We start from the raw sequence: 51223 nt of genomic DNA, 5'->3' as shown, positions 1-51223 counted from the left end.
TTCGCAAGAGATGCGATGGATGTCTGATGATTTGTAGTCATAAATTTAAGTCCCCACTTGTTTCTAAGTGGGGACTAAATTAAGGCTTATAGGATGAATTCAGAAGGTGTGTTCAGCGGACGCTTACATTTAAAGTACGCTGTCTCACCTATAACCGCCAATTTATCTACTCATTCGATCATTTTTAAGCGCTCAAATAAAAACGCCCAATGCAATGCATCAGGCGTTTGTTCAAAAGTAACTACGTTTTCAGGTTTGATTTTCAATACTTAAGAAGCATTATGCTGTTGTACAAAGGCAATAAACTCGTCTTCGCTCATCACAGGTACACCCAGCTTTTCAGCCTTTTCTAATTTAGAACCTGCCTTTTCACCTGCAACTACACATTTGGTTTTACCCGAAACACTACCACTGACACGTGCGCCTAAGGCTTGAAGCATTTGCGTCGCTTCATCACGACCCATGGTACTCAATGTCCCTGTAATCACCCAACTCTCGCCATTCAGCGGCTGACGACTTGGCGCAACGGGTGCATCCCAATGAATCCCAGCTGCCAACAAACGATCAACCACTTCGAGGTTATGCGGCGCTTGGAAAAAATCGACAATCCATTCAGCGGTAATATCACCAACGTCTGGCGTTTTTTTCAAGGATTCGAGATCTGCATGACGAATCGCATCAAAGGTTTGGAAGGTATTGGCGAGCATGCGTGCCGTGGTTTCACCCACGCCTCGAATGCCGAGTGCATAAATAAATGCACCTAGTGTCGTTTTCTTACTGTTTTCAATAGAATCGATGAGGTTTTGAACCGACTTTTCACCCATTTTTTCAATGGTCAGTAATTTTTCACGATGCTCAGGCAAGCTATAAATATCAGCAACATCTTTGAGCAAATCCAAATGTAAAAGTGATTCCGCCCAACGGTCGCCTAAGCCCTCAATGTCCATAGCTTTACGCGATACAAAGTGACGAATCGCCTCAATACGCTGTGCAGCACAGTACAAACCACCTGAACAACGTGCCAAGGCTTCACCTTCGGGCATCACCACTGGAGATGAGCAGACTGGGCAATATGCAGGTAACTGAACTTCTACCGTATCTACAGGACGGAATTCAGGCCATACTTTTTCCACTTTTGGAATCACATCGCCACTACGGTAGACACTGACTGTATCACCCACACGGACATCTAAACGGTGAATTTCACCAATATTATGTAAAGTGACATTGGAAACCGTTACGCCACCGACTGCAACAGGATTTAAACGTGCGACTGGAGTTAAAGTCCCTGTACGCCCCACTTGCCAATCAATATTTTCAACCGTCGTTAGCGCTGCGACTGCAGGGAATTTATATGCCGTTGCCCAACGTGGTTCACGACTTAAAAAACCCAATGTTTGCTGTTGCTTCAGGCTGTTTACCTTAATCACCATGCCATCAATTTCAACGCTCAGGCTTGGACGATCAATAATCATTTGTTCATACGCAGCTTGTACGTCCTGAATGCTGTCACAAATAAAGTGACGTTCACCGACAGCAAAACCAAACTGCGTCAACCATTCTAAGCTATCAGACATGGTGGTTTGACCATGATGTGGTTCGCACTGTGCAATGCCATAGGCATAAAAAGCCAATGGACGTGAAGCCGCAATTGCAGGGTCGAGTTGACGTAAGCTTCCTGCTGCTGCATTTCGTGGATTGGCAAAGGTTTTTTCACCTTTGGCTTCGTTTTCAGCATTGAGCTTTTCAAAGCCTGACTTTGGCATCAGGACTTCACCACGAACTTCAAGCAGACTTGGAATTTCAGTCTGTGTAGAAGTCAGTACTTTAGGTAAATTACGAATAGTTTTTACATTTTGGGTAATGTCTTCCCCTGTTTCACCATCACCCCGTGTCACACCACGGACTAAAATGCCATTTTCATACCAAAGAGAAATGGCCAGCCCATCAAATTTTAATTCGACATCATATTCAATTTTTTGATTCGGTAAGCGCTCTTCCGCACGACGGGCAAAGGCAAATAAATCTTCTGCATTAAATACATTACCCAATGACAACATGGGTACTGCATGGGTTACAGATTCAAACTTAGACAAGGCCTTTCCACCCACTTTTGTGGTTGGTGTATCAGGTTGCACTAAATCAGGGTATTGCTCTTCTAAGGCTTTTAATTGGTGAAAAAGTTGATCATATTCACTGTCCTCAATTTCTGGCGTGTCCATGACATAGTAGGCATGGTTATGTTTCGCCAAGAGTTGAATCAGTTGTCGCATCTGTGCAACGACAGTGGATTGTTGTGTCATACATTCACCATAAAAAAGGGCGGTTCATGCTCCGCCCTCAAATTTCATTATCTGTTGCTATTATAGAAACCCACTCGGTGAGTTTCAATCAAAGACGCTTAGACTTCGATGGCTTGACCTTGACGATAATCAATCGCTTGATGACGCCAATGTTCACGCATCTGCGGTGTAAATTCTTGGTTATTTTGATCATACACAGTACCGTCAATTTCACGTGCAATCAGACGTGAAATGCTGTCCATGGTATCAAAGGCATTTTGCACATCGCTGTGTGGCAGCGCCAAGAAGAAGGCCAAACCTTTTACTTCTTCCGTCGATAAAGTTTCAAGATCAAAACCTTGCGCAGCGCCATCATTATTCATTTGCAATACAGAGAATAATAACTTTGTACCTTCTTCATCATAGCGATGGAAACAGGCCATTTCGCCAAAACGCAGGCCGTATTTGAGTAACACTTTTAATGCTTTTTCACCTGACAATGCACGGCTATCTGGGAAAACATTTAAGGCGATATAAGTTTCCGCAGTTGCTAAAGCACTTTCTTCATCAACAATTTTTTGTTCATGTAAATGCGCATCCAAAATACTGCTTTCTTCATCAAAATCGCTGATTTCAGCTTTTTCAATTGCGCTATTTACACTAAACTCTGGCGCTTTTTCCGCAGGAACAGCGTCAGCCTGAACGTGTGTCGCAGCAGTCGCTGCGTCATTGGCATCGGCGGCTACAGATGCAACAGTTGTAGATTCAGTTGCTTCTGTAGACAATGTACTGTCTTCTGTTGCAGTTTGAGCGTTTTCAACTGAAACGGGATCCGTCGTTGTCGTCTCAGTCTTTGCCGTAGCCTCAACGCTCTGCTCCGCTTGTTCCGTTGCCGTTGCTTCTGGCGTTACATTTGCTTGAACAGCTTCAGTCGTTTCAACCGCTGTGACTTTTTCCTCAGCCAAAGTCGGCTCTACACGTTGCGTGGTTTCAGGTGTATTTAACTGATTGCGTACATGGCGCGGAATAACAGGTTGCTGACTATCAGGATCAATATGTAATTCGGTGTCAAGTGATGGCGCTGCATCTGCAGGTTTACGAAACATCATTCGAATGCCCACAACCATGATAATTACAGCGATTACAATCCCAGCTATAGTGGTGATTTCCATGTTATGCCTCCGCAGCTAAACCGTATTCTTTGGCTTGCTCTATATTCACAGTCACTAATTTTGAAGTTCCTGGTTCTGGCATGGTCACACCAAGTAAGTCAGTTGCCATTGTCATAGCCAGTTTATTGTGTGTAATGTAGATAAATTGCACTTGTTCTGAAAGCTCTTTTACAAGATTACAAAATCTTCCTACATTTGCATCGTCTAAAGGTGCATCGACTTCGTCTAAAACGCAAAATGGTGCAGGATTTAGGCGGAAAATCGCAAAAACCAAAGCCAATGCGGTCAGTGCCTTTTCACCACCTGACAATAATGCCAAAGAGCTGTTTCGTTTACCCGGTGGTCGTGCCATCAGTTTTACACCCGATTGCCAACCATCTTCAAGGCTTAAACTTGCTTCACCACCATTAAATACTTTCGGAAACAACTCTTGAAGCTCTGCATTGACCTTATCAAAGGTGGTCATAAACAGCTTTCGCGTTTCCTGATCAATGCTTTTCATCGCGGCTTGCAGTTGTTCAACGGTCTTTTGCAAGTCATCAATTTGGTGGCTTAAATCATCAAAGCGTTTAGAAACTTCAATATATTCTTCTGCCGCAGCCAAGTTGACTGCACCCAATTTATCAAACTGCTGCTGTGCTTTTTCTAGTTTTTGCTGATGGGATACCACATCAATGCTTAAACCTGTCAGCATTTCGCTGTTCATTTCTTTCAGCTGTTCAGAATAATGCTGCAAATCAGACTGCGCGGATTGCCAAGCCAAACGCTTTTCTTCCAATTGCGTACGCAATTTTTCATCTTGCTGTTGATGTGAATGGCGTTGTTCCGTCAATGTCTGTTGTTTGCTCTGCACGTTATTCAGTTCAAGCTGCCAGTCATTCCAAGTTTTTTGTAAACGTTCAGTGACTTGAGCCTGCTCTGAATACTGTGACTCAAGCGCAGGCAATTCTAACTGTACCGGATCGACAAATTTCTTTGCCTGCTCCATCTGTCCAATAATTTGCTGAGTTTGCGCTTTCAAAAAGACCGTGTCTTTTTCTAATAATTCAATCTGTTGTTTCGTCTGTACAGACTGACGACGCACGATTTCCAATTCTTGCTGACTGTGTAATGCCACTTGCTGAGCACTTTCCAGCGCTAGACTCAATTCCTCAACTTGGAATTGCAAGGTTTTATAATTGGGCAAGGCTTGCTCAAGCTTCATCGTCAGCGCATGCAGATCTATTTCCAAATCATCTTTTTGCATGGCATCTTCTTCAAGCTGTGCTTCAAGTTGCTGCAATTGATCTTGTAACTGCTGCTTTTGTAATGCAAAAGCCTGATTGGAACTTTGTACCTTCGCAATCGCAACATCAGTATTTTGAATGTCTTTTTGCCAATTTTTTAATTGGCTATGTTGCTGTTGCAGATTTTGCTGTAAAGCCTGTACGGCATTTTGCAACTCTGGCAATTGGCCTTCTAGTTGCGTCAGCTTTGGCTGCTGCTCTGCAAGTAATTCAGTCAATTCATCTAAACGAATACGGTGGCTCAATGCACCTTGCCCTGCTTGGCTGTCCTCATCATAGTCTAGACCAATCACCCAATCTGCACCGACATGATAACCATCGAGCGTGAGTATCGACTGACCAGCAGCCAGTTTAGCCTGATGACTCAATGCCACCGTCAATGTTTCAGCAATCGCGACCTGCTGCCAGATTGAAAGCTGTGGTGCTTCAATCCACGTCGCCAAAGCGTCTAATCCAACGATTTGTGCTGCGGTGTGATGACTGCCTTTGACCTGACGTGCAATACTGTCTTGAAAATTATCACTGTGTCCCAAGACTTGGGCACTCAGCCATTTAGACAAAAATTTCTCGACCAGTTGTGCATGCTGTTTACCTTGTGTGCTCAACTGCAACTGCTGCATTAAATGTTGACGCTGGCTTTGCTGCTTTGGACTGGCTTTAATCATCAATTGATTTAGGTTTTTCTGCTCTGACAACAGCACCTGTATTTCTGACTTTAGCTGCAACACCGTATTTTTGTGCTGTGCCTGCTGTTCTTGTGCAGCTGCAAGCTGTGCTTGAGTTTCGGCAATCACCAGCTCTTGTTGCATAATTTGTTGTTCGAGCTGTTGCTTATCTTGCTGATACTGCTCCAACTCATCTTGCTGCGCCTGATGCTGAATTTGACCTCGTTGCTGTTGCAGAGTCTCACGTTGTTGCTCAATACGACCAATATTTTTGGTCAATTGTTCACTCCGCGCCAGCATCTGTAGCTTTTGCTGTTGCTGCTTTTCAACTTGCCCACGGCATTGTTCAAATTGTTGAACCGCTTGTTGATGCTGAGCTTTCAAATCGGCCAATTGTTGAGTCTGTTCCTGACTACTGCTTTCTTGACGCTGTAATTGTTCAACAAATCCATCTTGTTGTTCTTGCAGCGTTTCCAGTTGTAACTCTAATAGCTGTAAACGTTCTTTGGTTTGCGCTTTTTGCTTTTCAAGCTCCACCAAACTTGCCGAATTTTGTGCAAATAAACCCTGTTTTTGCTCCAGCGTCATTTTCAACTCAGACAGTTTCTTTTCCGCCTGTTGCCATTCGCTTTGTAATGGCGTGGACTGTTGAATAAGCCGTTGAAATAAAGCACTGGTGGAAGATAAGTCATGCTCTAGGGTGTTCAGCTCAGAACGCACCAGTTTGAAGGTTTCCCCGAGCTCATTCATCTGAAGCGTGTATTCTTGCTGTAAACGCGTGCTTTGTTCACATTGGAAAGACAGCACTTCGATCTTAATGGTACGAATCTGGGTTTCTAATTCTTTGTATTGCACTGCCGTTTCAGACTGGCGTTTTAAGGTTTTCAACTGAGACTTCAGTTCTGATGCAATGTCTTCGAGACGTTCTAAATTTTGAGTGGTGTGTTCTAGATGCTGTAAAGTTTCACGACGACGAGCTTGATAGCGAGAAACCCCAGCGGCTTCTTCAATATACACACGCATTTCTTCAGGTTTGGCATCGACCAAACGGTTGATCATGCCCTGTTCAATAATCGCATACGAACGCGGACCTAAACCGGTACCTAAGAAAATATCAGTAATATCACGACGGCGGCATTTGGTGCCGTTGAGGAAATATTCGGATTTACCATCACGATTGACCTGACGGCGAACTGCCAGTTCAGTATAGGCATTATAAGCACCACCTAACTTGCCATAGGTGTTATCAAAACGCAGTTCAACACTCGCCATTCCGACTGGTTTACGCTTTGCCGTTCCGGTAAAAATAACATCTTGCATGGTGCCACCACGCAATTGACGGGCACTGGATTCACCCATAACCCAACGAATGGCATCAATCACATTGGATTTACCACAGCCGTTCGGTCCAACAACCGCACTACGGTTGCCTTCAAATTTTAGAGTTGTGCTATCGGCAAAAGATTTGAAGCCGGAAAGTTTTAAACTGCTTAAACGCATAATGTCCTGATCAGCGGCGTGAACGTCTCGCCCACGCTAATTCGATTTGTTTCATCCGTGTTAGTGATTCCAACACAAGGTTGCGTAAGTGTCGACAAAAATCTTCCATAAATAAAGTGGCTTGATGTGATTTTCTGATTAAAACTGCATCAGTCACTAATTTAAACAAATCAAAAGATTCTTGTATTTCACGTCGTGAAATATTCAGTGTCAGGAAATAACTACGTCTGAGTGATGGCAACAATTCTTGGTAATAACGCATCAGGTAGGTATTTCCCACCATTTCATGCTGACGAGCCATGCCCTGAAAAATCAGATCATAAAACTTTTCGGTATTGCCTTGGCGAGTTTCTACGTCTAATTGTTCAAGTAATAACTGAATACGCTCAGCTTCATGGCTGCGCCACGTTTCCGCCATACGATGCACAATTTGACCCAACAATAATGCTGCAATATCAAATAATGAGCGCACTTGTAAAGCCGACATTTCAGAGACTAAGGCGCCACGTCGCGGGTAGATTTCAATGAGTTGGGTCCGTTCTAAAATCAATAAAGCTTCACGAACAGAGCCACGGCTCACATCCAATTCGGCCGCGATTCTGAGTTCCTGAATACGCTCGCCTTCGACCAACTCACCGCGAATGATTTGTTCACCGATGTGTTTGGCAATTTGTTCTGACAAACTGTCCGCTTCTTGTTGTTGCATACTGTTCCTATCTTTTTTTTATAAGATGCAATGTTCAGATTTACACTCAATCTATTTGCATTAGAAACGATAAGCAACCTAATTGAACATGACATTGTCTGACAATCTTGTGTCAACAAAGCCAATTTTGTCAGTCAAAACGGACAATCAAGCGCCAAAGGCTTGCATACCTTGGTAAATAAAATAGCAGCCGACTGTTGTTAATAAACATGCAAAACAACGCTTTAGCATAAATGGCGACAACATATGAGCCACTTTCGCACCCAATTTCGCAGTGATGAAGCTCATTACACTAATCCCGATAAATGCATAAATATGGATATAACCAATGGTATTGGGAACCACGATATCGGCTTGATGACCAAACCACATAAAGCCGAGTGCCCCAGCAATCGCAATCGGTAAACCACATGCAGCAGACGTTGCGACTGCTTTTTGCATAATGACGCCATTTTTATTCAAATACGGGACGGTTAAGCTGCCACCACCAATACCGAAGATCGCAGAGGCAATCCCAATGCCACCGCCTGCTGCCATTTGCATGGCTTGTGAGGGTAAATGTTTATTCGGATCGACAGGTGTCGCAGCACCGCGAAACATTTTAAAGGCCACCCAGACTGCAAAAAAGCCGATTAACAGTTGCAAACCCTGCCCTGAGAGATAATCTGCAATGCCTGCACCGAGAAATGAACCGATCACCAAACCCGGTGCCAAATTCCGAAAGACATTCCACAGCACTGCACCTTTTTTATGATGAGCCGAAACCGAACTGAGTGAGGTCACAATAATCGTGGCCAAAGACGTGCCCACCGCCATGTGCATAATCACACTGGGGTCATACTGAAGTTGGGTAAAGACAATGAATAAAATTGGCACAATAATCAGGCCACCGCCTACACCAAATAGCCCCGCAGCGAAACCAGCGATTGCACCAATCAGTAAATATATGATTAACTCCATCAATATTATTCCACAACTCTCAGATTCAAATGGATTTAGAGACCAGACACTTACAGCAATTGCTGAGCACAGTACCTGAACCGCCTGAAGTTTTATTACTGAAGCCCATTACCACATCGACCAATGACGATGTCCGTGAGATTGCCAAAAAAGGCATTCAACATGTTTTGGTATGCAGTGAACAACAGACTCAAGGCCGTGGGCAACGCGATCATCAATGGGTCTCACCCGTTGGTAATATCTATTTAAGCACATTGCTGAATTTACAGACAGCAATAGATGGACGGCTTGCACTTGAAATTGCCTTAAATATCTTGCAAATGCCAAGTTTGCAAAATCTCCCTTTACAAGTGAAATGGCCCAATGACCTATATAGCCCACAAGGCAAATGGGGCGGGATTTTGATTGAACCGATTTCGCCACATCAAGCGATCGTCGGCGTGGGCATGAACTTATTTCCGATTCCATCTGCAGGAATTGAGCAACGTGCAACCTCGTTATCTGAACTCGGACTTCCCTCGCCAAACCGTTTGCAGTTAATTGCTGAACTCTATGCCGCGATTCAACTTGCAGGTGAATGGTTCGATCATAACTGCTACAACCTCGCTGCACGATTCAACCATTATGCTGCATTTATGCAACAGCCCGTTGAACTTGAACACCTGCAAGGCAAAAGCCAAGGTCGCTTTCTCGGCATTGAAAATGATGGTTCGATCAACATCCAAACCTCGCAGCGCTTAGAAAATTATTTCCAAGGCCGCTTACGTTTAGCAGATCAATCATAAACAGGATTGCAAAGGCCTACTGATGAAAAAATTATGGCTCGATGTCGGTAATACACGGCTGAAATACTGGATTACCGAATACGATCAAATCATAGAGCATGCTGCGGAACTGCATTTACAGTCGCCTGCCGAACTCCTACTCGGTTTGATCCAACACTTTAAAAGTTTGGACTTAGATCAGGTCGGGATTTCTTCAGTACTCGACAAGAAAAATAATGATCGGATTCAAAAAATTCTTAAATTTTTAGCCGTTCCTGTCACCATTGCCAAAGTACATGCCGAATATGCGGGCTTACGCTGTGCATATGAAGACACCAGTAAATTCGGGATCGACCGTTGGCTGCAAATGCTGGCTGTGGTCAAAGACCCTACACAAAAATACTGTGTCATTAGCTGTGGCACGGCACTCACCATTGACTTAACGGATGGCTTACAACATTTAGGCGGCTATATTTTGCCAAATTTGTATTTACAACGTGATTCGCTCATCCAAAACACCAAAGGCATTAAAATTCCAGATGCCACCTTTGATGAGCTGTCTCCTGGTAAAAACACCATAGACGCTGTTCATCATGGCATCTTGCTCAGCTTGGTCAGCACCATTGAAAAGGTTCTCGATAAATATCCAAGTCGCTTAATTTTAACCGGTGGCGATGCTGCGCTATTTGCACGCTATTTAGAACAATATCAGCCGGCTGTCGAAGCGGATTTGCTGCTTCGAGGCCTACAAAGTTATGTAAATGGTGTGTAATTTAGCTATTTATTTGATAGCAAACTGTGAAAGCGTGATGGCCAATGGTGATCACGCTTTTTTATTGAGGTTCATTTCATATAAGCGTGGTTACAAATTGTATCGCGATTCATGACCTTTTTTCGTCCAAGGAATTACAATAGCCTGCGATGATCGACAGATACATCAGCAACTTTATAATTTAAAAATGTCTTTCAAGATAGAATATAAGACGAAGAGTATAGATATGAAATTTAAAAATTTACTGGGTTTAAGCCTGCTCGCCTCTACATTATTCTTCGGCGGTTGTACCACGACACAAAATCTAGCCAACTCTAAAATCCCTGCCGAAATCAAATCACAGCTCAGCACCTCTGAAGCTGTTTTGGGTTATTTCGGTGATGAAGATAATCCTGATTACTGCGGCTGCGTATCGTATATTGACTCAAGCTATTACATGACCCCAGTCAAAGACGGCTATTACCGTGTACTTTTAGGTCGTAATGCCACAGGTGATTTTTTAGTCCAAGATTTTTACCAAGAAACCAAAACCCCTCAATCCTCACCTGCTTGGGTTAAAGATCCGATGAAACTATTTAGTTTCAGTGGCAGTGACATTGAAGGTCCGGTAACGCTTTATCGCAAAAACGGCAAAGTAGAATCAACCTTTGTGAACCAAGATGGCGTGAGCATCCACGGCGAAGAGTTTTATCCAACAGGACAACGTGGCGCAGCGTATAAAGTCGATGAAAATGGCAATGATGCCTATCGCTTATGGTATGCCTCAGGAAAAATTGCGGCTGAATATGTCGTCGATACCGATGGTGAATATGTTGGTGCTTATAAAGCATGGCAGGAAGATGGTCGCGAAGCCAATGACAACATTGACGACATTCGTGAACGTGTTGCTTTAGAACTCGACTGATCTATCAACAAATCGAACAAACAAAAGGCGCAGATTGCGCCTTTTTTTATCTTCAATTGCACCTATTGCATGATCAATTTTAGTTTTCACTATTACCTTATCTACAAAACACGCGATCTATTAAACACGCGCACAAAACCTATCTAAGCCGTTAAAATCGGCTCTAACACGTGCCACAGTTGTGGAATCTCAGAAAAGCCATCTTTTGCTGTGAAATGCCCGGCTTCTTTCACTTCATAAATTTGTGCATTTATAAAATTGCCCAATTGGATCGCAACCGGTGGCGGCACGATAGGATCATTGGATGAAATCAAGCTGATACAAATCGGCATATAGGTCTGTAAAACACCGCTATCCATTTTTGCACGTTGAATAAATGCGGTTAATTCAGGTTGTGTCGGTAAACTACTTTTAAAACCTGACACAAAAACGCCCGCTTTAATCCGTGTGCCATGCTGTTCAAAATATTGATTGAGATAATGCAGCGTAGTTAAGCACCCCAAACCATGGGCAATCACAATGGTATTTTCATCCAAATCAGGCATTTGCAACGCTAGAAATTTCTGCCAATGGTCAAAATCAGGTTGTGCTGCATTTGCCATAACGATGCGTCGAGAATAATGTCCTGCTTCTTGCAGCTTTCGTCCCAACCAAGGAAACCAATGATCATTCGGTGATGCATCATGACCATGAACAATATAGATCTTTTGGCTTTCTGGCGTATGCGGTGTATTCATGATTTGATTCTTATTCTAGGTGATTATTTTTAGTGAAGCTTTCAATTTGCAGTTCGGCAAATTTTCACCTCTGTTTTAAACCTGCCACCTACACGCTCTCAATGTCAATTTGGCATCTTTTTGTAATGATTTAGCTCAGTTCGGTATCTATCTGCTGGTATAGCAAGATTCCTTCACCCAGCACGTACTATCAAATGTACCCTACAACTTTGGTTGAGCGCACAGTCTCGTTAAATTTCAGCCATAAAAAAAGGCGCTGAATGCGCCTTTTTTTAAGTCCAAATTACTTCGGATCTTTACTGCCGAACAATGGACCCATGCCACCGCCGCCAAATTGTTTTTGCATATTGCCCAATGATTTCATCATTTTTGCCATACCTGTTGGGTTGGCAAACTTCTTCATCATTTTCGCCATTTGCGCATGTTGCTTAATGAGTTTATTCACTTCCGCAACATCCATACCACAGCCTGCTGCAATACGTTTTTTACGGCTTGGATTCATCAAGTCTGGGTTACGACGTTCTTTAATGGTCATCGATTGAATAATCGCTTCCATTTTCTTCACTTGCTTTTCAGGATTTGCTTGTGCAATTGCATCTTGAATCCCTGAGTTGCTCATGCCTGGAAGTTTATCCAGGAAGCCCATCATGCCGCCCATTTTGTTCATTTGTTCAAACTGCATCAGCATATCTTCAAAGTTGAAGCTACCGCCTTTTTGCAGTTTTTTCGCCATTTTTTCGGCTTTTTCTTTGTCGATTTTACGTTCAACTTCTTCGACCAAAGAAAGTACGTCACCCATACCCAAAATACGCTGTGCGATACGTTCAGGATGGAATGGCTCTAGGGCATCGAGTTTTTCACCCATACCCAAGAATTTAATCGGCTTGCCAGTAATAGCACGAACAGAAAGTGCTGCACCACCACGTGCATCACCATCCGTTTTTGTCAGGATCACACCGGTTAAAGGCAAGGCATCATTAAAGGCTTTTGCCGTATTCGCCGCATCCTGACCGGTCATGGCATCAACCACGAACAATGTTTCAGTCGGCTTAATCGCTGCATGAAGCTCTTTAATTTCATCCATCATTTCGTCGTCTACATGTAAACGACCTGCTGTATCGACAATCAAGACATCAGCAAATTGAATTTTTGCTTGCTCAATCGCACGATTTGCGATGGTAATTGGTTTTTCGTCTGCGCTAGATTCAAAGAAAATCGCGCCAACTTCACCCGCAACTGTTTGTAGCTGTTTAATCGCTGCTGGACGATAAACGTCGGCAGACACCATTGCTACTTTTTTCTTTTGACGTTCTTGTAAGAAACGTGCAAGTTTTGCCGCAGTAGTTGTTTTACCCGCACCTTGCAAACCTGCAAGAAGCACAACAACTGGTGGTTTTGCCGCTAGGTCTAGGCTTTCATTCGCCTCACCCATCATTTTGGTCAATTCGTCATGAACGATTTTGACGAAAGCCTGCCCCGGTGATAACTGAGTCATCACTTCTTGGCCCAATGCTTCTTCCTTAACTTTCGCGATGAATTCACGAGTTACAGGTAACGCAACATCGGCTTCAAGAAGTGCCATACGTACTTCGCGTAACGTATCTTTAATATTGTCTTCGGTTAGCTGCCCTGAGCCAGTAACATTTCTTAAACTCTGCGTGAGTCGTTCTGTTAAGGTATCAAACATTGCAAAATCCGCTTAAAATAGCCATGAGCAAAAAATTGTTTCTTAAAATAGAAAATTTATGCATAGAATGCTATAGGATACTTTAGTTCTTGCAGAATTTATATAAATGAATATTCAACATCCTGAAAAAGGTTTGACATGATCAGTCTCCCCTTGGTTTACACGATCCTAGCATTAATCGCTTATACCACGTCTTTTTGGTATTTATTCAGCCATTTAATGTCTAAACGTGCGCCGAACCATTGGTTTATTGGTGTTGTACTTGGTTTAGGCATGTTATTGCATGCAGGTGTTTTATATAACGACATGTTGACGCCTATGGGTGTGAACTATGACGTGTTCAACCTGATGTCTTTTACTTCAGGTCTCATGCTATTACTCAGTGTGTTATTTAGTACCTATCGACCTGTGCTGGCAATGAACCTGTTAGGCATTCCTGTCGCAGCGACAGGGTTGATTTTAGGCTTTGCATTTAGTCGACAAAATCAATTTATAGAACAACATTCGCTGGGTTTAGACATCCATATTATTTTGTCGCTTTCCGCGTATGCCGTCCTGCTGATGGCAACTATTCAAGCGGTTATTTTGCGTTTACAAGACCGTGAACTGAAAAACAAGCAGAAAAAACGTGTATGGGTGAGCCTGCTTCCATCCTTCCAAGCCATGGAATCTTTGCTATTTGATTTATTGATTGCTGGATTTGCACTACTGACCGTGGCGCTTGGGTTTGGTTTCTTCACCATCGATAACTTCTTTGCACAGCATTTGGCACATAAAACAGCCTTTAGCATTATTTCATGGTTCGTCTATGGAGCTTTGCTTATTGGACACTATCGTTTTGGCTGGCGTGGTCAAAAAGCTATTCGCTTTACCATTATTGGTTTTTGTCTTTTGGCAGTCGGCTTTATTGGATCTAAGTTTATTTTAGAAATGGTTTTGGGCCGCTAAGTCGACGATGAAACGATTTTAAGTTTTATTACGAAGTAAGTTTTATTAAGAAGTAAGTTTTATCAAGAAGGGAGCTAAGGCTCTCTTTTTTATAGCTTGATTATTCACACAGAAATAACAGGCATAAAAAAAGCGCTATACAGCGCTTTTTTTTCATTACGTCTAAATTATAGAGCAACGATGTTTACAGCATTCGGGCCTTTTTGACCTTGAGCGATGCTGAAAGAAACCTTTTGGCCTTCTTGCAAAGTTTTGAAGCCAGAACCAGTGATTTCGCTGAAGTGAGCAAAAACGTCAGGACCGTTGTCTTGTGCAATAAAACCGAAACCTTTAGTTTCGTTGAACCATTTAACTGTACCAGTAACTGTATTAGACATAATAATACCTATTAATTTGTTGATTTAGCCATTGGATGATGACTGACTATAACTTGGAAAATAATAAAGAATTGAACTTCATTTCTGTAAAAAACGAAGGATTATGACTAACACTGCGATACTTAAAGAAAATTTACGAAACAATACTTTTTTTCTAGTTGCAGCCATCATACATGAAATCTTAAAAGATTCAAGCACAGTATATGTTGTTGATTCCATTAAAAAACAACAGTAAAAGCCATCTTCTTATTATTACTATCCATCTGTATTTACTCATTTTATTGTTTAAGTTTTATGTCAGTCAAGACTTTACGACTTTGGTCCTAATTTCACCAAATAATTACATAAAATCTTGTGATTTCGTATTCCGCATCACCAGAAGCACAAAACCTAGACATCCCTTTCAAAACCACGTATAACTCCGTTTTTCAATTTTTGGCTGTGTGACCGTGAAACTTGTTCTTGCGCCGATGGAAGGCTTAACCGACCCAATTATGCGAGATGTGTTGACGCATGTGGGGAGTTTTGACTGGTGTGTAACCGAGTTTATCCGTGTCACGGACTCTGTCCTGCCCGACCATATTTATCATAGTTATTGTCCCGAACTGAACAATGACGGCAAAACTGCAGCAGGAACACCGGTTCATGTGCAGTTCTTAGGTAACAATCCGACCATGCTCGCGGCAAATGCTGTACGCGCAGTAGAACTTGGTGCACCTGCGATTGATATGAACTTTGGTTGTCCTGCAAAAACCGTCAATCGCCACCGTGGTGGTTCAGTTCTGCTAGATGAACCAGAAGTGGTGTATGAGTTAGTCAAAGCTGTGCGTGATGCTGTTCCGAGTCATATTCCTGTATCGGCAAAAATGCGTTTGGGTTATATGGATCATAACTTCACCATGGAAAATGCGCATGCCATCGAAGATGCGGGTGCCGCATGGGTTACAGTCCATGCGCGAACCAAAGCCGATGGTTATACCCCGCCTGCCTTTTGGGATCAGTTGCAACCCATTCGTGAAGCATTGAAAATTAACGTGATTGCCAACGGTGAAATTTGGAACAATGCCGATGCCAAACAATGCCAACTCGAATCTGGTTGTGAAGACCTGATGATTGGTCGTGCTGCGGTGACCACCCCTGACATTACACAGTGTATTCGTCGTAATACCGATGAGCCGCTGATTACATGGCATGAACTGCTTGGCTTACAAATTCGTTTCTTAAACGGTTCGTATAAAAAAGAAATGAATATGGTCGGTCGTTATAAACAATGGCTCGGCATGATGTCGAAGCACTATCCAGAAGCCAAAGTCCTTTGGGATGAAGTAAAACGTGTCAAACCACTCGATGAAATCGTGGAAAAACTCAAAGCTGGTATGTAAGTTTTAAAGCACATATCTCAGCGTAGCCGCAGAGCCTTTGATCACACCTACAGTGTTCAAAGGCTTTGTTGTTTAGCAAACTCTAAAATTGCGTCGATCTCATCTGCCAAAAACTCTTTCGGATGTTCCGAAGTCGGGTTCATCACCAAGCTTGCGCCTTTGGTAATCGCAAATAATTTTTCAGCACTGATCATGACAAATTCTGCATCTGCGCCAACATCCTGTTGAAGCATCGCAAGACTCAGAAAGAATGGAATGGCTTGCTCGCCCTGCTCCGTTTCCATCAATTGAAAATGTAAATGCTGCTCAGCATCACGCTCACCCAAACAATACACTTGGTTGGCTAAAAGTTGCTGATAAAAGTCTTGGTATTGCTCAGGATGATCTAAAGTCGATTCATAAAGATGTTGAAGCGTGTCGTTCATTGTTATTGTCCGTCTATTTTTATCAGTCAGATACTGTTCACAATCCACAGCATACAGGAAGTTTATGAATTATGCCGTTGATTTAAATCTTCAACGTGCTGTCGATTTGTTTTCCACGATTTTTCTAAAATTTCTTTTTCTAAACGCAACTGTATTCGTTTAAGTTTCATTTCAGAGATCACGGGTTGCCGAAAAGTTTGAACATAGTCCACCCAAGCTGTACCCCGAAAAACATTCGACGGCATCTCTGTTTTAAACACCACTTCAGGCATAAAAACAATCACAGAATGCATATTGTCTTTATCCAGTATATCGCTCAACACCTGTTCTAACACTTTCATATGTTTATAATTTTGGTGAATCGGATTTTGAAATTTAAAACTTTTTTTATAAATCTTTTGCGTCCATTGTTTTTGTCTTTCGCTCCCAAAAATCCAGCCCTTATAGTTTTTAGTTTCAATCACAAACACACCAAAAGGTTTAAAAGAAGATGATCAATTTGAGTGGTAGCTCCCTCGCCATCTGGTAAGGTCAAATCATTTAACAATATATAATGGTCTTTCAAATAAAGTTTGACATGAACGGTGACAGCAAACTCCCCCATTTTCCCCTTTAAATATGGTTTAAATGCTTTGATTGCCCCCACAATCAGTAACAATGGAATTAGCCACCAAAACGTCGAAATGAGGGGTGCAAAAATTTGAGAAATATTCACTAATTTGATTCATTATTTTAAATAAGTATATTTTCTATTTTATTGTAATTTCTCAATTTTTAACAATATTTCTTTATTTTCTAGACCGCCCGCAAAACCCACTAATTTTCCATTTGCCCCCACAACACGATGACAGGGTGCAATAATTGAAATTGGATTTTTACCATTGGCTGCACCGACAGCACGTACGGCTTTGACATTGCCGATCTGCTCTGCAATTTGTTTATAACTGCGAGTTTCTCCAAAAGGAATTGTCAGTAAAGCTTGCCAAACTTGTTGCTGAAATTCGGTACCTTCAAAGTCTAGCGGCAAGTCAAATTGCTGTCTTTTACCTGCAAAATATTCATTTAATTGCTGTGCAGTTTTGAGCAAAATCGGGTGTTGCCGATCTTCAACCAAAGCCGCCAATCGCACACGATTAGGGTTTTCATTTTCCCAAAGGACAGCCACCAATGCGGTTTCATGTGCAACAAGTTTTAATTGTCCAACGGGTGAATCTAAAAACTGATAAGAAAGTTGCATGACATACTCCAAGCTCAAAATCGCAGCACTTCATTATTCAGGAGGACGATAATTTCATCAAGACCAGTCCTGAAATAATCAGGACCGCAGCTAGCATGCGCATGGCATTGGCAGGCTCACCCAATACAACGATGCCGAGGATAAATGAACCCACTGCACCAATCCCTGTCCACACCGTATAGGCTGTACCCAACGGTAAGGATTTCATTGCATAAGACAATAAAGCGAAACTTGCGATCATGAAAACGATGGTCAAAATACTTGGCGTCAGTTTGCTAAAGCCTTCAGAGACTTTCATACAATACGCCCAAACCACCTCAAGCAATCCCGCTACAATTAATAAAACCCAAGCCATATTTTTACCCATAAAAAAAGCACAGAGGTCAATGACCGCTGTGCTTTAAAACATATTAACTTGAAGATAATTTCATCAAGATTAGACCAGAAATGATCAGTACTGTGGCTAACATCCGCATAGCAGTTGCAGGCTCACCGAGTATAAAAATCCCCACGAGGAATGAGCCAATCGCACCGATTCCTGTCCAAATGGTATAAGCCGTTCCTAGAGGCAATGTTTTCATGGCATACGCCAATAAACCAAAGCTCAGGATCATAAAAAATAAAGTGACTAAACTTGGGCCAAGTTTTGTAAAGCCTTCTGAGAGCTTCATCGAATAGGCCCAAACGATTTCAAAAATACCAGCGAATACCAGAACAACCCAGGCCATGATGCCTTCCTCCATATTAGTAGAGTCAGGTCGTCCTGACGATTTTTCTTACTGGCTTTGAACAAAGATGTAAGGGAGGTCGTTCCTCCGAATATTGTCTCAGTATAGCAAATATGCTGACTTTTAGTGCAGTCTTTACATTTTTTGACCAAATTCAGGGCGTTATTCAGTTGAGTAAAACTCTAGTGCAGATGATTTGCGCCAAAACATAGCATGTCTGTTCAAAGGACAGATTCAGAAATAAAAAAGGCATCACCAAAACCTGTTGATGATGCCCTCTTTATTTGGTCTATTCGCCGATTAGAACTTCAGACGTACACCTGCGCCATACCACCATTGTTTTTCACTTCCAGTTTCAGCTTGCCATGCCGTATGCTGATTTCCTTTTTCATAGCTGTAAGCAACATCGATAAATGGCATCAACTTTTTATTAATTTCATAGCGTGTTTCTAGCCCTAGCCATACAGCACTGAGTCCTGTTTTTTGTGCATAGGCAGAATCATCACTCAGCACCACATCTAGGTTCAGATACGGTTTTAAAATCAATTTTTGCGTCAGCAGCAGATCACGTTCGGTTTCTAAAGAAAAACTGACCTGTTTTTCTGCACCAAGATATAAATAAGCATCGGTTTCAAAGAAATAAGGTGCCAGACCATGCAGACCCACCGCAGCATCTAACTGTTCCTTGTCCGTCACTTGATGTTCATCGACACGATAACGTGCGCCAATTTGCGCATCCCAAAAGTCAGAGATCATACGGCTATACATCACTTGAGCCGCATAATCAGCGTCTTGAGATTCTGCTTTATCGGCATGTAGTTTGATGAAGAGCTTATTTTCATCGGTCCCGATTCGACTCTCAATTTCAGTCTTTAAACTTCCACGACCATCGGCATTATTGAGCCATCGACTGTCGATCTCAGTCGCTTGATAAATCTGTCCACCATGTTCACGCTTATGATCAACAGGATGCTGCGCAGAAGCAGCACGTGACGCAATAGATGATACATTTGCATGTTCTGCATGTTCTGCATGTTCTGCATGTTCTGCATGTTCTATCTGGCTCGATTCAATCCCTGTTTGCATCTCTTGATGCGACGAATCAAGTGAGGAATGCAACTCATGTTGAGCTGACATCGGCATGCTGTGATGTGCATCTTGCGCCATGGTCATTTGAGTGACCGATGCCAAAGCTAAACTTAGAACCGTATATGTGCATGGTTTAATGATGCGCATGAGACACCTCCTTTTGCGGTACAGATGCCGTTTTCGTATTCTCTGCGACATTTGCGACCACAAGTTTATTCATCATCCCTGCAGACATGTGATACAGCAAGTGACAATGAATCGCCCATTCCCCTAATTCATTGGCCGTTAACAGAGCCGTCACTGTTTTCCCCGGCGGCACAATCACCGTATGTTTATTTGGCATTTCAGAAGACACTTGCCCATTTTCCAATTGCATGAACATGCCATGTAAATGCATCGGATGCGCCATCATGCTGTCATTGACAAATTTCAGTCGAATTCGCTCACCATATTTCACCTTTAGTGGTTCAGCTTCACTGAATTTTTTGCCATTCATGGTCCACATATAGCGTTCCATCGTTCCTCCCAAATGAATGACCAAATCTTGCGTCGGTTCACGTGTATCAGGCTGCGGGGTTAACGCTTTTAGATCACTATATTGCAGTGCCTTATCACCCATAGGTGTTGATGCATTGGCCCAACCCATAACCGTTGCTGAATTTTCAACTGCCTGCTTCTCCTCTTTAGACTGTGCATGCTCCATCGCTGTATGCATATCATGTTTCATAGATGAATCTATTGAGGAGTGGTTCATAGATGAATGATCCATCACACTATGATCCATATTGGCATGCGCTGAATCAGACATATTCTGTTTATGCATATCTGGATGCTGCATAGTAGTATGCGCAGTCACTGGAGAATGGTCCATGTCATGTCCCATAGCGGCATGGTCATGTGCTTGATTCGTCTGAATCTTTGATGGATTGACAGTATGCGCGCTGTACTCATGAGCATTCGCTTGCTGGATTGCTGAAGTTTGGGTTGAACCTGTAGCCGTATGCTCCATATTGCTATGATCCATACCTGCCATTGAACCATGCCCCATATCTTCCATGGTCAGCAAAGCGCGTGGTCGTGCTTTTGGCATGTGAATGCCTGTGTGCTGAGGCTGAGGCTGAGTTTCATCATGTAATGTACCGATCGCAAATCCTGTCCGATCGATCGACTCAGCCTCTATCTGATAGTGCGCAGATTTAGGCTCTACGATCACATCGTAGGTTTCCGCAGCACCAATTCGGAATTCATCCACAGCGACCGGCTTGACCGCTTGACCGTCTGCACTGACCACCGTCATTTTGAGCTGAGGAATACGCACATCAAAAAACGACATGGCCGCAGCATTTACAAAACGAAGTCTAACTTTTTCGTTAGGCTTAAATAGACCTGTCCAGTTTTGTTCTGGAGTTTTACCATTCAATAAGAACGTATAACCCGTTACATCAGACAAATCCGTTTTCAGCATACGCATTTGATTCCACATCGAACGGTCTTGCCAAGTATTTTTCAAACCCGTTCGTTGCATTTGCGTCCATACATCTGAAACTGTTTCACGCTGATTTTGATAGTATTCGGCAGACTTTTTCAGATTTGCCATAATCTGAGCGCTAGATGATTCATGAAAATCAGACAGCATGACCACATAATCACGTTGCGTCTGTTCATGTACGGCAAGTGCTTGTTTACCTTTCGGATAAATTACCAAAGCGCCATACAATCCGTCTTGTTCTTGGCCTTTGGAATGCGCGTGATACCAATAGGTTCCGCTTTGACGGACTTTAAATTTATAAGTAAAGCTACCATCAGGCTGAATTTCATTAAAACCATTAAAGCCGGGGACACCATCCATTAAGCCGGGCAGTAATAGACCATGCCAATGCACTGAGGTATTTTGTTTTTTGAGCTGATTATGCACATGGATGACCGCATCATCGCCTTCTTCAAACTCCAGTAATGGTGCTGGAAACTGACCATTGACGCTGATTTTCTTGACCGCTTTACCAGTCAAATTGATGGTCTTTTCATCAATATTCAGATGATATTCTTTAATGGCTGCAAACGCCCACGTTGGAGACAGCAGACATACCCCGAACACGAGGCCTGATTTAAATAAATTAGACATGACTTAACCTTTATAAAATAACGAAAAAACGTATTTAATACTCAGGTTAAGCTTGCGGAGGTCTTAGAATTTCTTGCCAAAAGCCTTTTAAATGCTGTCCAGCAAAAATGAAACGAGGAGGTTCTGCATAGTGATGCACATGGAAGGTCTGCAATGCGACCAAGGCGCTATCGACATAAGAGGTACTGATTTGGCAATGTGCGAGTGTACAGTCCTGACAGTCTGTGTTTTGTATCGATGAATGATGCACCAGACCATCTTGCTGTGCAGATGGCGAATCTAAAGATTGATGACAGTCCATCATTGAAATGACTTCAGGTGTCGGCTGCTTGCCATGATGTGCTGCATGCTCTGGAACAGCTTGCCGCTGATTTTGATGGCAATTTGCTATATTTGAACGTGAAGGATCAGTATGTGCTGCATGAACTGGTGCCTGATGGGCATTCGCTGTCATCATTTGTTGATGTTGAAAATTTTGCTGTGCACTGACCACACTGCTCCACCCCATGACAAATGCCATGAGCCAAGCAAAGCCAAGATGCTTACGCAAAAAATTAAACAATTTAGTATCCTAATTCAACCCAATGATGCACTGTGACAATATATCCCTATTAACACATCTTTAGAAACATCACGCGATCGGCTCAGCCGAAATCCGCATGAAACACCATGATGATATTATTTACGATTCAAATGCAATCACATGACATTTGTATCAACATGACATGCAGCTCGACCGATTTATCCATCATGAACGATACATTCAGAAATATCTAAAAGCACTATCTAGTGCGATCGATGATGTGTTTTGCCAGTCGCAGCGTATCTCAATAGTTGCTAACAGCATAATTAATTGTGCAGTTATTCACAACAGTTTTAAATTTATTGCGCTGTCATAAAAATCAGCGCATATCTTCCAGTTAAAACATAAAAGTTATTTTTTAAACTGATTAATTATTTACCATAGATTAATAAACATACAGCATTTCAAACACTTTACTCCATAAAAAAAGGACTCAATTGAGTCCTTTTTATACTTAATACGTCTAATTATTAAACCATTGATGCACAATCGTTTATAATTTATCCAAGTTATCCATATAGTTATCTACACAGATATCCATACGGTTATCCATATAGTTATCCACAAGCGAGGAATAACTTATACCCAAAGGCTTAAGCCTCTTGAGCATGCACTTTTGCCAACTCTGAACGCATGTCATCAATCACAGCTTTATAATCAGGCTTACCAAAAATCGCTGAACCTGCAACAAACATGTCTGCACCGGCTTCAGCAATATCACGAATATTGGCTGGAGTAACACCACCATCCACTTCTAAGCGAATATCACGACCTGAAGCATCAATAATTTTTCGTGCTTGACGCAGCTTTTCCAAGGTCATTGGAATGAACTTTTGACCACCAAAACCTGGGTTCACACTCATCAACAAGACTTGGTCAACTTTATCTAAAACGTAGTCTAAATAATGCAGAGGTGTCGCAGGGTTAAACACCAAGCCCGCTTGCGCACCGCCAGATTTGATTAACTGTAAAGAGCGGTCAATATGGTCAGTCGCTTCTGGGTGGAAAGTGATGATATCTGCGCCAGCTTCCAAGAAATCACCAATCATACGGTCTACCGGTGAAACCATTAGATGCACATCAATTGGCGCCTTAATGCCGTATTTTTTCAATGCCTTACAAACGCCCGCACCAAAAGTTAAGTTCGGTACATAATGATTATCCATGACATCGAAATGAACAACATCTGCACCTGCTTCTAGAACATTTTCAACTTCTTCACCTAAGCGCGCAAAGTCTGCTGACAAAATTGAAGGTGCGATTAAGAATGGCTTGGACATGAAAAACCTAGCTTTGAAAAGGGAGTGATTGACGCATTATAGCAAATTGTCCCCCTATTCGCTGCCCATGCCCTTAGTCGTTTTTTTCGATACTGATGATTGAGATCTCTATAATAAAAAACCTAGGATGAACTGATATTACGCAGTAACATCAGAAGCGGAATTTGATTCAAATAAAGGAACGATATGCGGTAACGTCATCCGCAATTGTTTGAGACAGCACGACTTCTCATCAAAAATGTTTTTGCAATACTTTAAATAAATAGACGCTAGAGAGCGAGTATTGTGGTGAGGAGCATTGCTCCGCAGAATGGTTTCCTTGCGAAGCTTCGCTGCTCATTTTGCCTAATGCGAAACATCGTTTCGTAAGAGTACCTCCAGCCGAAGGCTAATCCCTTTATTTAAGCCCTAGATGTAAGACTCAGTCGAATTGACTTAAATATCATTTTAAAAATGCAAAATTATTTTTTGCGTGCGTAACATCAGTGATTAATATGGATAAATATCTCAGGGATAGAAACACAGCGTTGCATATTTAGACTTAACGGGTATCTATGTACTTTGCTAAGTTAAAGGACTGACGACTTAACAATAAAATTGCAACTATGAAAAGTTCAACACACATCACCACCGCTCAAGCAGCACGTGTTGCTAAGCGCTTAGTCAATCATTGGAAACATAAATTTGAAGTCAATGAACAGATCATTGGAGAAAATACTGCATTCAAGATTCAACTGCCCTCTGCAGAGGTCAGTCTTTTACCACAAGCTGCATTTTTAGATGTGGTGATTTCAGCCCAAGATCCAAGTACAAATCTAGATCAATTGGAACATGTGGTATTAGATCATTTGATCCGCATGGGACAAGAAGAACTCAGTGCAACATGGCAACGCGAACCGTAGTCTACGTCGCCATATTGTCAAAGCCTTTTACTCAATGCTGATGTGATTGATAATTTCTAACTGCATCAATACGGGCTTTCGTCGCTGGATGTGACTCAAAGAAGTCTGTCCAAGATCTCTGATCTTTTGCAGTTTCATCCTCTGCACCTTTCTCTTTTGCTGTTTCACCATCAGCTTCATCTTCCATACGTTGTAAGAAGTTTGCAAAATGTGCCGTTGGAATTTGATGTTTTGAAAGTTGTTTTAGGGCATATAAATCTGCTTCAGATTCAAAGTCTCGTGAGTAACTCGCACCCACCGCAGCAACCGGTAAACTGGTAAGAATGTCAGAGCCATCCCCTGTGATCATCAACAAAATAATACTGATGCCTAAACCTGACAAACTTTGCTGCAAACTATGGCGTTGAACTAAATGCCCCTGCTCATGTGCAAGTACTCCAATTAACTCATAATCATTTTTCGCTAATTTAACCAACTCATCTGTCACGATAATGGTGTTATTGGGTATCGCCAATGCATTTGCACCGATACTGCCACCACCGCGGAATAACAACTTCGCAGGACGATTTTCAGCCACCAATTGTTGATATTCTTGCTTTAACTTGTCTTGACGTGCTTGTGGCAATTTTGTGGGTTCAGTTATATCGATAATATATTTTTCCGCCTGATCCCCCCAACTCTTTAACGCTGTCTCAGGCAGTTGATTGGCCACCACATGCGACGCCACAGGAATGCCCCATTTAATCAATACAAAAGCAAACGCCACCACGAAAATCACACTAAAAATGATTAAAGAGGGTGAACGCTCCAACTTCCAAATCGAATGCCAACGCGACTTTACGTCGAGATTAAACCACTCTGGCAAGGGTTGATGAAACTCTAAACGAGCATCGTCCTTTAACTCGATCACTGGCTGAATATCACCTAAAGCACCGATCAGCGTCATATCTTGATAGGTGTAATGCTGCGTTTGTTCTAGGTCTTGACCATAACGCACAATCACAGCATGTTCCCCATCTGCGCTGATTTGAGCAACAAAGGGTTTTGACACTTTCCCATCATAATAGGTTGCATTCACTACTGATGTTTTCATGTAATTCACCTACGTTATAAGGAAATATCTAGGTCAAAAATATCGGATAATTCTTCAGCAATCGCATTGTGATCTTGCTGCATTTGATTGTGTAATTGGTCAGGATCATCGACCAACATTAAATGCAAAGATTCAGTCTGATATTTATATAGTCGTACAACTGCCCATGGTGTCAGTAAACCGAGGCTAATCACTTTAGCCAACCAATTACTCAAGACAATCCATGCATAGCGCCATTGATTACAGTCCGTATGAAACTGACTGCGGCTCAACGTGGTGTTATTCCAAGTGGTAATAAAAATACGTGCAGCCGTGAGTGGCCAAATGAACATGTAGCCAATCAAATACATCCCAAAAATGATGAAAACATAAGATGCGTCATTTAAACCATCTGAACTACCAAACAGTATCGCAAAGATCACTGCCAGCAATGCACCAAAGCCCATAAACAGAAATAAAGGCACATACATGGCACGCATATAATCGCCCCAAGTATTATTCAGATTAAATTTCAACTGACCCAGATACAAATGATTCAGACATTCACGTTTATATAACCAGACCGCAACTGGCGTAAACAACCCAAGTGTAAAGACAACCACCGCAAGACATTTAACAAAGCACCAATACGCGCTTTTATTCGTCCCAGAAAAAAAGAATCGGCTATTACTAAACTTACTGTTGCGAGCACGGAAACGAATCGTAGATCGAATGAGCCAAGGAACCGCAAAGAAGATCAGGACAAAGCCCGCTAAGAAAGCTTCCCAAGAATAATTTATAGCAAAAGAGAAACCACCATAGACCACTAACGCAATGATTCGTCCAACTAAAATTTTTGTAGGCAAACCGGTAAAGTCAAAACGACGCTGAAATACCCAAGTATTACCGTAAAAATAACGTAAACGGCGGACCTTTGCCCAAGGCGCATAAAGTCCAAGCGTGACAATCGTCAGTAAGATATTCACAATCCAAATACCGAAATATTCAGACGCATTACCTTTAAACCTAAAATGATAATTTCTTCCCAAAACATCAGCCTGTTCTGTCTCACCAAATAGACTCGGTGGATTCATCACGGGCAGCTCTGGCGGAAGCGGCGTTTCCATTTGTGAATTTTGCATAAGTACCCTAAATTATTTTTTTTGGTATGTCGAATTTATTCATGTGCATGGCAATGCTCATCACCATGCTTTATTTATACGTATATCAAAGCAAGCTATGCCTCAATATTTTTAACTACTGGCTTTTAGATTAATGAACTACTGTTTGCAATTGGACAGCGTGAAATTGCAAATGATCATCCATAAAACTTTGAATAAAATAATAACCATGATCATAGCCTGCATGTTCACGCAGTTCGAGTGGCTGCCCAACTTGCTCACACGCTTGCTGAAACAACGCCGGATTTAACTGGCTATAAAATTGATCATCAATGCCTTGGTCAATCAAAATGGCTTTAAACAAAGCCCCTTTGGATTGCACTAAAGCTGTAGCATCATGCTGAAGCCACTGCTGACGGTCTGAACCTAGATATTGACTAAAGGCTTTTTCGCCCCAAGGACACTGACTCGGCGCACAAATCGGTGCAAAAGCAGAAACCGATTTAAACAGGTCAGGATGCTTCAACGCTAAAGTTAATGCACCATGACCGCCCATACTATGTCCGAATATGCCAATCGCACCCTTTTGTACCGGAAATTCAGCCTGTACCAACGAATACAATTCTTCAGTGATAAAACGTTCCATTTGATAATGCTCGGCCCAAGGTTGTTCCGTTGCATTAATATAAAAGCCTGCGCCTTGCCCAATATCCCAATGATCGCCTTGCGCCACCTGTTCCCCACGTGGAGAAGTATCAGGGCTGATTAAAATCAGGCCGAGCTGCGCAGCTAAACACTGTGCATGCGCTTTAATGGCAAAGGTTTCTTCGGTACAGGTTAATCCCGCCAAATAAAACAATGCAGGACACGCTTGGCCTTGCAAGGCTGCTTCCGGCAGAAAAATACCGAACTTTGTTGGGGTTTTTAGACTTGAAGAATCCAATTGATAAATGCGCTGCTCACCCGCAAAACAAGTATTTCGTTGTACTAATTCCATGATCTTTATCCTAAACTTTTTTAATCTTTTAAGGCGTAACCGTCGTAGCCGGTGCAGTAGTTGTCGGCGGGAACAATCGTTGTTCTAATTGAGGCAACATTAATGCCATGTTTTTCCCCATAGACCACTGTGGTTCAGAAGGTTCGAAACCTTGCGCTGCTTCCCATTTCGCAACAGTCGCTTTGGTTTCATTAAATGCCGCTTGAATACTGGTCTGCTCACGCATCGCCTGATCAAAGAACGCACGGCCAAAATAGGTGTATTCAGCTTCATTCGAACAGCCAAAAGACTGTCGATCAGCTGCCGATGCAGTAATGATTAAAGTATTATCATTTTGTAGCGCTGGAATAAAACTGCCTGAATAACATGAAGAAATCACAATTACACGCCAACGAATTCCGGATGCATCCAAGGCTTCTTTTAACCATTTAGGATCGACTTGCGCCAAATCCAAAGGTGCATTTTCCATTTCAAAGACATTTGGTAAACCATGTGAGGTCATATATAAAAATAAGACATCACTTTCTCGGTTCATCTGCTGACCGATACGACGCAGCGCCAACTCCATACTGGTTTTAGATGCCAGCGGAATTTCAGTGCGTGTTGCAGGGTTATTGATAAGTTCAACCGAACGCCCATAGGTGCCAAAACGTGTATCAAACTGTTCTTTAATCCGTTCAATTTCCAGTTTAAAGACATCTTGATAACTCGCACCCGCCACCCCTAAGAAGTACCAATGGGATTGAGCAAATTCACCATATTCCACTGCGTCTAAAGATTTATTGAGCAAACGGCTTTGTGCATAGAAGGCATCTTCAGCAAAGCTTGGTGGAACTTCTTCCACTTTCCAAATCGGCTGATCTTTGACTGAGACTTGCCACACGACCAAAGTAAATAGCGTCGCACCCATAATCAGTGCTCGCTCCCACCATGGCCATTTCAGCTCACGTGAAAATACCCAAACGACAGCCAGACTTTGCCAAACAAATAGAATAATGAATAACGTTGGAATGTAGTCGTACAAGAAGTATGGAAGAAAATCGAGATCTCCCAAATATTGAATCAAACATTGAAACAACATGATGTGCGTATCAAGCACCAACCAAAGCAATGCTGGGACCAACATTAACCGTGGATTATTCACACGTTGTGACAGGAAAATCCCCACGATTAAAGCAATAAATGGCCACAATGCGTAGCTAATGAGACCTTGGGCATTAAATTCGCCAATACGCCCCGTGCTGAGCCAACTAAATAAACTGTTGGCACAACCACCTAAAATCCCCCAAAACACCAATTGTAAAATCGATGGTCGAACGATTTGTAAAGAACGACGAGACCCCAAAAATAACCACATCCCCGCAGTTTGGTTGCTTTTAAAATCATGCCAAAAATTGATGGAGGGTTTGAAATCAATCATAGAGTTCTGATGGTGGCCTTGGCTCGCTTAATTGCACAAATAATTTTATGCCTGATGTCGTTTTTAGCAATGCTATTTTTTAACTATATAACAAATCTTTGAACAATATTGAAGCAAATATCATTTTAAGTCACAAGATCATGTTGGAAATATGCATCAAAGCGACAAGCATCACCTTGCCACTGATGTTGTGGCTCTTGATTCGCTAAAAAAACCGCCAATCGTGGACGTTTAACCACGACACGTTTAGCAATTTTTTGTGCTAAATCCAGTAAATTATCACCTAAATCCATTTCACCATCTTCAGGTAACAGTAAATGCAATAATTGCATTTGTTTTTTGACCTGAGCTTGCTTTTTGACGGCTTGCTGGTTTTGATCTCGCTGCGGAAACATCGGATCGAGATAAACCACGTCAAAGATTTGATTGGTCGTCGATAAATGTTTCAAATAATCTGCCGAATCTGAAAAGACCAATTCAATTCGAGCCACAACCGAACTTAAAAACGCATCTTGCTGCGCACGTTGATGTGAGTCTTCCAATAGGGTAAATAAAATCGGATGACGTTCCACAAGGGTCACATGAGCACCCAAATGTGCCATTAAGAGACTGTCGTGCCCTAGCCCTGCGGTTGCATCTACAAGCTGTGGTTTTTCAGCCAAATTACACGCACGTGCAATCATCTCAGACTTTAAGGATGCTCGCTTTAAACGCCCCACTTCTGCTTTCCAATCGGGTTGCATCTTCATGCCATTGGCCGCTAACCACAAGCCATCTGCATCGACACACAAACTGAGTTCAGAGTTTAAACGTAAAAAACGCGCGTTTAATTTTTCAATCAATTCAATATTTACAGATACACCACGTGAAGAAAGCACAGCAGAATACTGCTGTGCTTTCTCATGAAACTCTTGTTCTGTGTATAAGCGGATTTCGCTTACCATAATTTCCAGCCTGTAAATGCGAACAATAAAATCAATAAACCTGAAACAATTCGATACCACGCAAAAATCATGAAATCACGTTTTGCCACATAAGCAACAAGCGCACGAATCAAAAGTAATGCCGAGACAAATGAAACGATTAAACCAACGGCAATCACAGTCCAATCTTGAGTGCCTTGAAATACATCATAGCTTTGATATAAATCCAGTAAACCTGCACCGACAATAACCGGAATACCCAAAAAGAATGAAAACTCAGTGGCTGCTTTACGAGAAACACCTAAGAACATGGCACCAATAATGGTCGCACCTGAACGTGAAGTCCCTGGAATTAAAGATAAAACTTGAATTAAACCAATCCAAATCGCATCTTTAATGGTTAAATCTTCTACTTCTTTGGCACGCACCTGCGGTGGATTTTTTTCGATCCAAATAATGATCAAACCACCAATAATCAACCCCATAGCAATCGCAATGTTATTGAACAGCAGTTCTTTCACCGTCTGACCAAACGTCAAACCAATCAACACGATTGGAATCGAAGCGAGAATTAAGCCAAAACCTAAACGGCGACCTTTTTCTTCACCAGTCACCATACCAGTTGCTGCACCCCACAGGCGGCCCCAGTATTCATAAATCACCGCAGCAATCGCACCCATTTGAATTGCGATCACGAAAACATCACTTTTTTCTTTGGTCCAAAAGTTCATTAATTCTGAAGCCAGAATTAAATGCCCTGTACTTGAAATCGGTAAAAATTCGGTAATACCTTCAACAATACCCATGATCGCCGCTTTGAGCAGCAGTAGAAGATCCATATATAACCCTAATTATGGCTTGCCTTGTTCTGAAATTTTCTTCCAGGCGTTATCTCGTAAATATACGGGCAATGCAAGTTCAGCACTCACCCATGCTTTTCTTTGTGCCGCTTCGCGGGCAATAGTAGCAATATCTTGTGCTGTTGCACTTAAGTCTTTGTATTGTGTTTGTTCTGATTGAATGAGCTCACTACCAGAACCCACGACGGTAAATTTGATCTGTGGTGTGGCATCTGCGTAGCTTAATAGTTGTTCTTCATCTACAGCCTGCATAATGCTATTGGCATCGAGTTGATAGCTGGCGATGTACACTTCTTGCATGCGCGCATCAAGGACTGCCGTTACTTCAGTCAAACCATGTACACGATGCGCCGCTTGAGCCAAAGCTTGCAAAGTCGAGACTGGAACAACAGGTACGTCATTGGCCCATGCCAAGGCTTGTGTTACCGCTGCATTAATACGAACACCACTAAATGAGCCAGGCCCACGACTAAAGGCAATCGCAGTTAAATCCGCTAACTCAATAGCAGTTTGATTAAGCCCTTGCTCAATCATTGGGAGAATAGTTTGCGTCTGCGCTTTTGCCCGTAAATCGAGTTGAAAATAAAGCTCTTGAGTTTCATCTACAATCGAGACGGAACACTGCTCATTGGCAGTTTCCAATGCCAGTAATTTCATGCGCAACCTTAATTAAATTTAATCTTAAAAAACGTTGAATATGATACTCCACTCCATCGCAGTTCGCGAGATGTTCCACCACAGACTCAGCGCTTTCTGTCTTTAAGCCATAAAAAAGCCTTGACAAACTTCGAGGCTTTTTTGCTTGCCATGTATAGCGTTCTAAAGTTCAGCGACTTCGAGTTGAGTAAAATGTTTAAAATGAGCGGCATAGTGCATGGCACTCATTTTTAGACGTGCTTCCGCTTGTTCATCTAAAGTCTTAACAACCTTACCCGGTGAACCCATCACAACAGAATTATCCGGAATCACCTTCCCTTCTGGAATTAAAGCATTCGCACCAATGATGCAATTTTTACCAATCACGGCATGATTTAGGACCACGGCATTGATTCCAATCAGACTATTATCACCTACGGTACATCCGTGTAGCATGGCTTGATGCCCAATCGTGACATAATCGCCAATGGTCATTTCAATGCCCGCATCGGTATGCAACACCGCATTTTCTTGTACATTGGTAAAATCACCCAGTTTGATACGACTGTTGTCCCCTCGAATGACGGCTCCAAACCAGACATTCACTTCTCGGCCTAATTCAACTTGGCCAATCACTGTTGCATTTTCTGCAACCCAACCATCCCAAGGTTGATGCGTGGCTTTCGGGCTATATCCTTGAAACTTGTACAACATGATCAAACATCCTATTTTGACTTTTTAATAAAGGTTTAAGGCTCACGGCCCAAATGAAATGAAGGAGAATTTAATAAAAAAGGCCATTCTTTTTGATAATTCAGACCATATTGAAATAAGGAAATCAGCATCCGTGCAGTCAAGCCCCATACGATTTCGTTTTCGACTCTTAAACTAGGGAAATATAGTGATTGCTGGGCAAAACGAACTTCATACGGCGTTGGCGGTGTTTCTAAAAGCTGTCTTAATGATACAAAAAAAATACGGTCAATTTCAGTGGGTTGAGGTATCAAATTTACATCAGGCGGGATCAACCCTACGATCGGTTTAACCAACATCCCATTCCGAGCTTTTTGCATCGGTAAATCACCCAAAAGCTGCACATCAAATGGATTTAGAGCAGTTTCTTCTTGAGCTTCTCTTAAAGCCACCACGATATTACTGGTGTCTTGGGCATCACGTTTGCCACCGGGAAAGGACACTTCACCTGCATGATTATTCATATAGAGTGAGCGGCGGGTCAATAAAATACGTGGATTATCTTCTTGGGTAATCGCAATCAATACAGCAGCATGCGCGGGTTGAATACGCTTAGAAAAACGTAAACTTTGCTGCAATCGCTGAGTCAATAAACCCTCATCCATCCACATTACATCCTTATAATTATCTTATTTTCATCATAGCTGAATTTCGACCAAGCTGGTTAGAAATGATGCCAAAGTTTTATTTTTAAGTTATTCTGACGGTTCACACAATCCATGACGATGAATATGAACTTTTGCTCAAACTGCGGACAAAAAACAAAAGAAGCGATCCCGCTTGGAGATCATCAGATACGCCGTATTTGTACCGCATGTGGGTTTATTCATTATGTGAATCCTAAAGTTATTTGTGGTGCTTTAGCCGTTTGGGACAATCAAGTTTTACTTTGCCGTCGTGCGATTGAGCCACGTTATGGGCTATGGACATTACCCGCTGGCTATATGGAACTCTATGAGACAATGGAGCAAGGTGCAGCGCGTGAAACTCGCGAAGAAGCCGAAGCAGAAGTCAACATTGAGCAACTATATTGCATGTATAACATTCCCCGTATTGGGCAAATTTATGCCTTGTTCAAATCTGAACTAATCAATGGTGAATTTGGTGCGGGTGATGAAACCATTGAATCTCGATTGTTTAGTGAAGAAGAAATTCCTTGGGATGATTTAGCCTTTCCAAGTGTGGAAAGAACGCTGCGGCATTATTTTGCTGACCGCAAAACAGGTCAATTTGAAATGCATCTCGAAACTCTCGGCACTCGACTCGATCACACAGGTTAATTTGCTGCTCTCAATATTAAAAAAGCCCATCACTGATGGGCTTTTTTATTTTACTCATATTTGACGATTATTTTGCCTTGATGGTGTAACAAGGGGCCAACTCTAAAGAGATATCACCACCGCTTAACTTCGCCGTTTGAGCCGCAGCAGTATCATTTGGATTTTTTAAGCTATAAATATAACTAAAGCTGGCCAAACTATTCCCCCATTTCACCACTTTATTATCCGAATCTGTCAAAGCAACGCCAGAGGGACGTGTGCCTGCATTGGCATTGATCATATTGTGTAACTGCACTAAAGCACCGCCCACAACCATTGAGGTGTCCGCTGAAGTTTTCACACTTGAGTTCATTCCAATCAGCGCGCCATCAAGCGTATGGAAATATGGGTCAGCTAAAATCATACGAATCGAAATGGTATTTGGATTAATATTCCCTTCAGGCGTAAAGGTACGGGTTGTCGTTCCGATACGGTATTGCTGTACACCTTTGTCATCTTTCATTAATAGTGGGTCAAGCACATCTTTTCCACTACAGCCTTCCGTCGCGTGTGTAGACAAATCGACAATTTGACTATCTTGACGAGTAAATACATCGTCTGGCACGCCAGATTTTATATTTGTGCGAATATCACCATTACGGTCAATCACCACACCCAATTTCACTGTTTTAATCGAGGTATCGGTAAATTTAAAGGTTAAATCTGCATATAACGGGAAGATATAATTTTGTCCAGCAGCAACATTTTCAACAGACTTAAAGACTTTTTTGTCTAAATACGATAACGGATAAAGCTTGTATAAATCCATCGTGCCTTTAAATTGCACTTGGTTAATGTTTTGCTCCCACAGGCCTAATTTTTTCTTATCATCGGCCGTCAGAACATAATCATCTTTTTTAGCCATTAACGTTTTATATAAACTTCCACCCGTACCGACCACCATTTTGTCGGCAAGTAGCGTCCCTTGTTTAATAATCAGCGGGCCAGAGTTGGCTTCTTCTGCATCAAAACGGAAACCCAGAATGCCAGGTTTATCAATTTGCTTGGTAAGCGGATCAATCCAATTGTCCTGCGGCGTTGCTGTTAAACGTGTTGGTCGTACCTGTGTCAAGAGCAAGACATTCACACCACCAATGGTACTCAACTGTTGATCAACTTTGCCCTTCCACTGTAAACCACTACCAAATGTCATGCCTTGGCGGTCCGTCATTAACATGAAATGACCGAATAAATTGACTTTTGAACTATCGGTCGGCAAACATTCATTTTTGTCACAGCCCACCAATCCATTTGAACCACTGGCATTGGTAATCACGCCATCAGTTGAAAATAACGCAAACTCAGGCTGATATACCGCAGCCGTTGAGATATTCATGAGTTTTGAAACTAAGGTAAATGCATTTTCATTGCTGACTTCGGACAGGTCTAGCCAAGGTGTAAACAGGTCATTAAATTCCGTATCTGAACTGATACTGAAATCTGCTGTCGCGACATTTCGAGTGATTTGATCAATCAAAACTTTATCTGCATTGTTGATATAAACCGCTTGGATGTCTGTAGCTGTAACTGCGCTATTATTTTTCAATGCCAAGGCTTGAATGATTTTGGCTAAACGCATGGCCACTTTAACCGTTGCGTCGCTATTTGAAATCGTTGCAGCAGGTTTACCCGCGATGCCGGCAGCCAAATCCAATAAGGTCAAACGTGGGGGTGTCGTGCCACTGGCTACATTTGAAATTTGCTTCAAATCCACTTTACCCAAATCAATTCGACGTGATTTTTCACCTTGGACAAAGAAAGTTACCGTATCGCCAATCTTACAAGCACCTGTCGAAACACCTTCTTTTAGATCAAACAAGGTAATATAGGTATTTTTAACGTCGCTCGAACAATTAAAGTTCAGACCTTCAATTGGATAATCTAAAACAAACTCGACACAGCCTTCGGTATTACTTTTACAAGTACCATTGGTTGTACTGGTATCATAAATTTCAGGATTCACATTTGCACTTTCACCGCCACAGCCACTGAGCGCTGCAACCAATGCCGTTAAAGCAAACGGTAATAAAATTTTATTTTTCATCCTAATTCTCTTTTTTATGTCCTTAACGGATTGCTGTTAATTTAAGTTGGCCTTGATTGGTTAATACGCGACCATCGACGTCAATTGCTGTTGCTAAAGGCGTTAAAAATAAATACTGGCTACCTTTAGGCACTTGAATCACGCCTTCAATTTTTTCATGGTAAAGATGATCCGCTTCACCTTGGTTATTTTTGAATCCACCTGCGCCTTCCATGACACATCCATTTTTGTCTAAAAATACCGCAAATGGCCAATAAAATGTAGGATTTTGTACTTTGGATGCAAATGAATGTATACGAATATTTTGTAATGGTGATTTTAGTTTTACGACTTCATAGTCAAATTCGTCTGATAAAGGCGCTCGAGGCCATAAATTAATATCTTGTGCCAAGTCAAGCTCTTTGGCTTTCTTCATTTTTTTATTTGAAAAACATTGCTGACCTAAACCTTGAATGGTATCAGCTTGTGAGACCCGATAATATGATGTGGCTAAAGTGATTGGGCCTGTATCTTCGGGTTGATTACGTTTAAATAAATTATCAATGACGGAGCGACTTACACCTTTTTCACGTTCAATGGTTTGCATCCGCGTTTGCCCCATCTTGCTATCAATAACGCCTTCGGGCATGGTGTAAAAGCGCTTTTTGCCTTCTAAGTTAAACTCTTTATCTTCAAGATATTCATTATTGACATACTTTTCACCAGCCATCGTCGAAAAGCCTTGCTCTTGTTTTGCCTTAGCCGATTGTTTTGAAGGATGATTTTCTAAGTTTTCACCTGAAGATCGTACGGATTGATCAGTACTGACTACTTTCTCAGCAAGGATGTTTTTCTCGACGACAGGTTTATCTTTTTCAGCTAGAACTTTGGACTGATACGCTTCACGAGGTTGGGTTAGCTCTGATTGCTGTAACTTCTCTGTCCATGCGGTTGAAGGTACCACTTTTGCTGTCGTATCTGCCGCTTGTGCTGACTTTTCAGATTTGCGAACTTTATCCCCTGAGACGTCTTTAATTTTATCTACTGTGACAGCTTTAATTTCATCCCGTTTTTCCGGCTCACGTATACTTAAATGTTGAGAATTCACTGGTCCAACAGCCTGTGCTGTTGGACTCGTTTGACGTGTCATCGGTGTCTTGGTTTGAGACGGACTAATACTTACGGATGGTTGAATAATTTGTTGTACAGGTTGAGAGTCTATCGTTTTAGCAGTTGGACTTTCTTTAGGTTTTTTTGCCGGTTTTTCTTGCACTTGTACCACCATTGGGCGCCCATCCGGCCCAATAATGGTATGAAACGCCCCGGCATAGGCATACGACACTTGCACCACAGACAGTACAAGTAACGCGTTTATGAATAAAATCCTTTTCATTCTGTTTGCTTATCCTACCAACGAGTTCTGTAATTTAATCCTAGGATGGTGATTTTCGTATCGGTTTTTACATTCATTCCAGCATATGGGTTTAAAAGTATGTTATTCACACCGGTTAAGTTTGCAAGACTACTAGTATTCGCTGGAATGTTATCTTTACTGCGTAAAAAGCCGATTGATAAATCTAGATCCGTATCTGCATCAAAACGATATCCAATCCCCATACCAAAGAGTTGCGCACCATTAATTGGTACCATGGTATTTCGCTTACCGTCAGGAATAGAGGTACTCCGTGGTTCATAGCCTGCACGCAATTTCAAACGATCTGTTGCTGAATATTCAATACCGATGCCCCAGTTCCAAGGCGACGTAAATTTCAAAGGTAAGGCCAAAGAATTATCGGTCACATTTTCAGATAATAATTTTGCAATTTTCAGCGCTGAAATTTGACGGTCGAATTCAAAACGGAATTTGTCCCAAGCACGATAATCGGTCCAGCCCACATCAAAATTGATTTGTAAATCAGGCATAACCTTATATTTGATCCCCGCCTGTACATGCTGTGGATATTCAAAATCCATCGAAACCAAACCCGACTCCGAGTTTGGCACAGCATTTGGGAAACCTAAAATTGCAGCTAAAATTTGACCTGTTGGTGATGACATTAATCCCTTAATCATCTCCTGAGGTGCTTTCGCATTTTGTATGCGATAACGACCTTTCATGCGCATTTTCGCTGCACTTTGGTACACCATACCAAAACTAAAATCTTCGCGTGGCTCCCACAAAACCCCTAAGTTGTAACTTGGGCTCAGTGACTGCTCTAAAGCCAATTCCATCTGACCAAATTTACCAAATGGGTTCATCCCTTCTTCGGTATTACACATCCCCAATAGCAAGATGTCGGTAATAATGTCCGAATTTTCCTTGAATGGCGTACAGACGACTTCATCAATCATCCTTAACATACCGATCAACTCATTGGGAAATCGTAGATCAGATTTCAATCCAATGGCTTGATAGGACATCCCTACACCACCACCAATCGATAGCTCATCACTGACTTGATAACCTACAGTTGGCGATAGATAAGTAATACGCTCTAGAGCAACTTGTTGCCCCATGAAATTACCCGGGTTACCATTTTCAGCACCAAAACCCGCGATCAAAGGTGCATAAACGGCTGATGCAAATGTTGCTTTAGAACCCGGTGGATTATAGGCAATCCCCATCGTTGGCGCGGCAATGGGTTGTCCAGCACCAAAATCCACCATCTTTTTTAAGACAGGTACATATAGAGATGCATATTCAACATCACCAGAAACCTTATCTTTAAAGTCCGTACAAATATCAGCCGTTACTTCAGGGCCATCATTACAGACCATTGGATCATCAGAATAACCAAAGACGTTATAACCCGCAGGAACGGTAAATTCACGTTGAATATCAAAGTTTGCAATAATCCCCTGCATATCGGTTTGCAAACCTTCAATTTTGGTTAATGCTGCAGGGTTAAAATGCACGGCACTAATCCCCGGAGGATCAGCAGTCACTGCATTACCTAATGCAAGTGACCTTACATCAACTGAAAGGTTGGTACCCAATTGTGCAAAAGCAGCACTAGAACAGCCCGTTAAAACGATCGCACTAACAAGTGGGCTGAGTCGAATTTTACGCATACGACAGCCCTCTTAACGAAGTTTTTTTCCGAAACCTAGGATATCCAACGGGAAAGACAGTCCTAAAGACACATCTGGTGCATCTTCAGTTAAACCTAGCCCCACTGTACCGTTCACAATCGTATCCGGTGATACACGTACACCTAAAGAAATCGCTAGAGTTGAGCTGGTTTGGTCTGCAGGTGAATAGGATTCGCCACTGCTATACGTAAATTCAGCGCCGGTATTGAAACTTTGTTGATATGACATGGTGAGGGAAACATCGTAGTTAAACGAGTATGCAAAACCGAATGCAAAACCGCCACTAATTCCCGGTTCAAATTCTTCAATGACACGCGTACCACGACGTTGGTTTAAACCAGTTTCTTTGAAACCATAGTTGGCTGAGACAGATGCAAACAACACAACGGGGTCAATATATTTACGCGTACTCGCACCGATACCTGCCGAATAGTAACCTTTACCTGTTGCTAGATCATTTACTGCATTGACTTCGTATGGACTGTCACCTGTTTTCGTAGACAAATTACCAAATAAAATCAGTGGTAAACGACCTTGCTTCAGTGGGAATGGTTCCCAGCGTGCGCCTAAAGAAATATCCCCTAAACCTGCAGTTGAAGTATCTTTTAATAAATCAGTTTTCGCCACTAAAGGCAAAGATGCAGAGAATGTCAAATTATCCATTACACCGTATTGCACGGTAAATGTATTGGTCATTGAGTGTGTTGCATTTTCTTGTACACGTAGTTGATAAAGCTGGCCTTGTGCCATTTCCATATCAAGCTGTGTATCACGGTAATAGGTGTAATCTATATCGTAAAAAGATGATATTTCACCTTTTTTAATCAATGAATACTGACGTTCATTCGAGCTAAATACTTCCTGTAAATTCGCTTCTTGGCTCGCATCACCTTCTTGTTGCTGAAGTGCTGTCGATGCTTTTTCATTGGCAGGAGCGACTTCGGATTGTGGCATTTCAGCTTGTACGGGCTCTTCTACAGATTCATACTGTCCAATTTCTGGCTCGGCAGCAGCTTCTTGTGCATTATCAGCTTGGTTTACAGTAGCAGGAGATACAGACTCTTCTACGACTGTCTCTTGTTCAACCGGATCATATTCTCCAAGGCTTGGCTCTTCAGCTGCATAGGCAACCCCCATCACCACCTGAATACTCATGGCTAGTAGTGTTTTGTTCATCCATTTACGATTCATGTTCCTTCCCACCGTTTTTATTTTTTTAATCCTGACGCTTTGTTATACGCATTCATCTAATTATTTACTCTTATAGTAAAGCCTTAGAAAGTTGTAATTCGATTTACCATATGACTCCGACTCTTCATTCATATTTTTATCAAGTCGTATCGTAGATGCCTTGTCTGCAATTTTTTCCATGTAAAACTGCGGATATTGAATATCAACCAATGCATAACGGTTCACGGTTGCATCTTCAACATGTCGCAAGTCTGAATCTTGCAAAGCCAATAAATTTTTACGTTGCTCAGGCGCAACATTGATTAAAAATAATGTGTTGTTTTCCCATATTTCTTGGAATCGAACTTCATCGAAACTGATATTGCCCAGTGCTGGATCTGCAACATAAACACGCCCATCTTTATAGGCTTTAAACACCACAAAATGTTTAAAACCAGCATATGAAATGGGAACAATCGCAGGCTGACCTTGCTTAACTAGATCTGAAAACTCCCCTTTGTAGCCCCCACTTTCTAGCCCGACAGCAGCGACAAAACGTTTCATGTCTAATAAGGAGAAACTTCGACGTTCGATAATTTTTTCAGTTTCACCAAATTTCAGCAAACCATTCATGGTCTGTTGCTCAGTCAGCTGTGTACCTACATAACCATTTAATAAAGTAGTTAAGGCCGCCGAACCACAACTGTAGTCGTAGGCTTGCCGAACGATGCCTCGAAATTGATCTTCTATGGCAGGTTTAATTTTTACAGATTCACGGTGCATCCGAGTAAAGGAATCATTTCGTGAATCCAATGTTTCGGTATAGTGAACTGTTCCGACTGGCTTTTCTTTTAAATCGAAGGACTCTTTGGCAAAGTAATACATCAATGCCGAGCCTACAGCTATCTCTAACATATCTTCTAACTTTTAGTTATCGGCAATGATGTGCCTTTTTTCATTATTTTTTAGAGCTAATGCTCTACATCCATGTATTATGCAAGATACCTTTTTTTTTATAAAAAAACAGCATTTTTTTATGCTTTGTTGGGTCATTCCGCACTTTTTTGTAAAAAAAAGCGCGTGATCAACACGCGCCTTATTTTATTCTAAATTACTTACTAGAAATCGTAATCACAGAACCTGGATTATAAACACCTAAACTAGGGCTATAATATGTTTGCAAGCCTTGAACTTCGATATCACCAATTGAACCAGCAGTACGACTACCTAAATGAACACCTTTCACATAGTTATCAATTGGACCAGAGTTGCTCACCATTTGAATATATCCTTTTGATGCTCCTTCTGCACCATAAACACTAATATCTTGGTTAATGGTTAAGTCTGTTTTACCCGCATCAGCAACTTTTATGCTTTCAATAAAGATTTCACCTGCTTCACGTGTAGCCGTTTTAGTTGATGCATCCAGAATACCTAGATTTTGAATCTCTAAACCACCAATCATAGTTGTATTCAATTTGATCATTGCACCCTGTGGAGCTGCACCAAGTTGAATATTTGCAGCCATCTGACCTGTTTTCAAAGTTAAACCAGAAAGAATTGCATTGTAGTTGCTATCATCACCACCACGACGAATACCTGTTGTACCTGCTGTACCTGATGCAGTTACACCAATTTCGCCAATTTTAATATCTAAACCAGAAACCTGCGCTGCAATATTAACAAACGCTCCACCTTTTGCAGAATTACCAGCATCTGAGTCAATACGTAAATCAGCCAAATTATGACTTGCTAACAAAGCTTGTGAATTCGCAGTAATTACAAGACCATGCTTTTCATTAGCATCACCGGCTATCCCGTTCCCCTTAATTAAAAGAGCACCTGCTACACCTGTACCACCAACAATATTTGTTGAAGAAACTTCTGCATTTGCAGCAAAACCTGTTGGCGTAGGAGGAGTTGTAGTTGTATCAAAAGTAACTTTTGTACCTGTCACAACGTTTTTTGCATCAGTTGCTAAACCGTCATTATCGTGAATGTAAAGTTTCTCGATTGCAACTTTTGAAATACCAATCCCGATGTTAATACCATCTTGACCAGTGGTTGAACTAAGTGCAGCATCGTCCATTGCTTGCATAGCCATAGCATTCGCACTAAATGCGATTGAAGAAACTAGAGCTAATTTAGTGAAATTTTTCATACGGTACTCTCCCAAGAGTATTTATTTTTTTTGATTTTCAACCACTCGATTTATTCAGCTGTAATATTATTTTGTGACAACTGTTAAATCTTTCCTTGAGTTGTTTGCTCGCTCGATTAAATTATATCCAAGCTGAAATTTGTTCAACTGTCGTTGGTCGCAATCTAATTCTTACCGATAAACGGTATTTGCAAACCAAATGAATTAGGAATGGTATAAAATCCATTTTAGTCTTTAAATTTAATTTCTCTGTTGATGCAAAAACCGATTTCTTTTAAAAAATTTATTCTCAAACAAAATGTTAGTGCTCAAAATATTTTGCAAGCGCTTGTACCCTTGTCACATGTGATTTTTTTAGAAGATCAAAACCAACCTGTTATTTGCTTTTTGGCAAATCAATATCAGCAATTTAAGAATGATGAACTTAAAACTTATGTCCGTACCAATTTAGATCAATATGCGGAATGTGATACTCAGCCCTTGCAAAATATCGCCTTCCAAGATTTATGTTCAAAATTAGGCAGCGGTTTTTCTGGGGGCTGGGCTGGTTTTATTAGCTATGATTATGCAACGCAGCAACAGATTTCCTTGCACGCCAAAGCCCAACCTCGCTTGTTTTTAGGACAATTTTCCAGTTTTTTAAAATTAGAAGATGATGGTTGGTATTTTTATAGTTCTGATCATTCTGCAGCTAAGATTTACGACTACATTGATCACCTAATTCAAACCGAGATCGCTCAAGATCGATTTAAATTAACGCAAAAATGTACTGCAAGATGGTCCAAGTCAGACTACACAAAAGCCTTTGACCAAGTTCAGGAATATATTAAAGCGGGCGATTGCTATCAAATTAATTTAACCCAAGAATTTACAGCTCAAGCAAACGGTTCACTCTTAGATACCGCTCAAGAATTTTGGTCACTGACTGATGCACCATATTCAGGCTACTTACGTATTGATGATTTTGAAATTTTAAGTTGTTCGCCTGAACTTTTTATAGATTTTAAGCCTGAACGCAAAATGATTACCAAGCCAATCAAGGGCACGATGCCTCGCTATGAAGATCCAATTTTAGATGAGCAGTCAAAACAACGGTTAAAATCATCTGAAAAAGACATGGCTGAGAATGTCATGATTGTCGACTTACTGCGTAATGATTTGAGTGTTTATGCAGAAACAGGTTCTGTAAAAACACCTAAACTTTTTGATATTGAAAGTTTTAATCAAGTGCATCACATGGTCAGTGAAGTTGAAGCCGTGCTGAAAACAGATGTAAACCCTTTTGAAGTTCTGATGTCTGCCCTGCCAGGCGGTTCGATTACCGGCGCGCCTAAAATCCGCGCGATGCAAATCATTGAGGAACTTGAAGGCGCCCCGCGCGGCGCCTATTGCGGCTCGATGGGTTATTTTAATCACGATGGCACGGGCTCTTGGAATATTTTGATCCGCTCTATTCAAAAATACCAAGATCAGGTTTCGCTGTGGGCCGGCGGCGGAATCACCATCGCATCTGATTGCGATGCTGAATATCAAGAATGTTTTGATAAAGTCGAAGCCATGCTGGATTTGTTAAATACCTGGTATAAGCCAGAATAAACAAAAAAAGCGATTCAATTGAATCGCTTGTTTAATGAATCACTCCAACCTCCTTTAAAAAGGAAGATTAGGCTAGATTTACATTTCGCTGAGCTTACAGAAATCAAGCCAAAATGTCGTTTTTCAAAGTATCTACAAGGCGCTGATTTTGTTCATCTGTACCAATGGTGATACGAAGGAATTGATTAATCCGCGGCTTATTAAAATAACGCACGATAATTCCGCGTTCGCGCAATTCAGCAGCTAATTCACCCGCGTCTTTCGTTGGCAGTGAGGCAAAAATAAAGTTTGCCGCAGAGGGTAATACTTTAAAGCCCAGCTCAGAAAGCTGCTCTACAAGTTTTTCACGGCTCGCAATCACTTTGGCATTTTGCGCTTCAAAATACGCTTGATCCTCAAATGACGCCACGGCTGCTGCAATCGCAAAACGGTCCATCGGATAGGAGTTAAAGCTGTTTTTTACCGCTTCAAGCGCTGCGATTAAATGCGGCTGCGCAATCGCGAAACCAACGCGCAAACCGGCAAGTGAACGCGACTTAGACGTCGTTTGACAAACCACAAGGTTTTCATATTTCGCAACCAAAGCCACAGTAGATTCCGCACCGAAATCGACATACGCTTCATCAATCACAACCACTGAATTTGGATTAGCTTGCAGGACTTCCTCAATTGCAGACAAACCTAAAGCAATGCTGGTTGGTGCATTCGGATTGGTAATGATGATGCCGCCATTCGGCTGTTTATAGTCATCCACAACTATTTCAAAGTCATCGTTCAGCGGCAAAATTTTAGTATTGGCAGCTATACCAAAAAATTGGCTATATACCGGATAAAAACTGTAGGTAATATCTGGATACAGAACCGGCAGTTCTTGCACAAAAAAGGCTTTAAAAATATGCGCCAGCACCTCATCCGAACCATTACCAACAAAGACCTGTTCAACAGGCACATGCTGCTGTTTTGCAATCGCTTGCTTTAACTCAGACGCATCTGGATCTGGATATAAACGTAAAACATCAGCAGAATTTGCCAACACTTTTTGAACTGCTTCCACCACTTTTGGCGATGGCGGATACGGGTTTTCATTGGTATTGAGTTTTAAAATATTTTGGATTTTAGGCTGTTCACCCGGTGTGTACGGCTCTAATTCACGTACATCAGGACTCCAAAAACGCATTTGTTCAGCGGTAATATTTGGCATTTTATTTTGCTCTTTCTCACCCTCTCCTAACCTCTCTTGCACTTCGCTTTAAAGGAATCCTTAAAGCTCGTTCAGGGAGAGGAATATTCATTTTATGAGATTTCCCCTCTCCTGAAAGGAGAGGGTTAGGGAAAGGTTTATATTTTTGGAAAACTAAGTTTTTCACCTAGTCTATATTTTCTTACTGATAACGATAACGTGCTGAACGCGCATGCGCATCTAAGTTTTCCTGCTCCGCTAATGTATCAGCCGTTTTCGCTAAACTTTTCACACCATCTTCAGAGCACATAATTAAACTTGAGCGCTTTTGGAAATCATAAACACCGAGCGGTGATGAAAAACGCGCTGTGCCCGAAGTAGGCAACACGTGGTTTGGACCTGCACAGTAATCACCAATCGCTTCAGGCGTATATCGACCCATAAAAATTGCACCGGCATGGCGGATATCTTCAGCCATTTCCTGCGCTTGATCTAAGCACAGCATCAAATGTTCAGGCGCAACCTGGTTAATCAATTCAGCGCCTTCAGCACGGTCTTTGACTAAAACTAATGCACCACGGTTTTCAATTGAAGTGCGCGCGATATTCGCTTTAGGCAATGCTTCTAAATGCTTTTCAATCCATTGTTCCACTTGATCTAAAAGATCCGCATCTGGCGTGATGAACACCGCTTGAGCCACAGTGTCATGTTCCGCTTGAGACAACAAATCCATCGCCAGCCATTCAGCATTGTTTTGACCTTCTGCATAGACCAAAATTTCGGATGGCCCTGCAATCATATCAATGCCAACTTGACCAAATACTGCACGTTTTGCTGCCGCAACAAAACGGTTGCCCGGGCCAGTGATTTTATCTACAGATGGGATGGTTTCTGTGCCGTAAGCCAATGCTGCAACCGCTTGCGCGCCGCCAATGGTAAATACACGGTGTACGCCAGCCAAATAAGCTGCTGCCAAAACCAATGGATTTAAATCACCATTCGGCGCAGGCACCACCATAATAATTTCAGGCACACCAGCAACATGCGCAGGTACAGCATTCATCAATACAGAAGACGGATAAGAAGCTAAACCGCCCGGCACATAGATACCCACACGGTCCAGCGGTGTGACTTTTTGACCAAGCGTATTTCCTAAAGCATCAACATAGGTCCAGCCGTCTTGCTTTTGCGCTTGGTGAAATTCACGAACACGGTTCGCAGCAAGTTCTAAGGCTTCACGCACTTCTGAACTTAAACCATCAAATGCTGCTTTCAGCTGTTCTTGTGTCAGCTCTAATTCTGAGAATTGATGCGCTGGATGTCGATCGAACTGCTGTGTCAATTTAAGAACATGAGCATCACCATGCTGACGAACATCAGCAATGATTTGGTCAACGGTTTTTAAAAGTTCTGGATCATTCACAGTTTCAAAAGCCAACAAGTCAGCAAAAGCTTGCTTGAAGTTTTGATCTTGAGTCGATAAACGTCGCATCAATTTACCCACAAGGTAATCTATTGGAAAAGATTAGTTTACCTGTTTTACAGCAGCTTGTGGACATCTATCGCATGTGTTCATGTGGAGTTTTATTGAAAATAACTTTCGTTAAAATTGATGAAAATACAGTTTTATCATTATTTTTCAGTTTTCATAAAAAAACCGCCCAAATTTGAGCGGTTTGATCAGCATAGCTAGAAACTTAACAACTTATGCTTTTTTTGCTTGCTCGCGTTCTTCCACGGCTTTTTCTAGCTGTGCAAGAATTGGATTCAACAAAATTTGTTTACGTTTAAAGCTTGCTTTGTTCACGATTAAACGTGAAGACACTTTACAGATTTCTTCCAAAGGCTCTAAACCATTGGCACGTAAAGTGTTCCCTGTATCCACAACATCGACAATGTAATCGCCTAAACCAACCAATGGTGCAAGTTCCATAGAACCATAAAGTTTGATCACATCCACTTGCTCGCCCAAGCTTGCATAATATTGACGGGTCAAATTGACATACTTGGTTGCAATCTTTAAACGACCGTTTGGACGAACCATGCCAACTTTACCAGCCGTCATTAACTTACAGTTGGCAATTTTTAAGTCCAATGGTTCATACACATTTTGTGCACCATGTTCCATCAGCACATCTTTACCTGCCACCCCAATATCTGCAGCACCATTTTCAACATAAGTTGGTACATCAGAAGCACGTAAAATTAAAATACGTACGTGCTTATGGGTCGTTGGAAAAATTAACTTACGAGATTTATCCGGATCTTCCAATAAGTTAATGCCAGCTGTTTCCAACAATGGCAAAGTTTCTTTTAAGATACGTCCCTTACTTAATGCTAAAGTTAAACCATGATCAAAATTGCCCATTACGTCAAAATTGGGATCATCGTTTCTCATATCGCTCATTAACTTACTCGCTTAATTTGGGCACCTAAACCTTGTAACTTCGCTTCAACATCTTCATAACCACGGTCAATATGATAGATACGGTCAATCAACGTTTCCCCATCAGCGGCAAGTGCTGCTAAAACCAATGAGAAAGAAGCTCGTAAATCAGTTGCCATCACGGGTGCAGCAGATAATTTCTCTACACCTGTAACAACAGCATCATTACCTTCAACCTGAATATTGGCACCCATACGTGCTAATTCAGGTACATGCATGAAACGGTTTTCGAAAATCGTTTCAGAAATTGTGGCAAAACCACGACCAATTGCATTCACAGCCATCAGCTGTGCTTGCATATCGGTTGGAAATTCTGGATGTGGTAAAGTCTGGAAACTAACTGCTTTCGGGCGTTTACCCATCATATCCAGTTCAATCCAATCTTCACCGCGCGTAACTTCCGCGCCCATTTCTTCAAATTTATCTAGCACAGACTCCAACAAGTTTGGATCAGTATGTGTGGTTTTGATTTTACCGCCAGTGATCGCTGCTGCAGCGAGATAAGAACCTGTCTCAATACGATCAGCAACAACGGCATATTCACAGCCATGTAGGCTTTCAACACCTGTAACAACCAAAGTATCTGTGTCCAAACCTTCGATTTTTGCACCCATCTTGATCAACATATTAGCAAGATCGGTAATTTCAGGTTCACGAGCCGCGTTACGAATGGTCGTTACACCGTCTGCAAGAACCGCAGCAGTTAGAATATTTTCAGTACCACCAACTGTGACCATATCAAAGACAACTTCGCCACCTTTTAGACGACCATCCACTTTGGCATGCACATAACCTGCTTCAACTTCGATCTCAGCACCAAGTGCTTCTAAAGCTTTTAAATGTTGATCTACAGGGCGTGAACCAATTGCACATCCACCCGGCAAAGACACTTTTGCACTACCATAGCGCGCCAATAACGGGCCTAGCACCAAAATAGATGCACGCATGGTTTTCACGAGTTCATATGGTGCAAATTGGTTATCTAGGCTAGAAGCATCTGCTTTAACCGTATCACCTTCATAACTAATTTGAACACCTAAACCTGCGATCAATTTCACTAAGGTGTTCACATCTTTAAGATTTGGTACATTGGTTAATGTAATAGGTGTATCCGCAAGAATAGTTGCAGCGAGTAATGGCAATGCAGCATTTTTCGCACCAGAAATACGAACTTCACCTTCGAGCTTAGTACCGCCCTGAATCAGAAATTTATCCATTAATTATTAAGCTCCGAATAAGCTTGCTTTGCGCCATTCTTCTTTGGTCATTGCACGAATTGTTACTGCATGTACTTCACCGCTGGCAATGTAGGAGTTCAAAGGTGCATAAACAGATTGTTGACGAGCAACAGGACGTTTGCCTTCAAATTGATCATCGACGATGCGTAGATCAAATTTGCCGCCTTGCCCACTAACTGCAACCTCAGCTTCTGGAAAAGCAGCTTTTAAAATTTCAGTGAGCTGTTCACTATTCATCACAAGACCCCATATAGGACTAACGGTGTAAAACCCGCCATTTTACTATAAATCTAAAAAATAATTCATTAGTCACATACATTATATATATAAAAAAAGAGGTTATAAAAAACCTCTTTTTGTACAATTTACAATCTAAACCGTTAAAGGCATATAAATGAGCTGCATTTTTCGATGTTTATGTAATTGTTTTTTTAATTTTTCAGACAATTTTTTGATCGAGGTATACATATCATCAGCGCACGCTTGTGCAAAAAGTTCTGTCCCAGGTAATCGTATAATCGCTTCCGCAATATGATTATCACTACCTTTTTTTGAACGTTTATCAACCTGATGATCTTTAGTCAGTTTGACTTGCATACTATTGACCTGATCTAAATGTTTGGTCATTTCCGCAAATTTAAGACGAATATTTTCTTCTATTGCTGGCGTAATTGTTAAATGATGGCCACGAATTGTAATCTGCATAATTCTATCCCTCACCTTCTTTCAGGACTGGAAAAGTTCAAGCCGAATCATCCAACTCAATATGCGAAGCATACATTTACACAATCAGATCATTTCGGCCATTCCTTATAAAAAAAGAGATTCATTATTTCGTCATAATGAACCTCTAGAATAGTCAGATTTTCAAATTTAGATCAACACTTTTCGCTCTGAAGATGATGGAATATGTAACGATTCACGATACTTCGCAACTGTACGACGAGCAACATCAATACCTTCTGCATTAAGCAAAACTGCAATTGCATTATCAGACAAAGGCTTACGTGTATTTTCTTCTGCAATCAACTTTTTAATTTTTGCACGAATTGCCGTCGAAGACGCTTCCCCACCAGACGATGTTCCAACATGACTTGAGAAGAAATATTTCAACTCAAATAATCCACGTGGTGTGAGCATATATTTATTTGTGGTTACACGGGAAACTGTGGATTCATGGAGTTCAACTTCTTCCGCAATATCTCGCAGGACCAAAGGCTTCATTGCCTCAGGCCCTTGTTCAAAGAACGCTCGTTGATGCTCCACAATACAGGTTGCCACTTTTAATAAAGTTTTATGTCGTTCATCAATGCTTTTAATGAAATTCTTAGCTTCAAGCATTTGATTACGTAAATATTGATTATCGTCACTTTGATCTGCACGCTTGATCATATTGGCATAGAAAGAATTCACTCGTAGCTTTGGCATTACATCAGGATTTAACTGTACCAACCAATGTTCATTCTTTTTTAGCACCACTACATCTGGAATTTGATAGTCTGAATCTTTATCTTCAAACTCTTGCCCTGGATGTGCTTTTAATGTTTTTAACAAACAAATGGCTAGTTTAAGTTGTTCCGTATTTAAACCCGTTTGCTTAATTAACTTAGGTAATTCATTGGTAATCAGCAACTCATAATTTTTCAATAATAAAATAGCTTCATATCGATATTCGATATGTTCAGGAAGATTTTCAACTTGTACCATTAAACATTCAGCGAGATTACGTGAACCTACACCTAAAGGATCTAGACGCTGAATATGCTTTAAAACCACCAAAACTTCGTCATCTTCGACTTCTTCTTCATAATCCATAGAATCTAAAAGATGCTGAACAGATTGGGTAATTTCATTTAAGTCACAATCTAAAAAACCTTTGTTATCTAAAGCATCGATAATACAGTGTGCAATTAGTTTATCGATCACAGAAAAGTGTAAAAGATTAACTTGCTCAAGCATATGTGCTTGTAAACTTTGATGCCCCTGCCGATTATCTTCGCGCTCTTCAAATTCAGCAGCACCTAAACTTGTAGGTTGATGCGTATAAACATCATCCCACTCCGTATCTACCGGTAACTCATCAGGCAAATGATCGGCATTTAATTCATTGGTTAAGTCTTTATTTTCCCTTTCTTGTTCTTGTAAGCTATTTAAACTTTCAACGGTATTTTGTTCTTCAACTTTCTCTAATAGAGGATTACTGTCGAGTTGGATTTGAATTTCTTGTTCCAATTCCAAACTTGAAAGCTGTAATAAACGAATGGCTTGTTGTAATTGAGGTGTTAATGATAAGGAATTGGCAACCTTTAACCCCATCGCTAATTTCATTAATAACTCCCCCTATAATTAACCGCACTTTATAAGCAATTTTTATGCCGTTTTATTTTTTATAGCATAATTTTGAACAGAACGCCCGATTTTTTGTCTTTTTTAGACACATTATTCAGCTAATTTATTCTTTTATTAGGAACAATTCGCCTTATAAATGAATTATTTAATTAGATATATTATTAATTTCACTCTATTTTCCTTTTCACCACACATAAAAAAACACCCCCTTCGCTTTGAAGGGGGTGTTTCGAATAATGAGCTGGCGATGACTTACTCTCACATGGGTAACCCCACACTACCATCAGCGCTAAGAGGTTTCACTTCTGAGTTCGGGAAGGGATCAGGTGGTTCACTCTTGCTATTGTCGCCAGCACAA

Annotated in this window: 46 protein-coding genes, 1 rRNA gene and 1 pseudogene; 8 read left to right on the top strand and 40 right to left on the bottom strand. The window is 41.5% G+C overall.

From position 1 onward, the window contains the following. Positions 1–269: 269 nt before the first annotated feature. From ligA to FTV03_RS07830, 5 genes are all read right to left on the bottom strand, one after another. Positions 270–2303 (bottom strand): NAD-dependent DNA ligase LigA, encoded by a 2034-nt coding sequence (ligA, locus tag FTV03_RS07850; protein WP_180040880.1) that lies wholly within the window; start codon positions 2301–2303, stop codon positions 270–272. 98 nt (positions 2304–2401) lie between these two features. Next, positions 2402–3454 carry a cell division protein ZipA C-terminal FtsZ-binding domain-containing protein gene (locus tag FTV03_RS07845; protein WP_180040879.1) on the bottom strand — a complete coding sequence of 351 codons (1053 nt, stop codon included), beginning with the start codon at positions 3452–3454 and terminating at the stop codon, positions 2402–2404. 1 nt (position 3455) lies between these two features. Beyond that, positions 3456–6905, bottom strand: coding sequence for a chromosome segregation protein SMC (gene smc, locus FTV03_RS07840; RefSeq protein ID WP_180040877.1), 3450 nt, complete (start codon positions 6903–6905; stop codon positions 3456–3458). A 10-nt stretch (positions 6906–6915) separates the two neighbouring features. Continuing rightward, a complete protein-coding gene (locus FTV03_RS07835) occupies positions 6916–7611 on the bottom strand; it encodes a GntR family transcriptional regulator (protein ID WP_180021411.1) in 696 nt (231 codons plus the stop codon). Between the two features lie 147 nt (positions 7612–7758). Next, a complete protein-coding gene (locus tag FTV03_RS07830) occupies positions 7759–8571 on the bottom strand; it encodes a sulfite exporter TauE/SafE family protein (RefSeq protein ID WP_168378525.1) in 813 nt (270 codons plus the stop codon). 29 nt (positions 8572–8600) lie between these two features. On the opposite strand from FTV03_RS07830, the gene FTV03_RS07825 reads away from it, so the two are divergent. The 3 genes from FTV03_RS07825 to FTV03_RS07815 all read left to right on the top strand — a co-directional run bounded on the left by FTV03_RS07825 (position 8601) and on the right by FTV03_RS07815 (position 11011). Further along, positions 8601–9356 (top strand): biotin--[acetyl-CoA-carboxylase] ligase, encoded by a 756-nt coding sequence (locus FTV03_RS07825; protein ID WP_180040875.1) that lies wholly within the window; start codon positions 8601–8603, stop codon positions 9354–9356. Positions 9357–9378: 22 nt separating this feature from the next. Beyond that, positions 9379–10107, top strand: coding sequence for a type III pantothenate kinase (locus tag FTV03_RS07820; protein WP_180040873.1), 729 nt, complete (start codon positions 9379–9381; stop codon positions 10105–10107). A 226-nt stretch (positions 10108–10333) separates the two neighbouring features. After that, a complete protein-coding gene (locus FTV03_RS07815) occupies positions 10334–11011 on the top strand; it encodes a hypothetical protein (RefSeq protein WP_168378522.1) in 678 nt (225 codons plus the stop codon). Between the two features lie 143 nt (positions 11012–11154). Here the strand turns inward: FTV03_RS07815 and FTV03_RS07810 are convergent, their stop codons facing one another. After that, the gene (locus FTV03_RS07810) at positions 11155–11748 is read right to left on the bottom strand and encodes an alpha/beta hydrolase (RefSeq protein ID WP_078191162.1); all 594 of its coding nucleotides are present in this window, start codon (positions 11746–11748) and stop codon (positions 11155–11157) included. Positions 11749–12031: 283 nt separating this feature from the next. Further along, complete coding sequence (gene ffh, locus FTV03_RS07805) at positions 12032–13435, bottom strand: signal recognition particle protein (protein WP_078191163.1); 1404 nt, start codon at positions 13433–13435, stop codon at positions 12032–12034. Between the two features lie 138 nt (positions 13436–13573). Here ffh and FTV03_RS07800 point away from each other — a divergent pair, with 138 nt between their 5' ends. Next, positions 13574–14383 (top strand): inner membrane protein YpjD, encoded by an 810-nt coding sequence (locus FTV03_RS07800; protein ID WP_078191164.1) that lies wholly within the window; start codon positions 13574–13576, stop codon positions 14381–14383. Between the two features lie 167 nt (positions 14384–14550). Here FTV03_RS07800 and FTV03_RS07795 read toward each other — a convergent pair whose 3' ends face one another. After that, positions 14551–14760, bottom strand: a complete 210-nt coding sequence (locus FTV03_RS07795) for a cold-shock protein (RefSeq protein ID WP_067761877.1) — start codon at positions 14758–14760, stop codon at positions 14551–14553. A 449-nt stretch (positions 14761–15209) separates the two neighbouring features. On the opposite strand from FTV03_RS07795, the gene FTV03_RS07790 reads away from it, so the two are divergent. Next, on the top strand, positions 15210–16142 hold the full coding sequence (locus FTV03_RS07790; protein ID WP_180009902.1) for a tRNA-dihydrouridine synthase: 933 nt from the start codon (positions 15210–15212) through the stop codon (positions 16140–16142). Between the two features lie 56 nt (positions 16143–16198). Here FTV03_RS07790 and FTV03_RS07785 read toward each other — a convergent pair whose 3' ends face one another. The 9 genes and pseudogenes from FTV03_RS07785 to rpe all read right to left on the bottom strand — a co-directional run bounded on the left by FTV03_RS07785 (position 16199) and on the right by rpe (position 23606). After that, positions 16199–16567, bottom strand: coding sequence for an SseB family protein (locus FTV03_RS07785; protein WP_180005011.1), 369 nt, complete (start codon positions 16565–16567; stop codon positions 16199–16201). Between the two features lie 62 nt (positions 16568–16629). Then, positions 16630–17276 (bottom strand): annotated as a pseudogene (locus FTV03_RS07780) (NERD domain-containing protein). A gap of 45 nt (positions 17277–17321) precedes the next feature. Then, entirely contained in the window at positions 17322–17804 is a 483-nt protein-coding gene (locus tag FTV03_RS07775) for a methylated-DNA--[protein]-cysteine S-methyltransferase (RefSeq protein ID WP_180005010.1), read from the bottom strand. Positions 17805–17841: 37 nt separating this feature from the next. Next, positions 17842–18159 (bottom strand): quaternary ammonium compound efflux SMR transporter SugE, encoded by a 318-nt coding sequence (gene sugE, locus FTV03_RS07770; RefSeq protein WP_078191206.1) that lies wholly within the window; start codon positions 18157–18159, stop codon positions 17842–17844. Positions 18160–18214: 55 nt separating this feature from the next. After that, a complete protein-coding gene (locus tag FTV03_RS07765; RefSeq protein ID WP_180005009.1) occupies positions 18215–18532 on the bottom strand; it encodes a multidrug efflux SMR transporter in 318 nt (105 codons plus the stop codon). 300 nt (positions 18533–18832) lie between these two features. After that, positions 18833–19768, bottom strand: a complete 936-nt coding sequence (locus FTV03_RS07760) for a copper resistance protein B (RefSeq protein WP_180040871.1) — start codon at positions 19766–19768, stop codon at positions 18833–18835. Then, the gene (locus tag FTV03_RS07755; RefSeq protein ID WP_180040869.1) at positions 19755–21743 is read right to left on the bottom strand and encodes a multicopper oxidase domain-containing protein; all 1989 of its coding nucleotides are present in this window, start codon (positions 21741–21743) and stop codon (positions 19755–19757) included. Before FTV03_RS07755 ends, FTV03_RS07760 begins: the two co-directional genes overlap by 14 nt. Before the next feature lie 46 nt (positions 21744–21789). Continuing rightward, positions 21790–22305, bottom strand: a complete 516-nt coding sequence (locus tag FTV03_RS07750) for a hypothetical protein (protein ID WP_180040867.1) — start codon at positions 22303–22305, stop codon at positions 21790–21792. 614 nt (positions 22306–22919) lie between these two features. Continuing rightward, the gene (gene rpe / locus FTV03_RS07745) at positions 22920–23606 is read right to left on the bottom strand and encodes a ribulose-phosphate 3-epimerase (RefSeq protein ID WP_078192356.1); all 687 of its coding nucleotides are present in this window, start codon (positions 23604–23606) and stop codon (positions 22920–22922) included. Positions 23607–24211: 605 nt separating this feature from the next. Here rpe and FTV03_RS07740 point away from each other — a divergent pair. Continuing rightward, complete coding sequence (locus tag FTV03_RS07740; protein ID WP_111884782.1) at positions 24212–24508, top strand: DUF2218 domain-containing protein; 297 nt, start codon at positions 24212–24214, stop codon at positions 24506–24508. 31 nt (positions 24509–24539) lie between these two features. On the opposite strand, the gene FTV03_RS07735 is transcribed toward FTV03_RS07740, so the two are convergent. The 9 genes from FTV03_RS07735 to FTV03_RS07695 form a co-directional block, all read right to left on the bottom strand. Next, positions 24540–25601: a M48 family metallopeptidase gene (locus FTV03_RS07735; RefSeq protein ID WP_180040865.1), complete on the bottom strand. Its 1062-nt coding sequence runs from the start codon at positions 25599–25601 to the stop codon at positions 24540–24542. Between the two features lie 14 nt (positions 25602–25615). After that, positions 25616–26722 carry a YjgN family protein gene (locus tag FTV03_RS07730; protein WP_180040863.1) on the bottom strand — a complete coding sequence of 369 codons (1107 nt, stop codon included), beginning with the start codon at positions 26720–26722 and terminating at the stop codon, positions 25616–25618. A 130-nt stretch (positions 26723–26852) separates the two neighbouring features. Further along, positions 26853–27698, bottom strand: a complete 846-nt coding sequence (fghA, locus tag FTV03_RS07725; protein WP_180021431.1) for an S-formylglutathione hydrolase — start codon at positions 27696–27698, stop codon at positions 26853–26855. A gap of 28 nt (positions 27699–27726) precedes the next feature. Beyond that, positions 27727–29118: a C13 family peptidase gene (locus FTV03_RS07720; protein ID WP_168378508.1), complete on the bottom strand. Its 1392-nt coding sequence runs from the start codon at positions 29116–29118 to the stop codon at positions 27727–27729. Positions 29119–29243: 125 nt separating this feature from the next. Continuing rightward, on the bottom strand, positions 29244–30062 hold the full coding sequence (locus FTV03_RS07715; RefSeq protein ID WP_218945800.1) for a class I SAM-dependent methyltransferase: 819 nt from the start codon (positions 30060–30062) through the stop codon (positions 29244–29246). Then, entirely contained in the window at positions 30056–30880 is an 825-nt protein-coding gene (locus FTV03_RS07710; RefSeq protein WP_180008558.1) for an undecaprenyl-diphosphate phosphatase, read from the bottom strand. Before FTV03_RS07710 ends, FTV03_RS07715 begins: the two co-directional genes overlap by 7 nt. A gap of 12 nt (positions 30881–30892) precedes the next feature. Next, positions 30893–31558, bottom strand: coding sequence for a tRNA (adenosine(37)-N6)-threonylcarbamoyltransferase complex dimerization subunit type 1 TsaB (tsaB, locus tag FTV03_RS07705; protein ID WP_180040861.1), 666 nt, complete (start codon positions 31556–31558; stop codon positions 30893–30895). A 162-nt stretch (positions 31559–31720) separates the two neighbouring features. Then, complete coding sequence (locus FTV03_RS07700; RefSeq protein ID WP_180040859.1) at positions 31721–32251, bottom strand: gamma carbonic anhydrase family protein; 531 nt, start codon at positions 32249–32251, stop codon at positions 31721–31723. Between the two features lie 35 nt (positions 32252–32286). Continuing rightward, positions 32287–32895, bottom strand: a complete 609-nt coding sequence (locus tag FTV03_RS07695) for a CoA pyrophosphatase (RefSeq protein ID WP_180040882.1) — start codon at positions 32893–32895, stop codon at positions 32287–32289. 126 nt (positions 32896–33021) lie between these two features. Between FTV03_RS07695 and FTV03_RS07690 the strand changes: the two genes are divergently transcribed. Further along, positions 33022–33570 carry an NUDIX hydrolase gene (locus FTV03_RS07690; RefSeq protein ID WP_180009934.1) on the top strand — a complete coding sequence of 183 codons (549 nt, stop codon included), beginning with the start codon at positions 33022–33024 and terminating at the stop codon, positions 33568–33570. Positions 33571–33637: 67 nt separating this feature from the next. Here FTV03_RS07690 and FTV03_RS07685 read toward each other — a convergent pair whose 3' ends face one another. The 6 genes from FTV03_RS07685 to FTV03_RS07660 form a co-directional block, all read right to left on the bottom strand. Further along, a complete protein-coding gene (locus FTV03_RS07685; protein ID WP_180040857.1) occupies positions 33638–35653 on the bottom strand; it encodes a hypothetical protein in 2016 nt (671 codons plus the stop codon). A 22-nt stretch (positions 35654–35675) separates the two neighbouring features. After that, the gene (gene filE / locus FTV03_RS07680; protein WP_180040856.1) at positions 35676–37025 is read right to left on the bottom strand and encodes a putative pilus assembly protein FilE; all 1350 of its coding nucleotides are present in this window, start codon (positions 37023–37025) and stop codon (positions 35676–35678) included. Between the two features lie 14 nt (positions 37026–37039). Beyond that, entirely contained in the window at positions 37040–38704 is a 1665-nt protein-coding gene (locus tag FTV03_RS07675; protein ID WP_180040854.1) for an OmpP1/FadL family transporter, read from the bottom strand. Between the two features lie 12 nt (positions 38705–38716). After that, positions 38717–39916, bottom strand: a complete 1200-nt coding sequence (locus FTV03_RS07670; protein WP_180040852.1) for a hypothetical protein — start codon at positions 39914–39916, stop codon at positions 38717–38719. Between the two features lie 60 nt (positions 39917–39976). Next, on the bottom strand, positions 39977–40810 hold the full coding sequence (locus FTV03_RS07665; RefSeq protein WP_180040850.1) for a C39 family peptidase: 834 nt from the start codon (positions 40808–40810) through the stop codon (positions 39977–39979). Positions 40811–41006: 196 nt separating this feature from the next. Beyond that, complete coding sequence (locus FTV03_RS07660; protein WP_180040848.1) at positions 41007–42056, bottom strand: DUF6160 family protein; 1050 nt, start codon at positions 42054–42056, stop codon at positions 41007–41009. Between the two features lie 255 nt (positions 42057–42311). Here FTV03_RS07660 and pabB point away from each other — a divergent pair, with 255 nt between their 5' ends. Then, positions 42312–43652 (top strand): aminodeoxychorismate synthase component I, encoded by a 1341-nt coding sequence (pabB, locus tag FTV03_RS07655; protein ID WP_180040846.1) that lies wholly within the window; start codon positions 42312–42314, stop codon positions 43650–43652. Between the two features lie 103 nt (positions 43653–43755). On the opposite strand, the gene hisC is transcribed toward pabB, so the two are convergent. From hisC to rrf, 8 genes are all read right to left on the bottom strand, one after another. Continuing rightward, positions 43756–44853: a histidinol-phosphate transaminase gene (gene hisC, locus FTV03_RS07650; RefSeq protein WP_180040844.1), complete on the bottom strand. Its 1098-nt coding sequence runs from the start codon at positions 44851–44853 to the stop codon at positions 43756–43758. 181 nt (positions 44854–45034) lie between these two features. Continuing rightward, entirely contained in the window at positions 45035–46336 is a 1302-nt protein-coding gene (gene hisD, locus FTV03_RS07645; protein ID WP_180040842.1) for a histidinol dehydrogenase, read from the bottom strand. Between the two features lie 201 nt (positions 46337–46537). Continuing rightward, positions 46538–47239: an ATP phosphoribosyltransferase gene (gene hisG, locus FTV03_RS07640; protein ID WP_180040840.1), complete on the bottom strand. Its 702-nt coding sequence runs from the start codon at positions 47237–47239 to the stop codon at positions 46538–46540. Then, entirely contained in the window at positions 47239–48495 is a 1257-nt protein-coding gene (gene murA / locus FTV03_RS07635; RefSeq protein WP_180040838.1) for a UDP-N-acetylglucosamine 1-carboxyvinyltransferase, read from the bottom strand. The genes hisG and murA overlap by 1 nt, the downstream gene beginning before the upstream one ends. A 6-nt stretch (positions 48496–48501) precedes the next feature. Next, positions 48502–48753: a BolA family iron metabolism protein IbaG gene (ibaG, locus tag FTV03_RS07630; protein WP_078191194.1), complete on the bottom strand. Its 252-nt coding sequence runs from the start codon at positions 48751–48753 to the stop codon at positions 48502–48504. Positions 48754–48888: 135 nt separating this feature from the next. After that, positions 48889–49221: a ribosome hibernation-promoting factor, HPF/YfiA family gene (hpf, locus tag FTV03_RS07625; RefSeq protein ID WP_078191195.1), complete on the bottom strand. Its 333-nt coding sequence runs from the start codon at positions 49219–49221 to the stop codon at positions 48889–48891. A 168-nt stretch (positions 49222–49389) separates the two neighbouring features. Beyond that, the gene (locus tag FTV03_RS07620) at positions 49390–50844 is read right to left on the bottom strand and encodes an RNA polymerase factor sigma-54 (protein ID WP_180040836.1); all 1455 of its coding nucleotides are present in this window, start codon (positions 50842–50844) and stop codon (positions 49390–49392) included. 260 nt (positions 50845–51104) lie between these two features. Further along, positions 51105–51219 (bottom strand): 5S ribosomal RNA (rrf, locus tag FTV03_RS07615). Positions 51220–51223 lie beyond the last annotated feature (4 nt).

Origin of the sequence: Acinetobacter sp. YH12218 (assembly GCF_013417925.1) — a bacterium.
Lineage (GTDB): Bacteria > Pseudomonadota > Gammaproteobacteria > Pseudomonadales > Moraxellaceae > Acinetobacter > Acinetobacter amyesii.
This window is presented reverse-complemented; position numbering and strand designations above follow the sequence as displayed.

Coding starts and splice junctions, on each gene's coding strand:
- ligA (WP_180040880.1), bottom strand. CDS start 2,303: ATGACACAACAATCCACTGTCGTTGCACAGATGCGACAACTGATTCAA.
- FTV03_RS07845 (WP_180040879.1), bottom strand. CDS start 3,454: ATGGAAATCACCACTATAGCTGGGATTGTAATCGCTGTAATTATCATG.
- smc (WP_180040877.1), bottom strand. CDS start 6,905: ATGCGTTTAAGCAGTTTAAAACTTTCCGGCTTCAAATCTTTTGCCGAT.
- FTV03_RS07835 (WP_180021411.1), bottom strand. CDS start 7,611: ATGCAACAACAAGAAGCGGACAGTTTGTCAGAACAAATTGCCAAACAC.
- FTV03_RS07830 (WP_168378525.1), bottom strand. CDS start 8,571: ATGGAGTTAATCATATATTTACTGATTGGTGCAATCGCTGGTTTCGCT.
- FTV03_RS07825 (WP_180040875.1), top strand. CDS start 8,601: ATGGATTTAGAGACCAGACACTTACAGCAATTGCTGAGCACAGTACCT.
- FTV03_RS07820 (WP_180040873.1), top strand. CDS start 9,379: ATGAAAAAATTATGGCTCGATGTCGGTAATACACGGCTGAAATACTGG.
- FTV03_RS07815 (WP_168378522.1), top strand. CDS start 10,334: ATGAAATTTAAAAATTTACTGGGTTTAAGCCTGCTCGCCTCTACATTA.
- FTV03_RS07810 (WP_078191162.1), bottom strand. CDS start 11,748: ATGAATACACCGCATACGCCAGAAAGCCAAAAGATCTATATTGTTCAT.
- ffh (WP_078191163.1), bottom strand. CDS start 13,435: ATGTTTGATACCTTAACAGAACGACTCACGCAGAGTTTAAGAAATGTT.
- FTV03_RS07800 (WP_078191164.1), top strand. CDS start 13,574: ATGATCAGTCTCCCCTTGGTTTACACGATCCTAGCATTAATCGCTTAT.
- FTV03_RS07795 (WP_067761877.1), bottom strand. CDS start 14,760: ATGTCTAATACAGTTACTGGTACAGTTAAATGGTTCAACGAAACTAAA.
- FTV03_RS07785 (WP_180005011.1), bottom strand. CDS start 16,567: ATGAACGACACGCTTCAACATCTTTATGAATCGACTTTAGATCATCCT.
- FTV03_RS07775 (WP_180005010.1), bottom strand. CDS start 17,804: ATGCAACTTTCTTATCAGTTTTTAGATTCACCCGTTGGACAATTAAAA.
- sugE (WP_078191206.1), bottom strand. CDS start 18,159: ATGGCTTGGGTTTTATTAATTGTAGCGGGATTGCTTGAGGTGGTTTGG.
- FTV03_RS07765 (WP_180005009.1), bottom strand. CDS start 18,532: ATGGCCTGGGTTGTTCTGGTATTCGCTGGTATTTTTGAAATCGTTTGG.
- FTV03_RS07760 (WP_180040871.1), bottom strand. CDS start 19,768: ATGCGCATCATTAAACCATGCACATATACGGTTCTAAGTTTAGCTTTG.
- FTV03_RS07755 (WP_180040869.1), bottom strand. CDS start 21,743: ATGTCTAATTTATTTAAATCAGGCCTCGTGTTCGGGGTATGTCTGCTG.
- rpe (WP_078192356.1), bottom strand. CDS start 23,606: ATGTCCAAGCCATTCTTAATCGCACCTTCAATTTTGTCAGCAGACTTT.
- FTV03_RS07740 (WP_111884782.1), top strand. CDS start 24,212: ATGAAAAGTTCAACACACATCACCACCGCTCAAGCAGCACGTGTTGCT.
- FTV03_RS07735 (WP_180040865.1), bottom strand. CDS start 25,601: ATGAAAACATCAGTAGTGAATGCAACCTATTATGATGGGAAAGTGTCA.
- FTV03_RS07730 (WP_180040863.1), bottom strand. CDS start 26,722: ATGCAAAATTCACAAATGGAAACGCCGCTTCCGCCAGAGCTGCCCGTG.
- fghA (WP_180021431.1), bottom strand. CDS start 27,698: ATGGAATTAGTACAACGAAATACTTGTTTTGCGGGTGAGCAGCGCATT.
- FTV03_RS07720 (WP_168378508.1), bottom strand. CDS start 29,118: ATGATTGATTTCAAACCCTCCATCAATTTTTGGCATGATTTTAAAAGC.
- FTV03_RS07715 (WP_218945800.1), bottom strand. CDS start 30,062: ATGGTAAGCGAAATCCGCTTATACACAGAACAAGAGTTTCATGAGAAA.
- FTV03_RS07710 (WP_180008558.1), bottom strand. CDS start 30,880: ATGGATCTTCTACTGCTGCTCAAAGCGGCGATCATGGGTATTGTTGAA.
- tsaB (WP_180040861.1), bottom strand. CDS start 31,558: ATGAAATTACTGGCATTGGAAACTGCCAATGAGCAGTGTTCCGTCTCG.
- FTV03_RS07700 (WP_180040859.1), bottom strand. CDS start 32,251: ATGTTGTACAAGTTTCAAGGATATAGCCCGAAAGCCACGCATCAACCT.
- FTV03_RS07695 (WP_180040882.1), bottom strand. CDS start 32,895: ATGGATGAGGGTTTATTGACTCAGCGATTGCAGCAAAGTTTACGTTTT.
- FTV03_RS07690 (WP_180009934.1), top strand. CDS start 33,022: ATGAACTTTTGCTCAAACTGCGGACAAAAAACAAAAGAAGCGATCCCG.
- FTV03_RS07685 (WP_180040857.1), bottom strand. CDS start 35,653: ATGAAAAATAAAATTTTATTACCGTTTGCTTTAACGGCATTGGTTGCA.
- filE (WP_180040856.1), bottom strand. CDS start 37,025: ATGAAAAGGATTTTATTCATAAACGCGTTACTTGTACTGTCTGTGGTG.
- FTV03_RS07675 (WP_180040854.1), bottom strand. CDS start 38,704: ATGCGTAAAATTCGACTCAGCCCACTTGTTAGTGCGATCGTTTTAACG.
- FTV03_RS07670 (WP_180040852.1), bottom strand. CDS start 39,916: ATGAATCGTAAATGGATGAACAAAACACTACTAGCCATGAGTATTCAG.
- FTV03_RS07665 (WP_180040850.1), bottom strand. CDS start 40,810: ATGTTAGAGATAGCTGTAGGCTCGGCATTGATGTATTACTTTGCCAAA.
- FTV03_RS07660 (WP_180040848.1), bottom strand. CDS start 42,056: ATGAAAAATTTCACTAAATTAGCTCTAGTTTCTTCAATCGCATTTAGT.
- pabB (WP_180040846.1), top strand. CDS start 42,312: ATGCAAAAACCGATTTCTTTTAAAAAATTTATTCTCAAACAAAATGTT.
- hisC (WP_180040844.1), bottom strand. CDS start 44,853: ATGCCAAATATTACCGCTGAACAAATGCGTTTTTGGAGTCCTGATGTA.
- hisG (WP_180040840.1), bottom strand. CDS start 47,239: ATGAGCGATATGAGAAACGATGATCCCAATTTTGACGTAATGGGCAAT.
- murA (WP_180040838.1), bottom strand. CDS start 48,495: ATGGATAAATTTCTGATTCAGGGCGGTACTAAGCTCGAAGGTGAAGTT.
- ibaG (WP_078191194.1), bottom strand. CDS start 48,753: ATGAATAGTGAACAGCTCACTGAAATTTTAAAAGCTGCTTTTCCAGAA.
- hpf (WP_078191195.1), bottom strand. CDS start 49,221: ATGCAGATTACAATTCGTGGCCATCATTTAACAATTACGCCAGCAATA.
- FTV03_RS07620 (WP_180040836.1), bottom strand. CDS start 50,844: ATGAAATTAGCGATGGGGTTAAAGGTTGCCAATTCCTTATCATTAACA.